Below are 57,671 nucleotides of genomic sequence, written 5' to 3'. Positions count from 1 at the left end.
AATCAATAACACACACACATCGACACCTGTACCGGGGTGCCCCTTTGGGGTCGGTTACATGGGATGTGTGGAGGCCTAACCCCAATACAGAGGTATATAATGGCTAAAGTTTCTATGCGCGACATGCTGCAAGCCGGCGTTCACTTCGGTCACCAGACTCGTTACTGGAACCCGAAAATGAAGTCCTACATCTTCGGTGCCCGCAGCAAGGTTCACATCATCAACTTGGAAAAAACCGTTCCGATGTTTGACGATGCCATGAACTTCATCAGCTCCGTAGCTGCCAAGAAAGGCAAGGTACTGTTCGTAGGTACCAAGCGTGCCGCGTCTGAAGCCGTAAAAGATGCCGCCGGTCGTTGTGACCAGTTCTATGTCAACCACCGCTGGTTGGGTGGCATGCTGACCAACTGGAAAACCGTTCGTCAGTCCATCAAGCGTCTGAAAGATCTGGAAACCCAGAGCCAGGATGGTACCTTCGAAAAGCTGACCAAGAAAGAGGCGCTGATGCGTACTCGCGAAATGGACAAGCTCGAGAAGAGCCTGGGTGGTATCAAGAATATGGGCGGCCTGCCTGACGTGCTGTTCGTTGTCGATGCCGACCACGAGCACATTGCTATCAAAGAAGCCAACAACCTGGGTATCCCGGTAGTTTCCATCGTTGATACCAACTCCAACCCGGACGGCGTTGATTACGTCATCCCGGGTAACGACGATGCTATCCGTGCCGTACAGCTGTACCTGAATGCTGCTGCTGACACCGTACTGGAAGCTCGCGCTCAGGACATCGTTGTTCAAGCTGAACAAGATGGCTTCGTTGAAGCTGAGTAATTGATAAGGACTGTAAAGCCCTTATTAACCAAGCTGATGTAATTGGTTAGCAGGGGCCCTTGTGGCCCCTGTTTCTTGTCAATTCAAGACCGAGGATACTGGACATGGCTAACGTTACTGCCGCCCTGGTAAAAGAACTGCGCGAGCGCACCGCCGCTGGCATGATGGATTGCAAAAAAGCGCTGGAAGAAGCCGCTGGTGATATCGAGCTGGCAATCGAGAACATGCGCAAATCCGGTCAGGCCAAGGCCGCCAAGAAAGCAGGCCGTATCGCTGCTGAAGGCGTGATCTTTGCTCGTACCGAAGGCAACGTTGCCGTCATGATCGAGCTGAACAGCGAAACCGACTTCGTCGCCAAAGATGCCAGCTTCATGGCAATGGGCCAGAAGATCGCCGATATCGCTGCGACCCAGAAAATTGCTGACGTTGACGCACTGAAAGCGGCTGACTTCGGTAACGGTGAGTCCGTCGAACTGACCATCACCAACCTGATCGCCAAGATCGGTGAGAACATGAACCTGCGTCGCGTGATGCTGGTTGAAGGTGACAACCTGGGCACCTACGTTCACGGTTCCCGCATTGGTGTTATCACCAAGCTGACCGGCGGTACTGCCGAGCTGGCCAAAGATCTGGCCATGCACGTTGCTGCCAACAGCCCGCAGTTCGTCAAGCCTGAAGACGTGTCTGCTGAAGTCGTTGCCAAAGAGCGCGAAATTCAGATCGACATCGCCATCAACTCCGGCAAGCCGAAAGACATCGCCGAGAAGATGGTTGAAGGCCGTATGAAGAAGTTCACCGGTGAGGTTTCCCTGACTGGTCAGCCGTTCGTGAAGGATCCTTCCATGACCGTTGCCGAGCTGTTGAAGAAAGAAGGCGCTGACGTTGTCTCCTTCACCCGTTTCGAAGTGGGCGAAGGCATCGAGAAGCAAGAGACCGATTTCGCTGCTGAAGTAGCAGCCCAAATCGCGGCCGCTCAGAAGGCCTAATCGAACCGGTTTTTCCGTTTCCCCAGACCGCGACTTATGTCGCGGTCTTTATATGACCAGGAATCAGTGACATGAGTACCAATCCCAAGCCTGCATACAGACGTGTTCTTCTGAAGTTGAGTGGTGAAGCCCTGCAAGGATCCGAGGGTTTTGGCATTGATCCAGCTGTGCTGGAGCGGATGGCCCAAGAGATCAAGGAACTGGTTGAGTTGGGTGTTCAGGTCGGTCTGGTCATCGGTGGCGGCAACTTGTTCCGTGGTGCCGGTCTTGCCAAAGCGGGCATGAACCGCGTGGTGGGCGACCACATGGGTATGTTGGCTACCGTGATGAACGGTCTGGCCATGCGTGATGCCCTGCATCGTGCTTATGTGAATGCCCGTCTGATGTCTGCCATCTCCCTGCAGGGTGTCTGCGATTCCTATAGCTGGGCCGAGGCCATCAGCCAGCTGCGCGCCGGCAAAGTGGTGATTTTCTCTGCCGGTACCGGCAACCCCTTCTTTACCACCGATTCTGCAGCCTGCCTGCGTGGCATCGAGATCGAAGCCGATGTTGTGCTCAAGGCGACCAAGGTCGATGGCGTATTCAACGAGGATCCGGTTAAGAATCCGGACGCCGTGCTGTATCATGAGCTCAGCTACAACGAAGTGCTTGAAAAAGAGCTCAAGGTGATGGATCTTGCAGCCTTTACTCTGGCCCGTGACCACGATCTGCCGATCCGCGTGTTCAACATGAACAAACCGGGTGCATTGCGTCGGGTTATCATGGGTGAGCCTGAAGGCACGCTGATCCACCACATCGGCAAATAAGATAAATATGATAGACACGAGCCGCGTGATGGCTCGTTCGCCAAAAGGAAAACCACTGTGATCAACGAGATTAAAAACGACGCCAAGGACCGTATGGCCAAGAGCGTAGAGTCGCTCAAGACCCAGATGTCCAAGATCCGTACCGGCCGTGCTCACCCGAGCCTGCTCGACGGTATCCAGGTTGAGTATTACGGTGCTGCCACTCCTCTGAAACAGTTGGCCAACGTGGTGGCAGAAGATGCCCGCACCCTGTCCATCTCCATTTTTGACCGTTCAATGATCCAGGCGGTAGAAAAGGCCATCCTGACCTCCGATCTGGGCCTGAATCCGTCCAGCAACGGTCAGACCCTGCGTGTGCCCCTGCCGCCGCTGACCGAAGAGCGTCGCCGCGATCTGACCAAGATCGTCCGTGCTGAAGCGGAAGGTGCCCGTGTGGCCGTGCGCAACATCCGTCGTGATGCCAACGCCGATCTGAAAGCACTGCTCAAAGACAAAGAGATCTCCGAAGACGATGACCGTCGTGCCCAGGAAGAGATCCAGAAACTCACCGATTCCTTCATCAAGCTGGTGGATGACGCCCTGGCCGCGAAGGAAAAGGAGCTAATGGAAATCTAAGCCTCTGACAGGTATATTACGAGCGCCGTGTAGTGCCCCTGCACGGCGCTTTTGTCTTTGTGGGAGAAATGAATGTCGCTTTTGGCAGCGTTAGGTGATTGTGCCAATTCGTCCTTGCCTCGTCATGTGGCCATCATCATGGATGGCAACGGGCGCTGGGCTCAGAACCGTGGCAAGATGCGGGTCTATGGCCACAAGGCGGGCGTGAAGTCTGTTCGTGAGGCGGTGACGTTTGCCGCGCGCGCCAAGATAGAGGCGTTGACCCTGTTTGCGTTCTCCAGTGAGAACTGGCGCCGTCCGGAAGGGGAGGTCAGTGCCCTGATGGAACTCTTCATGACAGTGCTGGGCCGCGAGGTCAAGCAACTGCACAGCAACGGGATCCGGCTCAAGGTGATCGGCGATACCGCCCGTTTCAGCGAGCGCTTGCAGGCCAGGATCGCCAAGGCCGAGGCTTTGACTGCAGACAACAAGGGGCTGACCCTCAACATTGCTGCCAATTACGGTGGTCAGTGGGATATCGCCCAGGCGGCCCGTAAACTGGCCCGAGCCGTGGCGGCAGGCGAGCTGGATGCCGATGCTATCGATGAGTCCCTGCTGGCCGAGCAGGTCTGCATGGCTGATTTACCACCAGTGGATCTGCTGATCCGGACCGGCGGCGATCATCGCATCAGCAATTTTGTGTTATGGCAGCTCGCCTATGCCGAGCTCTATTTTACCCCGGTATTGTGGCCCGATTTCAACGAGGCCGAGTTCAGTGAGGCCGTTGCCTCTTTCGTTGCCCGCGAGCGTCGCTTCGGGTGTACGGGTGAACAGATACGGGAATTGATCGCCGAGCATCAGACCGGCTAAATCCCCTCCCAAGAGAGAGGTTTCTTTTGCTAAAACAACGAATTATTACCGCATTACTGCTTGTTCCCCTGGTATTGGGAGCGCTATTTTTCCTGCCGTTGAAATTCTTTGCCCTGTTGGCAGCTCTGGTGTTTCTGTTGGCCAGCCGCGAGTGGAGTGGCTTCGTCTCTGCCCAGCCGCAGCAATGGTTGCCGCTGGTGTTTTGTCTGTTGCTCGGTGCCAGCCTGTTCTGGCTGCCGGTCGATCAGCTCTGGACTCCCCATCTGCATCCGCTGGTGATAGGCGTGCTCTGGACCGCCGTCAGTTGGTGGCTGCTGGGGCTGCTGCTGGTATTGCGCTATCCCCGGAGCGCCAGGCTGTGGAAAGAGTCCATCTGGCTCAAATCCCTGTTTGGTCTGGTGACCCTGGTGCCCTTCTTCTGGTCCTTGGTGGCCATTCGTGGCTACAACTTCTATCACGACCCCATGATGGGGGCCTGGATTTTGTTGTTCGTCATGGGGCTGGTCTGGGCGGCAGATTCTGGCGCGTATTTTTTCGGCAAGGCCTTTGGCAAACACAAGCTGGCGCCGGCCGTCAGCCCGGGTAAAACCATCGAAGGCATGTGCGGTGGCCTCTTTACCGCCAGCCTGCTGGCGGTCGGTGTGACCTGGTTCATGGGCTTTGTACCCGCGAAGATGGCGATAGTGCTGTTCTGCTCCTTGCTGGCCGTGCTGGCTTCCGTGCTCGGCGATCTCACCGAGAGCATGTTCAAGCGGGAGGCTGGCATCAAGGATTCTGGCACTCTATTGCCCGGTCATGGTGGTATCCTCGACCGGATCGACAGCTTGACCGCGGCCCTGCCAGTCTTCCTGCTCAGTTATCTGTTACTCAGTCAGGAGTTCTGATGCACATCTTGCTGATGGTTTTGAGAGCTTCCGGCTCCATTGGTTTGTTACTCAAGCAGGAGTTCTGATGCATAACCTGGTGATCCTGGGGGCTTCCGGCTCCATCGGGCAGAGCACCCTCAAGGTGCTGCGCCGCAATCCCGGGCGCTGGCAAGTACTGGCGCTCACCGCCGCTCGCAGCGTGGATGCCATGGTGCGGGACTGTCTCGAGTTTTCCCCCCGTTTCGCCGTTATGGTGGATGAGGCTGCCGCGACCGCACTGGCGGGCCAGCTCAAGACCCACGGTAGCGCGACGCGGGTACTGTCCGGTCAGGCTGCCCTGTGCGAGGTGGCGGCTCACCCCGATGCACACAGCGTGATGGCGGCCATCGTCGGTGCGGCGGGTCTGGCACCGACCATGGCCGCAGTGCGTGCCGGCAAGCGGATCCTGCTGGCCAACAAGGAGGCGCTGGTGATGTCCGGGGCCTTCTTCATGGAGGCGGTGCGCGAGCATGGCGCCGAGCTGCTGCCCATCGACAGCGAACACAATGCGATTTTTCAGTGCCTGCCCGAAGCCATTCAGCGCCAGCCCGGCTACTGCGATCTGGCAGGGGCGGGCATCAGCAGGATACTGCTGACCGGCTCAGGCGGTCCGTTTCGTTATACCGATATCAATGCGCTGGCACAGGTCACGCCGGCCCAGGCCATCGCCCACCCGAACTGGTCCATGGGGGCCAAGATCTCGGTCGACTCCGCCACCATGATCAACAAGGGGCTGGAGTACATAGAGGCGCGCTGGCTGTTCAACGCCGCGCCCGAGCAGATCCAGGTGGTGATCCATCCCCAGTCAGTGATCCACTCCATGGTGCAGTACAAGGACGGCTCAGTGATGGCCCAGCTTGGCAATCCGGACATGTGTACCCCCATAGCGCACGCCCTGGCCTATCCGGCTCGAGTTGAGTCCGGAGTGGAACCTTTGGATTTCTTCAGTGTCGGAGAGTTCAGCTTTATCCGGCCCGATTATGAGCGTTATCCCTGCCTGGCACTGGCCATGAGTGCCTGTCAGCAAGGGCAGGCGGCGACCACGGCGCTCAATGCTGCCAATGAAGAGGCCGTTGCGGCTTTCCTTGCAGAGCGGATCGGTTTTATGGATATTGCCAGAGTCAATGAGGCCACCATGGTGGCGCTGGGGAGTTCCCCTGTGGGTTCGCTGGATGATTTGATTGCGCTGGATGGTGCGGCCCGTGCCCGTGCTCACAATTTGATTGAGGAGCTTAGCTAATGAGTGGTATTTCGTGGCATTGTGCTGCCTTTATCGTTGCCTTTGGGTACCGGACCATGCATGAAATCGAGGTAACTGGCTGATGAGTGCTGCGCTGTGGAATGACAAACCTGCCTTTGTTACTGCCTCCTTCGGTGATTCGAATGGGTGTGATCTCGAGGTGATCGGCTGATGGGCGGCGTGCTGTGGAATATTGGTGCCTTTATCATCGCCCTCGGATTGCTGGTTGCGGTTCATGAATTCGGCCACTTCTGGGTGGCACGCCGTTGCGGCGTCAAGGTCGAGCGTTTCTCCATCGGGTTTGGCAAGGCTATTTGGCGCCGAATGGGTAAGGATGGCACCGAATATGTGCTGGCACTGATCCCGCTCGGCGGTTACGTCAAGATGCTGGATGGTCGGGTCGATGAGCTCAAACCCGGCGATGAGCAATTTGCTTTCAATCACAAGAGTGTCTGGGCGCGGATGGCCATAGTGGCGGCGGGCCCCATGGCGAACTTCGTGTTTGCCCTGTTTGCCCTCTGGCTGATGTTCATGATCGGTGTCCCTGCCGTCAAACCCGTGGTGGGGGAGGTGCGTCCCGCTTCCATAGTGGCGGCGGCCGGGATTGAACCCGGCATGGAGATCGTCGGTGTCGGCGACAAGGCGACCGGTGACTGGGAGAGCGTGACCTATGCCCTCATCAGCCACCTGGGTGATGATGCCGTCCAGCTCAAGCTGAAAGCGGCCAACACCAGTTATGCGGTGGACAAGACTCTCGTGCTGGAGGATTGGACGTTCGATCCGGACAAAGAGTCCCCCGTCGGCAGCCTGGGGATAGTGCCCCTCGGCGGCAAGGTACTGCCCGTGGTCGAGGCCATAGTACCTGCGAGCGTCAGTGAGAAGGCCGGTATCCTGGTCGGCGATCGCATCAAGCGGATGGGCGAGCAGGAGGTCACCGAGTGGGCCCAGTTCGTGCACCAGGTCCAGCAGTCCCCCGAGCAGCCATTGCAGGTCGTGGTGGAGCGGGCAGGCAGTGAACTGACCCTGACCCTGACTCCGGATGTGAAAAAAGTGCGTGGCCAGCTGGTCGGTTTTGTCGGCTTGTCACCGCAATTGGTTCCATTACCGGATGAGTATCGAATTCTGTTACAGTATGGGCCTTTGCAGGCCCTGTGGCAGGGAGCCCAGAAGACCTGGAGCCTGACCACGCTGACCTTTGACATGATTGGCAAGCTGATTGGTGGCATCGTCTCCCTGGATAACCTGAGCGGTCCCATCTCCATTGCCAAGGGGGCAGGCAGCAGTGCCGATTACGGTCTGGTCTATTTCCTCGGCTTTCTGGCGCTGATCAGCGTCAACCTGGGGATCATCAACCTGTTTCCCCTGCCTGTGCTGGACGGTGGCCATCTGGTCTACTTCCTCATCGAGGCAGTCACCGGCAAGCCGGTATCAGACAAAATTCAGGAAGTGGGTTTCAGGATCGGCGCCGCCATTCTGATGTTACTGATGGGCATTGCGCTATTTAATGATTTCGCTCGCCTCTGAGGCCAGAGCATCAACAAGGACACACAAGAACAAAATGGCTGTTAAAAAAGCATTGGTGTTGAGTTGCCTGCTGGGTGCCAGTTTCCTGGCCCAGGCGGCCCCTGCCTCTTTTGTGGTGCAAGATATTCAGGTCGACGGCTTACAGCGTGTAACGCTGGGTGCCGCCCTGTTGAACCTGCCGATCCGGGTTGGCGACACCGTCGATTCCGTGACCCTGGCCAACGCCATCAAAAAGCTCTACTCCTCCGGTAACTTCGAGGATGTGAAGGTTTACCGTGACGGCCAGGTGTTGCAAGTGGCGATCAAGGAGCGGCCGACCATCTCCAGCATCGAATTTTCAGGCAACAAGGATATCAAGGAAGAGCAGCTGACCCAGAGCCTGGAGTCCTCCGGCATTCGGGTGGGTGATCCGCTGGATCGTACCGTGCTGAGCTCCCTCGAGAAGGGTCTGGAAGATTTCTACTATGGCGTGGGCAAATACTCCGCCAAGGTCAAGGCCATCGTCACCCCGCTGCCGCGCAACCGGGTCGACCTCAAGTTCACCTTCGTGGAAGGGGAAGCGGCCAAGATCCAGCAGATCAACATAGTCGGCAACAATGTGTTCCCGGAAGAGAAACTGCTGGCCCAGCTCTCCCTCAAGGACGATGTGCCCTGGTGGAACTTCACCGGTGACCAGCGTTACCAGAAACAGAAACTGGCCGGCGACATCGAAACCCTGCGCTCTTACTACATGGACCGCGGTTATATCCGCTTCGCCCAGGAGTCGACCCAGGTCTCCATGACCCCTGACAAGAAGGGTGTCTACGTGACCCTGAACGTCAAGGAAGGGGATCAGTACAAGGTCTCCGGCGTCCAGCTCAAGGGCGATTTGATCGACCGTGGTGGCGAGATGAAGGGCCTGATCCCCATAGAGGCAGGCAGCACCTACTCCGCCAGTCAGGTAACCCATACCGAAGAGGTGCTCTCCAAGTTCCTCGGTCGTTACGGCTATGCCTACCCGAAAGTGGTCACCTTCCCCCAGGTCAACGACGAAACCAAGGAAGTGGAGCTGATCGTCAACATAGAGCCGGGTCCCCGTGTCTATGTGCGCAACATCAACTTCAGCGGCAACGTTACCACCCAGGATGAAGTGCTGCGCCGCGAAATGCGTCAGATGGAAGGCACCTGGCTCTCCTCCGACAGCGTCGAGCAGTCCAAGACCCGTCTCAACCGTCTCGGCTTCTTTGAAACCGCGGAAGTGGACACCAAGCGGGTTCCGGGCAGCGATGACCAGGTTGATCTCGACTTCAAGGTCAAGGAGCAGCCAGCTGGCTCCATCAACGCCGGTGTGGGTTATGGTACCGAATCGGGCCTGAGCCTGCAGGCAGGCCTGCAGCAGGACAACTTCATGGGTACCGGCAAGAAGATCGGTATCTCCGCCAGTACCAACAAGTACTCCAAGAGCGTCGACCTCAGCTACAACGATCCCTACTTCACCGTGGACGGTGTCAGTCTGGGCGGGCGCCTCTACTACAACCAGTTCAGTGCGGCCGATGCCAACATCGTCGACTATGAGAACACCACAGTTGGCTTCCGCCTCTCCAGTGGTTTCCCGGTCAACGAAAACAACCGCCTCGACTTCAGCCTCGGGATCGAGAACAACAAACTGTCCCAGCCCAACCCCTATCTGCAGGTGGACGAGTTCTGGAAGGTGTACAGCAAGAACAAGGATGGCGACAACCGCATGGTGTTCAACACCGTTGACGTCACCGCTGGCTGGACCCGTTCAACCCTCAACAAGGGGATGTTCCCGACCGCGGGTGACCGTCAGCGTGTGAACGCCAAGGTGACAGTGCCCGGCATGGATCTGCAGTACTTCAAGCTGAACGCCGAAGATGCTCACTACTTCCCGTTCGATGCGGACCACAAATGGGTGCTGATGGCCAAGGCCCGCGCCTCTTACGGCAACGGTTACGGCAGCAACGGCAGCTATGATCACGTCCTGCCGTTCTTCGAGAACTACTTCGCCGGTGGTTTTGACACACTGCGTGGCTTCAAGAGCAACACGGTAGGTCCGAAGGCGCTCTACTACTACAACCTGAGCGGTAACGACGTCATTCAGGGTACCGACAGCTCGGTGGGTGGCAACGCCCTGGCAGTGGCCTCCCTCGAGATGATAGTACCGACGCCGTTTGCGTCCGAAACCTATCAGCCTCAGCTGCGCACCAGCTTCTTCATCGACGCCGGTTCAGTGTGGGATACCACTTTTGACTATGCCCAGTATCAAAACCGCTGTTTCAGTGGCTGCAACTATCTGACCGACTATTCGGACCCGACTAACTACCGTGCCTCGGCCGGTCTGTCGCTGCAGTGGCTCTCCCCCATGGGACCCCTGGTGTTTGCGATTGCCCGTCCGCTCAAGGAGTACGAAGGGGACAGGACAGAGTTCTTCTCGTTCAATATCGGCCGTACCTTCTAAGGACGGACGCGCCCCCACCCAGCCGGTGGGGGTATTCAATGATGGGACGCGCAGCTTGCGCGCCTCACCAGGTAACAAGTCGGTCCGGGTACCACTTGCATAATCAGGTAAATCAGGTAGCCCTCACATGAGGGAACAAGGAGTTAGTGTGAATAAAGCGTTGAAAGTAGCTGGTTTGAGTTTTGCACTGATGGCTGCCGGCATGGGCTCTGCCTTGGCCGAGACCAAGATCGCCGTGGTCGACATGGGCGAAGTATTCCAAAAGCTGCCCCAGCGTGAAGCTGTCTCCAAGAAGCTGAAAGGTGAATTCGAGCCGCGTATGCGTGAGCTGCAGAAGCTGGAATCCGACGGTCAGAAGCTGGTCGAGAAGTTCAAGAAGGATGAAGCCTTCATGAGCGCCGATCAGAAGAAGCAGAACCAGGAAAAACTGGCCAAGCTGCAGATGGAGTTCAACCAGAAGCGTCAAGCGTTTGAGCAGGACAACGGTCGTCGTCAGTCCGAAGAGCGCAACAAGATCCTGACCAAGGTACAAGCCGCCATCGACTCCATTGCCAAGAGCAATGGCTATGATCTGGTGCTTGAGCGCAATGCTGCGCCCTATGCAGCCAGCAAGCTGGACATCTCCGGCCAGGTTATTTCTCAGGTAAGCAAGAGCAACTAATTGATGGCATTCACTCTCGCACAGCTGGCCCAGCAACTGGGGGCCGAGATCCATGGCGACGGAACCCTGGAAATCCGCAAGGTAGCGACACTGGAAAAGGCCGGGGAGGGGGATATCACCTTCCTGTCCAATAAAAAGTACCGGCATTATCTGGAGCAGAGCAAGGCCTCGGCCGTGCTCATTACAGAAGCGGATCTGCCATTTTGTCCCACCAATGCCCTGGTACTCAAAGACCCCTATGTGGGGTTTGCCCGGGTAGCCCAACTGCTGGACACCACACCGCAGCCGGCTACGGATATCCATCCGAGCGCCGTCATTGCGGCTGACGTGCAACTGGGCGAGAGAGTGGCAATCGGGGCCAATGCAGTGATCGAATCCGGCGTCGTGCTGGGGGATGACGTACGCATAGGCCCTGGCTGTTTTGTTGGCAAGAATACCCGACTGGGAGCGCGCTCCCGGTTGTGGGCCAACGTCACCCTGTATCACAACATCACCATGGGTTCCGACTGTCTGGTTCAATCTGGCACAGTGATCGGGGCCGATGGGTTCGGTTATGCCAATGAGCGTGGCGAGTGGATCAAGATCCCCCAGCTCGGTGGCGTGACCATCGGCAACCGGGTCGAGATTGGTGCCTGCACCACCATAGACCGCGGCGCGCTGGAAGATACCCGCATCGCGGATAACGTCATCATCGACAACCAGTGCCAGATCGCCCACAACGTCGAGATCGGCTACGGCACCGCCGTTGCAGGCTCCACCGTGATGGCTGGTAGTCTCAAGGTCGGCAAATACTGTATCATTGGCGGCGCCTCCGTCTTTAACGGGCACATGGAGATCTGCGACCAGGCCACCGTCACCGGCATGGCCATGGTGATGCGACCCATTACCGAGCCCGGTGTCTACTCTTCCGGCATCCCTCTGCAAACCAATAAAGAGTGGCGCAAGACCGCCGCCCGGGTGATGCGTATCGAAGAGATGCACAAGCGGTTGAGCAAGCTTGAGAAGAAGCTGGATCAAGAATAATCACGATTGGTATAGGGTACTGTTTTGACTACTGAAAAGAAGAGCCTGGGCATCCAGGAAATCATGGATCTGCTGCCCCACCGTTATCCGTTCCTGATGGTGGATCGGGTCGACGATTACGAGATCAGCGATGAGCGCAAAACCTTGCGTGCCATCAAGAATGTCTCGTTCAACGAGCCGATCTTCCAGGGACATTTCCCGGCCAAGCCGGTGTTTCCCGGCGTACTGATCCTGGAAGCCATGGCGCAGGCCACCGGTATCCTGGCCTTTACCATGGTGGGCAAGCCGTCTCCCAACGAACTCTATTACTTTGCCTCCATCGACAACGCTCGTTTCAAGCGTCCTGTTGGCCCTGGCGATCAGCTGGTGCTCGACGTGGAGTTCCTGAAAGAGCGTCGCGGTATTGCCAAGTTCACCGGTGTGGCCACGGTCAACGGTGAAGTGGTTTGTACCGCCGAGCTGATGTGCGCCAAACGCGAGGTTTAATACACGTGATCGACCAGACTGCCATCATTCACGATACTGCCATCGTCCATGAGTCTGCGGTGATTGGTAAAGGGGTTGAAATCGGCCCCTTTTCTGTCATCGGCGCCGAGGTGGAAATCGGCGACAACACCTGGGTAGGTTCCCATGTGGTGATCAAGGGGCCGGCCAAACTGGGCCGTGGCAACAAGATCTTCCAGCACACCTCCATCGGTGAGGATTGCCAGGACAAGAAGTACGCCGGCGAGCGCACCTTCCTCGAGATTGGCGACAACAACGTCTTTCGCGAGAACTGCACTGTGCACCGCGGCACTATCCAGGATCAATCCCTGACCAAGGTGGGCAGCGGCAACCTCTTCATGGTCAACGTGCACGTTGCCCATGATTGCATCATCGGTGACAACTGCATCTTCGCCAACAACGCGACCCTGGCGGGCCACGTGGTGATCGGTGACTTCGTGATCTTCGGCGGTCTCTCCGCGATCCACCAGTTCGGTCGCGTTGGCTCCCACGCCTTCATCGGTGGCTGCGCCGCCCTGAACAAGGATGTGCCGCCCTACGTGATGGCCGCTGGCAATTACGCCAAGCCGTTCGGGGTCAACTCCGAAGGCCTTCGTCGCCGTGGTTTCAGCGCTGAAGCCATCTCCGCCGTCAAGCGTGCCTACAAAGAGATCTTCCGCTCCGGCAAGACAGTCGAAGAGGTGTTGCCCGTGCTGACAGAGATGGCGGCCACCGAACCGGCCGTCCAGCTCTACGTGGATTTCCTCAAGGACAATGAGCGCGGGATCATCCGTGCCTGATCCCGTTCGCATCGGTATCGTCGCCGGAGAGACCTCCGGCGACATCCTGGCCGCTGGCCTGGTGCGCGAGCTGCAGCGCCGTTATCCGGATGCGCAGTTTGAAGGGATCGCCGGGCCACGCATGCAGGCCCTCGGCGTCAAGGCCCTGTTCGAGATGGAAGAGCTTTCCGTCATGGGGATCACTGAGGTGCTGGGCCGTCTGCCGCGCATCCTCAAGGTTCGCCGTGAACTGCTGCGCCATTTCATTGCCAATCCGCCTGACATCTTCGTCGGAGTGGATGCACCGGATTTCAATATCGGGGTGGAGCTGAAGCTGCGCCGCGCCGGTATCAAGACGGTTCACTATGTCAGTCCCTCTGTCTGGGCCTGGCGTCAGAACCGCATTCACAAGATCAAGGCCGCCACCGACATGGTGCTCGCCTTCCTGCCGTTCGAGAAAGCCTTCTACGATCGCTTTGCTGCCCCTTGCCGGTTCGTGGGTCACACCATGGCCGATGCGATCCCGCTCGAACCGGACCAGGCTGCCGTGCGCCAGGCGCTGGGCATTGACCCGGGTCGACGCTGGCTGGCCGTGTTACCCGGCAGTCGCACCGCTGAGGTGGGCTTCATGTCACCGGTATTTCTCGAGGCCTGCAAGCGGCTGACGGTACGTTATCCGGATCTCGGCTTTATCGTGCCGCTGGTCAACGAGGCGCGACGGGCGCAGTTTATGGCCATCAAGGCCGAGCTGGCGCCGGATCTCGACATGGTGTTGCTGGAAGGCCAGGGGCGCGAAGCCATGATAGCTGCCGATGCCGTGCTGCTTGCCTCAGGTACCGCTGCGCTGGAAGCCATGCTGGTGAAAAAGCCCATGGTGGTGGGCTACAAGCTCAAACCGTTCAGCTATTGGCTGGCTCAGCGGCTGGTGAAGACCGCCTATGTGTCACTACCCAATCTGCTGGCCGATCAGATGCTGGTGCCCGAGCTTATTCAGCACGAGTGCACCCCGGACAATCTGGTGGATGAAGTCAGCAAGTTGCTGGAACACGACAACCGTGAACTCATCGCCACTTTCACCCGGCTGCACCAGAGCATTCGCTGCAACGCCGACGTGCAGGCCGCGGATGCGGTGGCCGAACTGCTCGGCAGATAACAGGCAGGGTGGCCGATAGCGCTGCGCTCATCTACCCCATGTCAGGCCCTGCGGGGCCTGTTTTGATTCAAGGCTGCAAGATGATGATCGATATTCCCGAAGACAAGCTGGTTGCCGGGGTGGACGAGGTGGGTCGTGGCCCCCTGGTGGGTGATGTGGTCACCGCCGCCGTGATCCTGGATCCGGCCAACCCGATCACCGGGCTCGCCGATTCCAAGAAGCTCTCCGAGAAGAAGCGTCTGGCGCTGTTTGACGAGATCAAGCAGAAGGCGCTCGCCTGGGCCATCGGCCGTGCCAGTCCCGAAGAGATAGACGAGCTCAACATACTGCACGCCACCATGCTGGCGATGCAGCGCGCCGTGGCGGGCTTGTCCATCACCCCTGAGCTGGTCTTTATCGACGGCAACCGTTGTCCAAGCTTGCCGATGGAAGCGCGCGCCGTGGTCAAGGGTGACAGTCTGGTGGCTGCCATCAGCGCCGCCTCGATTCTGGCCAAGGTGACTCGCGATGCGGAGATGACCGAGCTGGACAGCCGTCATCCCGAATATGGTTTCGCCCGTCACAAGGGCTATCCGACCCCTGAGCACCTCGCCATTCTGGCCGAGCGCGGGCCCTTGCCCGCCTATCGCAAGAGTTTCAAGCCGGTGCGCCATGCACTTGGGATCGAATAGCCAATGCATTTCTGTTTGAGCAACGAGAGGGTATGACGATGGCTGAACCCCGTTTTATCCACCTGCGCGTCCACTCCGATTTCTCCATGGTCGATGGTCTGCAGAAGATCAATCCCATCGTCGGAGCCGCGGCAGCCAACAACATGCCGGCGCTGGCCCTGACCGACCAGATGAACATGTGCGGTCTGGTGCGCTTCTATGGCGCCGCCCACGGCAAGGGCATCAAGCCCATCGTCGGGGCCGACTTCTGGGTGCAAAGCAGTGAGCTGGGGGACGAGCAATTCCGCCTCACCCTGCTGGCCATGGACAACGATGGCTACCAGAACATTACCCTGCTCATCTCCCGCGGTTATCAGCGTGGCCATGTGCAGGGACGTCCCGTCATCGACAAGGAGTGGCTCACCGATCACGCCAAGGGGGTCATAGTGCTCTCGGGTGGACGAGAGGGGGACGTGGGCAAGTTCCTGCTCAAGGGCAACCGGCAGATGACGGAGTCGTGTCTCGCCTTCTACCAGACCCACTTTCCCGACGCCTACTACCTGGAGCTGCTGCGTACCGGTCGACCGGATGAAGAGGTCTACCTGCACATGGCGGTGGCCATTGCCACCGAGTTCGAGCTGCCGGTGGTGGCCACCAACGAGGTGGTGTTCCTCAACGCCGAGGACTTCGACGCCCACGAGATCCGGGTTGCCATCCACGATGGTTACACCCTGATGGACAAGCGTCGCCCGCGCCGTTACAGCCCGCAGCAGTACCTGCGCAGCCAGGAGGAGATGGCCGAGCTGTTTGCCGACATTCCCGAAGCGCTGGAAAACACGGTGGAGATCGCCAAGCGCTGCAACGTGACTGTGCGTCTGGGTGAATACTTCCTGCCCAATTTCCCGACCGGCGACATGACCACCGAAGACTTTCTGGTGGCCAAATCCAAAGAGGGCCTGGAAGAGCGTCTCGCCTTCCTGTTCCCGGATCCGGCCGTGCGCGCCGTCAAGCGCGGCGAGTATGACGAGCGCCTCGAGATCGAGCTGAAAGTCATCAACCAGATGGGCTTCCCGGGTTACTTCCTCATAGTGATGGAGTTTATCCAGTGGTCCAAGGACAACGGCATCCCCGTTGGCCCGGGCCGGGGCTCGGGGGCGGGTTCACTGGTGGCTTACGCGCTCAAGATCACCGACCTCGACCCGCTGGAATTTGACCTGCTGTTCGAACGCTTCCTGAACCCCGAGCGGGTCTCCATGCCCGACTTCGACGTCGACTTCTGCATGGACAGACGGGACGAGGTGATCGAGCACGTCTCCGACATGTATGGCCGGGATGCGGTGTCGCAGATCATCACCTTCGGCAGCATGGCGGCCAAGGCGGTGGTGCGGGACGTGGGGCGGGTGCTGGGCCATGCCTATGGTTTCGTCGATCGCATCTCCAAGCTGATACCGCCGGATCCGGGCATGACCCTGGCCAAGGCGTTCGAGGCCGAGCTCAAGCTGCCCGAGCTCTACGAGCAGGACGAGGAGGTCAAGGACCTCATCGACATGGCACGCCGGCTGGAAGGCGTGGTGCGCAACGCCGGCAAACACGCCGGTGGCGTGGTAATAGCGCCTACCAAGATCACCGACTTTGCGCCGCTCTATTGCGACGACTCCGGCAATCACCCTGTCACCCAGTTCGACAAGAACGACGTGGAATACGCCGGGCTGGTGAAGTTCGACTTCCTGGGGCTGCGTACCCTGACCATCATCGACTGGGCGCTTGGCATGATAAACCCGCGCCTTGCCAAAGAGGGCAAGCCGCCGGTCGACATCGCCGCCATCCCCATCCACGACAAGAAGTCGTTCGATCTGTTGCAGCGGTTCGAGACCACGGCGGTATTCCAGCTCGAATCCCGCGGCATGAAGGATCTCATCAAACGGCTGCAGCCTGACTGTTTCGAAGACATGATCGCCCTGGTGGCCCTGTTCCGTCCGGGCCCGCTCCAGTCGGGCATGGTGGACAACTTCATCGAGCGAAAGCACGGCAAGGAGGCGATCTCCTACCCGGACGAGAAGTGGCAACACGAGAGTCTCAAACCGATCCTGGAGCCCACCTACGGCATCATCCTCTATCAGGAGCAGGTGATGCAGATAGCCCAGGTGCTGGCGGGTTACACCCTGGGTGGGGCGGACATGCTGCGCCGGGCCATGGGCAAGAAAAACCCGGCCGAGATGGCCAAGCAGCGATCCGGGTTTGAGGAAGGGGCGGTCAAGAACGGCATCGACGGCGAACTGGCGGTGAAGATCTTCGATCTGGTGGAGAAGTTTGCGGGCTACGGCTTCAACAAATCCCACTCCGCCGCCTATGCGCTGGTCTCCTACCAGACCCTCTGGCTCAAGACTCACTTCCCGGCCGAGTTCATGGCAGCGGTCATGACCGCCGATATGGACAACACCGACAAGATAGTGACCCTGGTGGACGAATGTCAGCGCATGGGGCTCACCGTCATACCGCCGGATGTGAATACCGGTCGCTACCGGTTCAGCGTCAACGAAGATGGCCACATCGTCTACGGCATAGGGGCTGTGAAGGGAGTGGGGGAAGGCCCTATCGACGCCATTCTCAGCGCTCGGGATCAGGACGGTCCGTTTCGCGATCTGTTCGACTTCTGCAACCGGGTCGACATCAAGAAGATCAACAAGCGGGTGATGGAAAAACTCATCCTCTCCGGCGCCATGGACAGGTTAGGTCCTCACCGCGCCGCCCTGATGGCGACCCTGGAAGAGGCGATGCGCGCCGCCGAGCAGCACGCCAAGGCACAGGCCGTGGGTCAGGTCGACATGTTCGGGGTCTTGACCCAGGAGATTGACGACGTCAAGAAGGCGTTCGCCAACGTGCCGCACTGGCCTGACAAGGTGTGGCTGGAAGGGGAGCGGGAGACGCTCGGCCTTTACCTGACCGGCCACCCCATCAACCAGTACAGCGGCGAATTGCGTCGCTACACGTCCGGCCGTCTGTGCGATCTGCATCCCACCTCCCGGGATACGGTTACCACGGCGGCGGGGCTGGTGATCGCGGCCCGCAGCATGGTGACCAAGCGTGGCAACAAGATGGGGATCTTCACCCTGGACGACAGATCCGGCCGTCTGGATGTGACTCTGTTCAGTGAAGCGCTGGAAAAATATGAAGAATTGATGCAAAAAGACCGTATTTTGGTGGTTTCTGGACAGGTCAGCTTTGATGACTTCTCCGGTGGCCTTAAAATGTCGGCCCGTGAATTACTGGATATCAACGATGCGAGGGAGCGTTTTGCCAGGGCAATCCGCATCTCCCTCGATGAACAGCGGATTGATGATCGCTTTTTCCCGCGTTTGTGCGAGATTTTGGAACCCGCCCGTGCCGGAGTCTGTCCGGTTCAGGTAAACTATCGTCGCCCCGGCTCACGGGTGCGACTGACGCTCGGTACCGAGTGGCGGGTGACGCCCACCGATCAACTGATAGATGACTTGCGTGTCCTGCTGGGACGAGAGCGGGTTGAATTGGTTTTTGATTAGAGGATCTATAGGCCCTATGAGTCTTTTTCTGGATTTTGAACAGCCGATTGCCGAGTTGCAGGCGCAGATTGATGAACTCCGTCATGTGAGTGAGCACAACAGTGCTGTCGATCTCAATGAAGACATTCGCCGGCTGGAGAAGAAAAACGAAGAGCTGACCAAGAAGATCTTCGGCGATCTGGGTGCCTGGCAGGTATCCCAGATGGCGCGTCATCCTCAGCGTCCTTACACCCTCGATTATATCGAGCACATCTTCACCGACTTCGACGAGCTGGCTGGCGATCGCGCCTATGCCGATGACAAGGCCATCGTCGGCGGTATCGCCCGTCTTGACGGCGAGCCCGTGATGGTGATTGGTCAGCAGAAGGGTCGTGAGACCAAGGAGAAGATCAAGCGCAACTTCGGCATGCCGCGCCCGGAAGGGTATCGCAAGGCCCTGCGTCTGATGGAGATGGCCGAGCGCTTCAAGATGCCGATCATCACCTTCATCGACACCCCGGGTGCTTACCCAGGCGTGGGTGCCGAGGAGCGTGGTCAGTCTGAAGCCATCGCCCGCAACCTGAAAGTGATGGCCGGTCTGACCGTGCCCGTGGTCTGCACCGTGATCGGTGAAGGCGGCTCGGGTGGCGCCCTGGCCATTGGTGTGGGTGATCGCGTCAACATGCTGCAGTACTCCACCTACTCCGTCATCTCGCCGGAAGGCTGCGCCTCCATCCTGTGGAAGAGCGCCGACAAGGCGCCCGTGGCAGCCGATGCCATGGGCATCACGGCCCAGCGCCTGAAAGAGCTCAAGCTCATCGACACCATAGTCGAAGAGCCGCTCGGTGGTGCCCACCGCGATGTGCCCCTGATGGCCCAGCGTCTGAAGGAGCGCCTCAAGCAGGATCTGAATGCCCTGCGTCCGCTCGAGACCGATCAGCTGCTGGAGCAGCGTTACCAGCGCCTGATGGGCTACGGCTACTGCTAAGCCCGGCATGCTTCTATAAATGGCGTCAAAAGGCCCCTGCTTATGCGGGGGCCTTCTTTTTTGGGCGCGGGGAAAGTGCTGTTCATATGGATATCAGTCTTCCCCCCGTTTGCCGAAAACCCCTGTGTTGGATCAATTCAGCTGTGGTTAATGGCCAATAAAAGTGGGATCCCGCTCCCGTTTTACTTAAAGTGTCCCCCTTCCGATCGACCCGATTGGAATGCCCGCAAGGATGCTCTTCAGACGTATGCAGGATGGCCTGGCCAGACTGACTCACAGCGATGTTTACTGCTCCGGTTCCCTTTTTCTGCCACCTCACACTGGCAGCGCCTTGTTCCGTTCAGTCAGTCCAGGTTTGCGTCACTCTCATTGTGCATTATCTCCATCTGCAGCGAGTGAATCATGAGCGAATCGGTTTTTGAGATCCACGACTGGACCCTGAGGGTTGACGACAACATGCTGTGTCGCCCCGACCGCGAGGTCTACCTTGAACCCAGACTGGTCAATCTGTTGCGGTTTCTGGCCTGCCATACGGGCACAGTGTTTGGCCGCGATGCCCTGATCAAGGAGGTGTGGGACGGCGCCGAGGTGACCGATCAGGTGGTCACCCAGTCCATCTTCGAGTTGCGCAAGATCCTCAAAGATGGTCGCTTTGATGCGACCGACTATATCGTTACCGTGCCCAAGCGCGGCTACAAGCTGGTGGCATCGGTGCGGCCGCTGCAGGTGGTTTCGCTGCTGATGGCGGACGAGCAGCCCGTGCCAGCGGTCAATCCGACCCTCTCCGATCTGAGCCCGCCCGCCACGGCCGACGATGACGATGCACTACCCAATGCTGCCCCCTTTCCCGCCGGGCCCCTGACCCGCGCCATCTCGGCTCACGCCAAGGATGCCCGCAGCCGCTGGAAGATGGTGAGCTTCGATATCTTCGTGGCCGTCATCCTGGTTGCCATCGTCAGCATGCTCAGCTATCAGCACGCCAGCCCCCAGGTCCACACCATGCTGGATCCCAATTTGCTGGTGTTTCGCTTTCACTCCGGCATGGATGACAACAACGAGAATGTGCGCCTCGCCGATGGCATCACTCGTGCCCTGATGGGGGAGGTGGCTGCGGTTACCCCGCTGCGTGTTCAGTACGGCGCCACCAATCTGATGGGGGGCATCCTGCCCGGCAAGGAGCTGAGCGTGCGGGTCTCCCGCCAGCCGCGGGGCACCTATCTGGATCTGGAGTATCGCAACATCAATACCAATCGGGTGCTGTTCAGCCACCAGTACCAGCTCAGCCGTCACAAGGTACACGCTGTGCTGCAGGCGAGCAGTCAGGATCTGCTGCGGGCCCTCGATCAGCCGGACGTCTTGCCCGGCATGGGATGGCCCACCGATGATACTTCCCTGATGGCCATGATGGAGGCGCAGTACTACATCAACAGCCAGGATCCCGTGGCCCTCAAGCGTGGCATAGCGCTGCTCGACAACTCTCTTTTCGTCCAGCCGGATCAGCCGTTGTTGCTGGCGGAGCGCTATCTGGCGGGGGAGGCGCTGGCAACCCTGGCAGGCAAGTCCGAGAGTGAGCATCTGATGGGGATAGGTACTCATCTCGCCAGCGTGGTGCAAAGCGATGTCGTCGTGCCCGCTCGGGTGTGGGAGGCCTTGACCCTGCAAGCCATTCTCAACAACCAGCCGCAGCAGGCGAGTCAGCTGCTGGCGCAGGCGGCGAGTCGTGGCCGCTCCGTACTCTACTACATACTGCAGGGCAAGCTGGCGGAGCTGGATGGCCGCCCCGAGGCTGCGGGGGATGCCTACAGTCAGGCCTTCCTGATGGAGGCGACCGAGCAGACCTATCTGCTCTGCCAGCAGCTCGGTTTCTACAGCAATATGGAGACCCTCACCCCAGCCCTGTTCAATGCGCTGAGCCAGAGCAAGGTGAAGCTCTTCTAGCGTCGAAGCGCTTGTTTTCCCTCGGTCGGCACTGTTGCCGGCCGTATCCACAGGCTGCCTTCGGGCGGCCTGTGTCGTTTCTGTCTGCGTCAATCCGTCTGTCTGCCCAAGGGAATAGCCAGTCTGGCTCAGCCCGATTTATCTCCCGCTGCTCATTGTCACCCGCGTTTGACTTGCTCGCCGCATTTGCGCTTGTCCGGCTTTGCGTCATGAGCACTGCTCGCTGCCGCTATTCCACTGTGAGTGCGGGTATGGCCTGCCGGTCACCGGGAACCGGGTATTGCCGCTGAGGTTTGCCTCTGAGCAGGGGTGGTGATGAGAGATGCGGAGGGTCGAACAGGGGTGAGTAGCCACTTGGAGTGATGGTCCGATGGACTTTCGGATGGCCGCAAGGGGAGGGGGCGCAATGGGAGCCTCTTTATCCCGGGTTTATCCCCGGAAAAATATCAAGACGGCGAGATAAGGGGGTTATCAAGGGGCAAAAGCGGGGTGGCCGGATATCAAGGTTTTATCAAGATGGCGGTGTGGCTTGATTTCAATTTGCTGTTTTTAAATGGTTTTTAGCAAAAGCGACGGGGCGGCGAAAAAAGTTGGCTCATATTTTTATCCGTTAGCGGGTCCTTATGTTTTCCGGGGAGGAGAGGCCTAGTCTGTGCCCATTCGTTGGCGGGACGTTCCGCCAAATGTGTATGTGACGACCCGACCTTTTATAGAACCGGAGATCTTATGTCCCTAGATACGAGCAAGAAGATTGGCCTTATCGCCTGTACTGGTGTGGTGGCCGGCAACATGATGGGGAGCGGCATAGCGCTGCTGCCTTCGGCACTGGCTACCATAGGTTCCATTTCCATTTTCAGCTGGGCTATCTGTCTGGTGGGTGCCATGGGCCTGGCCTTCGTGTTTGCCCGTCTCGCCACCAAGAACCCGCAAGAGGGTGGCCCCATTGCGTACGCTGGCGAGATCTCCCCCGTGTTCGGTTTCCAGACCGGTGTGCTCTATTACCATGCCAACTGGATCGGCAACCTGGCCATCGCCATTACCGGCGTCTCCTACCTGTCGGTCTTCTTCCCCATTCTCAACAACCCTATCCCGGCGGCCATCGCCACCATAGCTGCGGTCTGGATCTTCACCTTCGTCAACCTGCTCGGCGGTAGCTGGGTGAGCCGACTCTGTACTCTGGGTCTGGTGCTGATCCTGCTGCCTGTGGTGGGTACTGCCGTGATGGGGTGGGGGCATTTTGATACCAGCGTCTACAGCCAGAACTGGAACACCACCAGCGGCAGCGACCTGCATGCGGTCATCAGTGCCGTGCTCATCTGTCTCTGGTCTTTCGTCGGCGTGGAATCCGCCGCCGTCTCTTCCGGCATGGTGAAGAACCCCAAGCGCACCGTCCCCCTCGCTACCATGCTGGGCACAGGTATCGCGGGTGTTATCTACATCCTCTCTACCCAGGTGATCAGCGGCATGTTCCCGGCCGGTGAAGTGGCGGCCTCCGGCGCACCGTTTGCCATGGCCTCCTCCGCCATCTTTGGCAACTGGTCTGCGCCGTTCGTCTCTGCCTTTACCGCTTTGGCCTGTTTCACCTCGCTGGGCTCCTGGATGATGCTGGTGGGCGAGGCGGGCAAGCGTGCCGCCAACGACGGCAACTTCCCGAAAATCTACGGTGAGCTGGACAAGAACGGTGTGGCCAAGAAGGGCCTGATCCTCGGCTCTCTCAAGATGACTGCGCTGATGATTGGCCTGACCGCCTTTACCTCCCGGTCCGCTCACGCTGCCGATCTGTTCAACGTGCTGACCACGGATGCTGTGCTGCTGACCATGCTGCCCTACTTCTACTCCAGCATTAACCTCATTCGCTTCGAGGGCATGACCTCCCGCAGCATAGGCACCATGATTTTCTCCGGCGTCGCCTGTGTCTTCTGTCTGGTGGCCCTGATGGGCGCCAAGGGGTCAAACCTCACTGCCACCTTCGTGGTGTCGCTCATCATTCTGATGTTCTACGCCAAAAAACAGGGGCTGCGTCAACACGACGCCCTGCTCAAAGAGCAAGCCAGCCACTAATTCCCTTTTCTTCTTCCGCGCGCTCTTCACTCACCATCCCTGATGGAGAGCGCCCCTTCATGTGTGGAGCATCAATATGAATATCATTGCCATCCTCAACCACCTGGGCGTTTTCTTCAAAGAAGAACCCATTCGCCAGCTGCAAGCTTCCCTGGAGCGCAAAGGCTTTCAGGTTGTGTACCCGGTCGATGTAGCCGATCTGCTGAAGCTTATCGAGAAGAACCCCCGTGTCTGCGGCGCCATCTTCGACTGGGACAAATATTCACTGGGTCTGTGCAAGGAGATCCACGATCGCAACGAGAAGCTGCCGATCTTCGCCTTCGCCAACGACCAGTCCACCCTGGATATTCACCTGACCGACCTGCGTCTGAACGTCCACTTCTTCGAGTACCGTCTCGGCATGGCCGACGACATCGCCCTCAAGATGGGCCAGGCTACTCAGGCGTATCAGGACGCCATACTGCCGCCCTTCACCAAGGCGCTGTTCAAGTATGTGGAAGAGGGCAAGTACACCTTCTGTACCCCGGGGCACATGGGCGGTACCGCCTTCCAGATGAGCCCGGCCGGCAGCATCTTCTATGACTTCTACGGCCCCAACGCCTTCAAGGCGGATGTCTCCATCTCCATGCCGGAGCTGGGTTCCCTGCTGGATCACTCAGGCCCGCACAAGGAGGCCGAGGAGTACATCGCCCGTACCTTCAATGCCGACCGCTCCTACATAGTCACCAACGGCACCTCCACCGCCAACAAGATTGTCGGCATGTTCTCCGCCCCGGCGGGCAGCACAGTGCTGGTGGATCGCAACTGTCACAAGTCCCTCACTCACCTGATGATGATGAGTGACGTGACCCCTATCTATTTTCGTCCGACCCGCAACGCCTACGGCATTCTGGGGGGGATTCCGCAGAGCGAATTCAGCCGCGAGACCATAGCGGCCAAGGTTGCTGCCACCCCGGGTGCCCAGGCACCCCGTTACGCCGTGATCACCAACTCCACCTACGACGGCCTGCTCTACAACACCGGCTTCATCAAGGAGAGTCTGGATACCCCTTACATCCACTTCGACAGTGCCTGGGTGCCTTACACCAACTTCAGCCCCATCTATGAGGGCAAATGCGGCATGAGTGGCGACGCCATGCCGGGCAAGGTGTTCTACGAAACCCAGTCCACCCACAAGCTGCTGGCGGCCTTCTCCCAAGCCTCGATGATCCACATCAAGGGTGACGTTGAGGAAGAGACCTTCAACGAAGCCTTCATGATGCACACCTCCACGTCGCCGCAATACGGCATAGTGGCGTCCACCGAGATCTCCGCCGCCATGATGCGGGGCAACAGCGGCAAGCGTCTGATCAAGGACTCCATCGATCGCGCCGTCTCCTTTCGCAAGGAGATCAAGCGGCTGCGTGATCAGAGCGAAGGCTGGTTCTTCGATGTATGGCAGCCGGACAACATAGACACAGTCGAGTGCTGGAAGCTGGATCCCAAAGATGACTGGCACGGTTTCAACGGCATCGACGATGACCACATGTACCTGGATCCCATCAAGGTCACGCTGCTGACCCCGGGGATGAACCGTCAGGGAGAGCTGCTTGAGCGTGGCCTGCCTGCCTCTCTGGTCTCCAAGTTCCTCGACGAGCGCGGCATAGTGGTGGAGAAGACAGGTCCCTATAACCTGCTGTTCCTCTTCTCCATCGGGATCGATCAGTCCAATGCGATGCAGCTGCTGCGCGCCCTGACCGAGTTCAAGCGTGGCTATGACCTGAACCTGACCATCAAGAGCATATTGCCGAGTCTCTATCGTGAAGACCCGAGCTTCTACGAAGGCATGCGGATCCAGGAGCTGGCCCAGAGCATCCACGATCTGACCTGCAAGTACCGTCTGCCGGAGCTGATGTTCAAGGCGTTCGACGTGCTGCCGGAGATGAAGATGACCCCGCACCTCGCCTGGCAACAGGAGCTGGCGGGCAATCTGGAAGAGGTGCCGCTGCGTGAGATGGTGAACCGTATCAGCGCCAACATGATACTGCCGTACCCGCCGGGAGTGCCCCTGGTACTGCCGGGCGAGATGGTAACGGCTGATTCCCTGCCGGTGCTCGAGTTCCTCGAGATGCTGTGCGAGATCGGCGCCCACTACCCGGGCTTCGAGACCGATATCCACGGCCTCTATCGTCAGGCCGATGGCAGCTACACCGTCAAGGTGCTGCGCTAATCAAAGTGACAACAACGGGCCGCAAGGCCCGTTTTTCCCTGCGGTTTTTATCCATTTTGTGAGTCGTCATGAAGCGCATTCTCTCCATTCAATCCCACGTCGTCTTTGGCTGTGCCGGCAACAGTGCCGCCGTCTTCCCTATGCGCCGCATGGGCATGGAAGTGTGGCCCGTCAACACAGTGCAGTTTTCCAATCACACCCAATACAGTCAGGGGTGGCAAGGGATGGTGATGCCGGATGGCCATATCCGCCAACTGATAACCGGCCTGGCCGACATAGGCGTACTGGGGCAGTGCGATGCGCTGCTAAGCGGTTACCTCGGCTCGGCCGAGCAGGGGGAAGAGATACTGGCAGCGGTGGCCAGACTCAAGGCGCTCAACCCGAACGCCCTCTATTTTTGTGACCCCGTCATGGGTCACCCAGACAAGGGATGCATAGTGGCACCCGGCGTCGCCGATTTTCTCAAAAACCGGGCGCTGGCCTGCGCCGATATGCTGGCCCCCAATCTGCTGGAGCTGGAACAGCTGACCGAGCGGGAGATCCGCAATGTGCCCCAGGCTCTGGCAGCATGCCAGCAACTGCGGGATCTGGGGGTCAAGCTGGTGATGGTCAAGTATCTCGGGAAGGCGGGGTTTGCCATGGACAGGTTCGAAATGCTGCTGGTATGCGAAGAGGGGGCGTTTCATATCTCACGCCCCCTCTATCCCTTTGCTCGCGATCCCATTGGAGTCGGTGATCTGCTGAGCGCCACCATGCTGGCCAATCTGCTGGCAGGTTTCACGCCTGTGGCGGCGTTCGAGCGTACCAACGCCAGCGTCGATGCAGTAATGGCACAGACCTGGCTCGCCGGAGCCTATGAGCTGCAATTGGTGGCAGCCCAGCAGGTGATGGTGTTGCCACAGGTGCGTGAGCAGGCTACCCGGCTTTAGCACGTAGTCGTGCTACTTGTGTCTAGCTCGGGCGACGTGCCAGCCGCAGAGCCTGACGAGCGGTTAGCCCTGTGGCCTGGTGCAGGCCCTGAGGAGCGCACGCCAGCTTGAGGCGACGCCACTCTCGCCACAGCAGCCAGCACAGCGGCAGTGTCAACAGCAGCACAGTCGTGGGCTGGGCGAGCAGTACACCTTCGCGTCCCCACTGCATCGGCAGCAAGAAGATCAGTGGCAGCAGCAGCAGTGTCTTGGCCGCCGATATGATCAGTGCCTGCTTGGTGCGAGCCATGGATTGCAGCAGCACTATGCCAAAGATGATGATCCCTTCCAGCGGAATGGCGCTGAGGTTGAGAGTCAGGCTGCTGACGGCGGCGGCAAGCAACTCGGCATCCTGACCGCCGGTGTAGAGCATGGCCACCTGGCGCGGCAACAGCTGGATCAGCAACCAGACTGCCATGCCATAGACCAGCGTGATCTTGAGCCCCATCTCCATCAGGAATTTCAGATCACGGTAGCGCTTGGCCCCCGCCGCCTGACTGACGAGAGGCTGGATGCCAAATGCCAGTCCCTGCAGGATGACGATGAATATTGCCTCCGTGTAGCCTGCTACCGTGTAACCGGCCAGATCCTTGATGGTACCATACGCCATCAGCTGGCTGTTGTGCAGCAGCAGCAGCAGTCCCAGGTTGAACTGGGCGATCAGGCTCGGCAGGCCGGTAAAGAGCAGGTTGGGCATGGCCGGAAAATTGGGCACCAGATGGCGCCATGATAAATTCAGTTTGGCATGGGAAGTAAAGAAGTAACCCAGGCCCAGCAGGCTGACGACCCCCTCGGACATGAGTGTCGCCTGGGCAGAGCCCACCAGTCCCAACCCCAGCCGACCGACCATGATGTAGTTGAGAATGATGTTCAGCACTGCGCCCCCGCTGACCAGGATCATGGCCAGCCTGGGTTTGCCGTCGTTGCGCAGCAGATAGGGCACCGCCAGGTTGCTGGCCAGCAGCAGGGTACCGCCACCAATCCAGTAGAGGTAGTCACTGGCCTGTTTCCAGGTCTCTGTGCCTTGCTTGATTCCCAATGCCAGCAGGATATCGATGTGCCAGTGGTGCAGCAGCAGGGGGGCCAGAGTGCCGAGCAAGGCCAGCAGCCAGAGCGCATTGACCAGTGCCTGGCGGGCGAGCTTGAGGTTCTTGGCCCCTTGCTGGAAGGAGATGGCGGTCGCCGCGCCCACGTAGTGACCGACGAAGATGCCATCGACCAGGTAGTAGGCACCGGAAACCAGCATGGCCATGATGGAGGGGAGGGCATAGCCCCAGAAACGGCGGGTCATCGCCCGCTGGCGCAATGTGAAGTAGGCAGACATATCTGTTCTCTTGGGGAGTTCGATTATCGAGCCGACAGTCTAAATTAATACATTTTTGTTGATAATCCGCCTTAAGATTGATGAATTGATGAGTAAAATTCAGTAATCACCGGATTTGGTAGTGCGCCTTGAGCATGTCGATCAGGGCGCGCAGACCTTTACCCAGTTGATGACGGCTTGGATAAAAGAGTGAAAATCCCACGAAGGTTGGGCACCAGGGCTCCAGCACTCGCAACAGTTTCCCTTCTGCCAGCTGCTTGCTGACCTCCTCTTCCGGACAGTAAGCCAATCCCAGCCCTGCCTCGGCAGCGCCAAGATAGAGGGCTGGCGTGCTGGTGGTGAGCGGCCCAGTCACCTCGATTTCCAGCATGCTCCCCTTTCCCTCGGTAAACGCCCAGCGATAATGGTGGGAAGGTGTCAACCGATAACCTATGCAGGCGTGACGCGACAGCTCGCGGGGATGTTGCGGTGTGCCGTGTTTGCTCAGATAGGCCGGTGAGCCCACTACCAGATAACGCTGGTGTGGTCCCAGTGGCACACCGATCATCTCCTTGGGCAGCAGATCACCGTAGAAGATGGCGGCGTCATAGCCATCCTCGATAAGCCGTGGCATCAGCTCCTGCTCCACCACCTCTACCTGCATGCGCGGGTAGCGCACCATGTAATCGATAAGCACAGGGGCCAGCAAGTCGTTGATGGCCTCCCTTGGTGCGCTTATTTTCAGTCGCCCGACAGGCTCATTGCTGTGATGGGCCAGCTCGTCGAGGGCCTCTTCCAGGGTATTTAGGGTCGGCAGCAACTGCTCGAGCAGACGTTGACCCACATCGGTCGGCACCACGGCGCGTGTGCTGCGATTGAGCAGTCTGACACCGAGCCGGGTCTCCAGCCCTTTCAGGCTGTGGCTCAGGGCGGAGGCCGAGACGCCGAGTTCGAGAGCGGCCTTGCTGAAACTCTGATGGCGGGCCACGGCGGCAAAAACCGCCAGTTCGGCGAGATCGGTACGGGTGATGACCATGACAACTCAGGGAAAAAAAGGGTGAACAACAGGGTACGTCAGGGCAAGGCGAGGCACAACCTGGCCAATAAATGACCAACTGTAAGCGGTTTGTTATACCTACAAGGATATAGATACTGGTGAAACTACCTGTATTTGTTAACAGTTGTTCACAAGGTTGAGCTGATAACGTGATCCATGACGCCAGAAAGGCGATTCCAATCAAACTTTGGTTGATTAATTCAAAAAAACACTGTGATCGTTAAGGGGATTTAATTAGAGTCAGCCCATCAGAACAAAGGTGCGTTAACGAGTTGTAACGGTTGACGCGCTGACAGCCCCAGGCTGATGACCCACTGACCTGTTTGTTGCAATTTGGTTATTGCATGGAGTAATGACCACCTTGCCGGGTTTGGGGGGAAGAAAAAACAGGGATGGACGGCAGGAGTTCCAGGGAAATGGGACAGGGCATTGCGCCCGGTTGACTAGATTTTTTCTATTTTCCTTGATGACAGGAACACCACTATGTCTGACATGAACATTGCAGTAGAAGGCAGCGCAGCCAGTAATGCGTCTTCCCGTGGCAACACCAAGGCCGATCTGGTCTGGATGCTGGGTTTGTACGGTACCGCCATCGGTGCCGGTGTACTCTTCCTGCCGATCAACGCCGGCGTAGGTGGTTTGTGGCCGCTGGTGGCCATGGCGATTCTGGCGTTGCCGCTGACCTTCTTTGCACACCGTGGTCTGACTCGCTTCGTACTGTCCGGCTCCACCCGTGATGGCGACATCACCGAAGTGGTGGAAGAGCACTTTGGCAAGACCGCAGGCAAGTTCATCACCCTGCTCTACTTCTTTGCCATCTATCCCATAGTACTGATGTACTCGGTCGCCATCACCAACACGGTTGAAAGCCTGCTGGTTCACCAACTCGGTATGACAGCACCACCCCGTGCCGTCCTGTCGCTGGCACTGATCCTGGGTCTGATGGCGGTGGTACGCCTCGGTGGCCAGTTCATCGTCAAGGCGATGAGCGTGCTGGTATTCCCGTTCGTGCTGACCCTGATGGGCCTGGCCTTCTATCTGGTTCCACACTGGAACGGCGCCATCATCACAGAAGCACCGGCCCTGTCCGATGCCTTCAACGGCGACTTCATCAAGACCCTGTGGCTGGCCATTCCTGTGATGGTGTTCTCCTTCAACCACTCCCCGATCATCTCCTCCTTCGCGGTGGACAACAAGGGTCGTTACGGCGCCGGTGCTGAGAAGAAGTGCGGCAACATACTGCTGGGTGCCCACGTCATGATGGTCATGACCGTCATGTTCTTCGTGTTCAGCTGCGTACTGAGCCTCTCCCCGGCTGATCTGGCTGCCGCCAAGGAACAGAACATCACCATTCTGTCCTACCTGGCCAACCATTTCGATAACGCCTTCATTGCCACAGCGGCTCCGCTGATCGCCATGGTTGCCATCAGCAAGTCCTTCCTCGGCCACTATCTGGGTGCCAAAGAGGGCATGAACGGTCTGATGGCCAAGGCGCTGCGCGAGAAAGGCAAGCAGGTCGACATCAAGCAACTGGACAAGGTGACTGCCGTCTTCATGATACTGACCACCTGGGCTGTGGCTACCGTCAACCCCAGCATCCTCGGCATGATCGAAGACCTGGGCGGCCCCATCATCGCCATGCTGCTGTTCCTGATGCCGATGTACGCCATCACCAAGGTACCTGCCATGCGCAAATACGCTGGCAACATCAGCAACGGCTTCGTGACCCTGATTGGCCTGATCGCCATGTCCGGTATCATCTACAAGCTGATTGCCTGATAACGCCGGTTACACTGTTGAATGAAGAAGCCGCCTCGCAAGAGGCGGCTTTTTTTGTTTGAGCAAGGGATAGTCCTTAACAAGCAAGGGGTTGCGGCCTAACATGGCCCGATGTGTGTTTATTAATCGGGACAAAGGAATATGTCTGCTTTGAAAAAGGATCTCGGGCTCTGGCAGGGAATGGGGCTGCTCGCCACCTCACTGCTGGGTACCGGTATCTTCGTGGTGCCGGCGACGGCGGCGTCGCTGGCGGGTGGGGCCTCGCTCTGGGCCTGGGTGTTGCTCATCGTGCTGGTGCTGCCCATCGCCTTCACCTTCGCCCGGCTGGGGCGCCGTTATCCCCATGCGGGCGGAGCGCCGCACTTGATTGGTCTTGCCTTTGGCAACGGCGCCGAGCGCTTCTCCGCCTTCCTGTTTCTGGCTGTGCTGCCGGTGGGGTTGCCTGCGGCCCTTACTATCGCCGCCGGTTTCTGGCATGCGCTGTTTGATCTGGGGGAGTGGACCCTGTGGGCCATCCAGCTGCTGACCCTGCTCGGGGTATTCCTGCTGGGGTTGCGGGGGGCGCGCTCCTCCGGCAACCTGCAACTGCTGATTGCCTTGGCCATATTGGGGCTGACCCTGCTCATCTGGTTCAAGGGGGATCTCAGCTGGCGCGACGCTGCCCAGCCACTGCCGACGGCAGCTGAGTGGCCCGCCATGGGCACGGCGCTGGCGGTGATGTTCTGGTGCTTCGTGGGGCTCGAAGCTTTCGCCCACATGGGGGAGGAGTTCAAGCGACCTGAGCGGGACTACCCGCTGGCCCTGCTCGGCGGTGTCTTGCTGGCGGGGCTCATTTATTGGGTCCACTCGCTGGTGGTGCTCAAATATGGGCTCTATGGCGACGAGGCAAAAAACGCCACCGCCATTCCGGCCCTGCTCTCGCTGCTGTTCGGCCCTACCGCCAAGTGGCTGGTGGCAATCCTGGGTTATCTCTCCTGTTTTGCCAGCATCAACATCTATCTGCAGGGGTTTGCGCGCCTTATCTGGAGCATGGCGCGGGAGGGCAAGCTGCCCACCTCGCTGGCTCGTCTCTCGGCCCGGGGGGCGCCGCTCAATGCTCTGTGCTGGGTGCTCGCCATCTGCCTTGTCTCCATCACCTTGATCCTCTGGCTGCGGCTGCCACTGGATGAGCTTATCCGCTACGCCAACGGCAACTTCGTGCTGGTCTACCTGCTCTGCATGGCGGCAGGCTGGCGCCTGCTCGGCGGCATGGGCAAGGGGCTGGCGGGATTGAGTGTCTTGCTCTGCCTCGCCGTGCTGGTGGCGCTCGCCTCCCAGGTGTTTTATGCCGTATTGCTGAGTGCAGGTTACGGCCTCTTCTCCCTGTGGCGCCGCTATCTGCGCCGCACCCGGGCCACGGAGAATATCTGCGCCATCAAGTAACCAGCCCGACAAAGAGCCCCGCAGTGCGGGGTTCTTTGTCTATCAGGGGTGTTGGTTACCGGGCGCTTGGCTGGTCGCTGCGCAGCAGAGCGTAGTGTTGCAGGGAGATAAACTGACCCCCCTTCCATTCGCACTCCCGCGCCGTCCCCTCGTAGCGAAATCCGGCGCCGAGCAGGACGCGGGCGGAGGCGACATTGGGCTCCTCCACCAGGGCCTGCAGCCGGTGCAGCGTAGTGGTGCCATAGAAGTGGGTCAGAAAAAGGGGCAGGGCCCTGCCCATTACCCCTTTGCCCCAGTACTCGGGATAGAGCCAATAACCTAGCTCGGCCTTCCTGTGCTGCGGATCGGCATCGTTGTAGCCGATGGCCCCCATGGGGAGGTCTGTGTGCTGACTGCGGATCAGAAACCAGCCGCCAGTGCCCTGACGCACCAGGTCGGCGTACCACGCCATCTGGGCCTCACAGGCTGTCAGGCTATCGTAACTGATGCCGTAGTGGGCGATGACCTCTGGATCCGACAGGCCGCGATAGATGTGGGGCAGATCGGCCGCCGTGATGGGGTCGAGCCGCAGTTCGCCCCCTCGTCGTGAATTCATGCTCTTCTCCTGTGCGGCCTGTGTTGGCAGGCCGCCTGATTGGGAAAGACAGTTGTGTGAAGGTGTGACTGCTGGCGTCAGTTCGCTGGGAGGCCAAGCAAACCGGCCTGCTGCTGCAACTCGTCGCGCCACTGTTGTTGCAGCCGGGGTGTCTGATGCCTGGGCTTGCGGGCGAGGTCGGCGGCGAGCAGGGCATCCAGCTCGTACCAGCGTGCCAGCAGCGCCTCTTCGTCATCCTCCACAGTAGCTTGCTCCTGCGGACTGCCATTGGTGGCGGGGCTGATTGAAAGGTCCATGGGTTCATCACAGAGAAACTCGGCATAGGCCCGCTCGGCACTGTGGGCTTCGACAATCCGGCCTTCCCTGATCACCCAGAACCGATTGCAACTGCGCTCGATCAGATCTCGGTCGTGGGAGATCAGCAGCACGCCACCGGCAAAACGCGACAGCGCCTCGGCCAGATCTTCTTTTCCTTCCAGATCCAGATGGTTGGTGGGTTCATCCAGCCAGAGCAGATGGTGGCTCGCCAGCGACAGGGCGAGAAACAGCAGCCTGGCCCGCTCACCACCGCTCAGGCTATGCACGCGTTGCCCGTGACGGGAGTAGGGGAAACCTGCACGGATCAAGGCCTGGCGCAGCGTCACCTCGGGCAGGGGGGCCAGACAATAGAGGGCATCGGTCAGCGTTGCAGCGTCATCGAGCTGCTGCAGGGACTGATCGTAGTAGGCGATGCTGGCGCCGGGGTGGCGGTGCCAGCCTTCACCCGGTAGTTGAGCGCGCAGATCGTGCCAGCACTGACGCAGCAGGGAGGACTTGCCGGTGCCATTGGCACCGAGCAGGGCAACCCTGTCTCCGGCTCGCAGTCCGAGATCCTCGGCCCGCAGCAGGGGAGGCAAGCCGGGAGCGGGGCGCACGTCGAGGGCGTCCAGCCGCAGCAGGGCATCGGCGGGCAGTGCCTGCCCGTGCAGTTCGAGGCGCCAGGGGGCGCCGGCACCGACAACGCTCTGCTCCTCCTGCATCCTGGCAATCCGTTTCTCCATGGATTTGGCCTGACGCACCAGCTTCTCGTTGTCATGCTCCCGCCCCCAGATGGCGAGGCGTTTGCTGCTGGCGCTCAGGCGGTCGATCTCCTTCTGCTCGTCGGCCCGGCGCAAACGGGCTTGCTCGTCCTCTTCCGCCTGGGCCGCCCTGGCCTGGGTGCAAGGCAGGGCGAAGCGATAGAGGCATCGGTCACGCAGGATCAGGGTCTCGCGGGTGACCCGGTCGAGCAGGCGGCCATCGTGGGACACCAGCACGAAAGCGCCGCGCCAGCTCAGCAGGAAGCGCTCCAGCCAGAGCAGAGCGGGCAAGTCCAGGTGGTTGCTGGGCTCATCGAGCAGCAACAGATTGGGCTGGCGCAGCAGGGCGCGGCCTATCTGCAATCGGGTGTGCTGGCCACCGCTCAGGGCGCTGACCGGTAACGCGGCCTGTGCTTCAAGCTGCAGCTCGGTCAGCATCTTGTCCACCTGCCAGTCGAGCGCGGGATCCCCGTCCACTGCATCGAGCAGTACGGCGCGGGCGGTGAGCGCCTGCAGGCGTGCGGGCAGATGTTGAGCCACGAATTCACAACGGCAAGCCGCTGCGTGATGCACGCGTCCGTCATGGGGATCGAGCTGACCGGCCAGCAGGGCGAGCAGTGTGCTCTTGCCGCTGCCATTGGCACCGATAAGGCCGATGCGATCACCGCTGCGGATGCTGAGGTCGACGCTGTCAAACAGGGGAAGGTGTCCTGCCGTCATGTGCAGGGAATGGGTACTCATCAGGGTTGTCATGCTCTTGCTCTCTAAAATCACGGGATCGAATATCCCTGTCATCAGGAGCGCTGGCGACAACGGCAGAGTCGAGAAAGGTCTCGGTTTGGAAGGGAGTCGGCTTTGCTCGAACCCGCTATCGCAGCGCGATGGTATGCAGGCAAGAGCACTGGAATGTGCCGAACAGGCGAGCCGAGAACATCGGACACGCTTGGATAACCATTTTTTACCTCCTTATTTTTTGTGATGGCAAGGTGCGCCGATTATAAGCACAGAAAAAATAGCCGTCCATCGGGTGCCCTGTCTCTTGCCCCCGTGGTGAGGCGGGTCCGGGTACACGGAGACAGTGGCCTCATCGCTTGCGCCAGCAAAGTCAAAGCCCCGCATTGCGGGGCCTTGGCTGTATGAGAGTAGTGGGTCAATCGCGGGGGGTCTTGAGCGCCTGGATCACATCCTCGTCGGGGGCCAGCCCTTCTACGTGGTTGAAGATCTCCAGCCCCTCCTGCGCATTGATGGTAAAGGCGTCGGCACTGCGATAGCTGCCGCTGCCGGCGCTTTCGATGATGACGATGAGCTCGGGCTGCTTGTCGCCGTTGAGATCCTGCAACTTCAGCTCCTTGATGCTGCCATCTCGGGCCAGTACCTTGCCATCGATGAACTGATCGAGGGGAAACTGGGGGTTGGCGCCGGAATAGAGACGCACGTCGTAGCTGCCGATGGAGGCGGGCTCACCGCGCCCCTCGCTGATGGCAAGCACCTGACCGGTGGGCAGTGTCAGCTGTTTGAAGAACCCTTCTGCCGCCTGACCAGTCAGTGGCAGGGTGAGCAGACCGAGTGTCATGAGCAAGGCTTTCATGGATGTGATCCTTGTGACTGTGGTGACGGGCGGGTATCTCCTGCCCGTCACGGATGTTGATGTGTGAGCCGGGTTCAGGTGATGCCTGTCCCGGCTCTTCGCACAGGGCGTCCGTTACCAGATCTTGACCCGTTTGGCGGGGTCCAGATAGAGCTTGTCCCCCGGCTTGATGTTGAATGCCTCGTAGAAGGCGGGGATGTTCGGCACCACGCCGTTGACCCTGTACTCCGGCGGGGAGTGCGGATCCGAGGAGAGCAGCATCTGCATCAGCTCGGGGCGGTACATGCCTTTCCACACCTGGGCCCAGCCGAGGAAGAAGCGCTGTTCGCCGGTGAAGCCGTCCAGCACGGGGGCTTCCTCGCCCTTGAGTGACAGCAGATAGGCCTTGTGGGCTATGGTGAGACCGCCCAGATCGCCTATGTTCTCCCCCAGGGTGAACGGGCCGTTGACGAACTGGCCATTGATGGGCTCGAAGCGGTTGTATTGGGCAACCAGTCGGCTGGTACGAAAGCGAAACTCCTTGAGGTCGGCCGGCGTCCACCAGTCGCGCATCACGCCATCACCGTCGGATTTGGCCCCCTGATCATCGAAACCGTGACCCATTTCATGGCCAATGACGCCGCCGATGGCACCGTAGTTGACGGCATCATCGGCCTGCATGTCGAAGAAGGGGGGCTGCAATATGGCGGCCGGGAAGACGATCTCGTTATTGCTCGGGTTGTAGTAGGCATTCACCGTCTGCGGCGACATGTGCCATTCGTCCCTGTCCACCGGCTTGCCCAGGCGTGCCAGGCTGTCGGCATATTCAAAGGCGCGAGCCCGTTGCAGGTTGCCTACCAGATCATCGGCGCGGATCTCGATGGCGCTGTAATCCTTCCATTTGTCCGGATAGCCTATTTTGGGCCTGAACTTGGCAAGCTTTTCCAGTGCCTGGGTCTTGGTGGCCGGTGACATCCAGTCCAGCTCCTGAATGCTCTGGCCGTATGCGGTGCGCAGGTTTTCCACCAATTGCTCCATGCGGGCCTTGGCCTGGGGCGGGAAGTAGCGCTCCACATAGAGTTTGCCCACCGCTTCCCCAAGGTGATCGTCCAGTATGCCGAGGGCGCGTTCCCAGGGGGCGCGTTGCTTGGGGGTGCCGCTCAAGGTGGTGCCGAAGAAGGCGAAATTCTGGGCGTCGGTCTTGCTGTCGAGATAGGGGGCATAATCCGTGATGAGCTGCCACTTGAGGTAAGCCTGCCAATCACCGATGGGAGTCTGCTGCATCAGGCCGTCGAGGGCAGCAAGATAGCTGGGCTGGCCGATGATCAGGCTCTGCTGGCCGGCGAGACCGGCCTGGCCAAGGTAGCCGTTCCAGTCGATATGGGGTGCGAGACGCTTGAGCTCGCCGAGGGAGCCCTTGTTGTAGTTCTTCTCCCTGTCCCGCAGGGTCACGTTGTCCCACTGGATCTGGGCGAGTTTGGTCTCAAGGGTCAGGATACGCTTGGCCTTTGCGCTCGCATCCACTTCGCCAAAGCGTGTCAGCATACCGGCGATGTGCTGCTCGTATTTCTGGCGCAGGGCCTGGCTGCTGGCGTCGGTTTTGAGGTAGTAATCTCTGTCCGGCAGGCTGAGCCCGGACTGATAGAGATAGACGGCATGGCTGTCCGGTGCCTTGGCATCAGCACCGATCCAGAAGCCGAACGGGGCGCCGCCCCCCAGCTGGCCCGAGCGGGCGAAGGCGCGAGCCAGTCCGTTCTGATCGCGGATCTGATCGATTTCGCCGAGCAGGGGCAGCAGCGGTGTGGTGCCCTTGGCATCCCGACCAGCCTGATCCAGATAGCTGGTGTAGAGATCGCGGATCTGCCGGGCCTGGGTATCGGCGGGGGCCTTGGCATCAAGCCCTTCCACCAGCACTCGTACATCCGCCAGGGATTTGTCCCTGAGCATATAGAAGGCACCATCGGCGGGCCTGTCATCCGGGATCTTGGCGGTGGCCAGCCAGTGACCGTTCACGTAGCGGAAGAAGTCATCACCGGGTTTGACCCGGGTATCCATGTTGGCCAGTGCCAGGCCCGAGTGCTTGTCTGCCGTGTCCGGCGCCTGACTGCAACCGGCTAACAGGGCCAACCCAATGAGGCCGGCCAGTATGCTTTTCTTGTTGTTCATTCTGTTGGATTCCAATTCGGGTTATTCAGCTTCCTTGCCCACGCAGGGCGCACATCACTCTAGCAGTCGGGTTACAGCTTGATAAGCCCGACTCTGCTAAGATCGGCCAGGTCGTTTTGGGGAAGCCTATGATTTCTCGTATTTATTCTCGTTTTTGTCAGACCCTGCCAGAGCCGGAAGGTTCCCGGGGCTTGTTGGTAGCCTTCAGTGGCGGGCTCGATTCCACAGTGTTGCTGGCGTTGGCGGCGCAGTTTGCCCGCGAGCATGGGCTTGCGCTGCGCGCCTTGCACGTCCACCACGGCCTCAGCCCCCACGCCGATGAGTGGGTCGCCCACTGCGAAGCCGTGTGTCAGCAACTGGCGGTGCCGCTCATGGTGGAGCGGGTGCAGCTGTTGCGTGGCAATGGCGAGAGTCTGGAGGCACAGGCGCGGGATGCCCGTTATCAGCGGCTGGCTGCCAGGCAGGAAAAAGGGGAGTGGCTGCTCACCGCTCATCATCAGGACGATCAGCTGGAGACCTTGCTGCTGGCCCTCAAGCGAGGTGCCGGTCTGCGCGGTCTGGCGGGGATCTTGCCGAGCCAGCCCTTTGCCGGTGGCCTCTTGTTGCGTCCCCTGCTTGAGTTCAGCCGCGCCGAATTGGCCGAGGTGGCGGCGACCCTCCCCTTCGGCTGGGTGGAGGATGAGAGCAATCAGGACGTGAGCTATGACCGCAATTTTCTGCGTCAGCAGTTGATCCCCCAGCTCAAGGCGCGCTGGCCGGCCATGGCTCGTACCGCCGCCCGCAGCATGGCGCTGTGCGCCGAGCAGGAGGCGTTATTGGAGGAGCTGGCAGAAGAAGACTGGCAGCTGGCCTGTGGGGGGGAGGCGCTGCACGTTTCATCGTTACCGGCTTCATCGCTGCAGATTGTGCCCCTGCTCACCCTGTCGCCCACCCGGCGCAACAACTTGCTGCGTTACTGGATCCGCCGCCTGGGGGGCGAGATGCCCTCCCGGGATCAGCTCGCTCTGCTGTGGCAGGAGGTGGCGCTGGCGCGGGAGGATGCCAACCCTCAGTTCAGCCTGAAAAACCTCGATTGCCGCCGTTTTCAGGGGCGGCTGCATCTGGTTCGGCCCGGGTTGACGCCCCGTCACGAACAACTGGCCGTCACTATCGGCGAGTCCGTGGTCCTGCCCGATGGGCTGGGGCGGGTGCAAGTGTCGGCCAGGCCGGACGGGGAGGGGCTGAGGTTGCCAGGGATGGGGGAGCCTTTGTCGGTGCGTTTTCAGGTGACGCCCGGTGTCATGCTCAAACCTGTGGGGCGCAGCGGCAGCCGCCGTTTCAAGAAGCTGCTGCAAGAGTATGGGGTACCTTCCTGGCTGCGGGGCCGTATTCCCATCCTCTACTATGGTGAGCAGGTGGCGGCAGTAGCCGGACTCTTTATCTGTGACGGATTTATGACGCAAGAAGCGGGGATGGGATGGCAGTGGCTGCCAGCGGCCGACAGCGGCATCCCGCAGTGAGCTCAGGCCCGCCATGCAGCTAGCCTGGCGGGCCTTTTTACGATCCTGGCGCTGTGGTACTCAGTCCAGCAGACCCGCTTTACCGGCTTTTTGCGGGCATAGAGATGAGCATCGGCCGCCTCATACAGGCTCTGGACTGCGACCCCTGATTGCCAGCTGGCCGCCCCCAGACTGCAACCGACCGAGAAGGTGCTGAGTTCCTTGTGGGTCAGCAGCATGTGTTGCAGCCGCAGCCAGACCGGGCGCCAGGCCTCGGGCTCGGCGGGTTGCAGCAAGAGGGCAAACTCGTCGCCACCGAGGCGAAAGGCCTGATCCGTGCTGCGGATGCAGCTCTGGAGCAGATGGGCAAAGCGGCTCAGCACCAGATCGCCGACCGGGTGACCCCAGGTGTCGTTGATCTGTTTGAAGTGATCGAGATCCAGCAGCACCAGCACCAGACCGTGGGATTCCCGGCTGTGTTGCTCCACGGCGCGACCTATGGCCTCGTCGAAATAGGAGCGGTTGCCGAGCCCTGTCAGGTGATCGAGTCGTACTTGCTGCTCCAGCTGCGCCAGCCGCAGGTAGAGTGGCAGCGGTTGGCAGAGCAGCTGATGGTATTGCTGCAGGATCCGCTGCTGGCTGCCGCTCAGTATGTGTTCCAGGGTGTAGTGCAACTGGCCGAACAGCTGACCGTGCTGGCCGCGCAGTTCAAACGGGTAGCTGTGGAGCGTCAGGCTGGCCTGGGGTGGCTGCTGGATCAGCCTCTGTGGCTGGGGGTTGTCAAAATAGAGGCTATGTATACGGACAACTCTTGCCGCACGATCGGCAAAGGTTGCCAGCAGGCTGTCGAGATCCGACTGTGCCAGCAACAGCTCGAGCAACTGGTTGCGATCCTGACTTGCCAGCGGCGTGAGCCGCTCCATCTGCCGAACCCACAACTCGATGCCATGCCCCAAACCATTCAATGACGATGTGTTTTCCACGGTACAGCCCTCATACGTCCTACTACCTGCCACTTCCCTGCAATCCCTGTGCCTAAAATATGTTCAATGTGAGCAAGGGCGGCTGACTAGGCTTAAGTGGATAAAAAGGGAGGAAAAATTTGTACGCAGATGTGTTGATCCTGCTGTTTGCCGCCGTCTTGCTGGTGGCGATTTTCCGGCGCCTCGGCCAGCCGGTGATCCTCGCTTACCTGGTCGCCGGGGTTCTGCTGGGTCCCCATGGCGCCGCCGTTCTCTCCGAGCAGGCGAACATGCAGACCATCGCCGAGCTTGGCATCGTCTTTCTGATGTTCTCACTGGGGCTGGAGTTCTCGTTGCCGCGTCTGATCGCCATGCGGATGCTGGTCGTGGGGGTCGGTGGTCTGCAAGTGCTGTTCACCTCCCTGCTGTTCTTCTGGTTTGGCTGGTGGTGGGGGCTGAGCCTGCCTCAGGCGCTGGTGGTGTCGGGCACCCTGGCGCTCTCTTCCACCGCCGTGGTGATCAAGCAGTTGGGAGAGCAAAAACAGCTGCATACCCGCCGCGCTCAACTAGGGGTCAGCGTGCTGCTGTTTCAGGATCTGGCGGTGGTGCCGCTGCTGGTGATGATCCCCATACTGGCCAGACCCGAGATCCAGGGCAGTGCCCTGCTGGCGGAGATCGCCTGGGCCACCCTCAAAGGCCTGTTTGCCCTGTTCAGCCTGCTTGCCGTCGGCAAGTGGCTGCTGCCCCTGCTGTTTCACGAGGTGGCGCGGGCCCGCTCCGATGAACTTTTCGTGCTCAGTGCCCTGTTGGTGGCTTTGCTGGCGGCTTTCATGACCCATTCGCTGGGGTTGTCGATGGCGCTTGGGGCTTTCCTGGCGGGCATGATGCTGGGCGAGTCCCACTATCGCCATCAGCTGGAGGTGGACATAAGGCCGTTTCGGGATGTGTTGATGGGACTCTTCTTTATCACCATCGGCATGACCATGGATTGGCAACTGGTGGCGCTGGCCTGGTGGCAGGTGATCTTCTGCGTATTTGGCCTCATCTTGATCAAATCCCTGCTGGTACTGCTGGCGGGAGGTTTGATGGGGGAGCGCAAGCGGGATGCCATGGCGGCGGGGATCATGCTGAGCCAGGTCGGCGAATTTGGCTTCGTGTTGCTGGCGCTGGCCAACCACCACGCGCTGCTCGACCATCAGCTGGTCTCCCTGCTGATTGGCATAGGGGTGATCTCCATCGCCATGACCCCCTGGCTGGTGCAAAAGGCGCACGGTCTGGCGCGCTCGCTCACCGACTCGGCCCTGCTGACTCGCTCCGAGGTGGCGCAGTCGGGGCTGAGCAAACATCAACACGTCATCATCGCCGGTTTTGGCCGTGCCGGGCAGACATGCGCCCGTTTTCTCAAGCTGGAAGACATTCCCTTCCTCGCGCTGGATCTCGATCCCGAGCGGGTGGGCGAAGCCAAGACGGCGGGGGAGCAGGTGGCATTTGGCGATGCCAGCCGGCGCGATATCCTGCTGGCCGCCGGCCTGCTGCGGGCTCGCCTGGTGATCATCACCTTCGACGATCGCAAGCGGGTCGAGGCCATGCTGGCGCTGATAAAGGAGCTGGCGGGGCAGGTCAGGGTACTGGTACGGACCCGGGACGACAGCTTTCTGGAGGTATTCAAGCAGGCAGGGGCGCATGAGGTGATCCCGGAATCCCAGGAAGGGGCCCTGATGCTGGTTTCTCATCTATTGCTCAATTGCGACATCCCTATCGGCCGGGTGATCCGGCGCATGGAGCTGGAACGCAGCAGCCAGTATCGCTTTTTGCACGGCTTCTACTGGGGGGACCAGAGTGCCAGCAATCTGGAGACGGATCAGTTGCTCGAGCGTCTGCATCCCGTGCTGCTGCATGATCAGGCCTGGGCCGTGGGGCAGCCTGTCCAGGCGCTGGCGCTTGACGCTGTGCGAATAAAAGAGGTGCAACGCGGTGAACAGAGCCTGGAGCCCAGGCCCGAATTGCGGCTGGCGGCTGGCGGCAGGGGACAGGCTGGTGCTGTTTGGCAATGCGGTAGCGATGGAGCAGGCGGAACAAAAGTTGCTGGAGGGGCGTTAGGCCTTGCGCTGCACAAGGCCGACAAGCTGGTTTACGCCTCCTCCCGCATCACTTCTTCAATCCCCAGAAACTGTTCGACCCGCGCCCGCTCGTTGAGGGTGTCCCGGTAACCCAGCTTGATCAGTTGCTGGCAGTAGCCGGGATAGAACATCAGAAAGCTGGCCAGGCTGCTGGTCTCGTCCCCCGACACTCCCAGCACCCGCAACAGGCGGCGCAGGTGTACAGGCAGTTTGCGCAGATAGGCCAGCGCTATGGTGTCGAGATCCTGGCTCGGTTTCAGCACGCAGGTTTCCACCCGTTTGAGTTTCAGGCGTCTGCGCTCCCGCTCGGGTATGAGATCCAGGGTCTGATTGATACGCCATAGCCGCTCCAGATCCGAATTCAGGGTATCGGTAAAGACGGTATCGAGCAGGTGGCTCGCGATGTTGGAGCTGGTCAGGTGGCCATGGCGAAAGGTGGGGGCCGAGTGGGCAGGTGGATCCAGCGCAATCAGCAGGATCCGCTCCGCCCCTAGATGGATGGCGGGGCTTAATGGGCTCAACTGGTGAATGGAACCATCGCCGTAAAACTTGTCGCCAATATGGGTCGCCGGAAAGACAAACGGCAACGCCGAGGAGGCCAGCAGGTGATCCGAGGTGAGCAGGGTACGCACCCCGCGCCGTCTGGCTCGCTCCCACGGCAGATGGTCGGCCCGTCCCTGAAAAAAGGTGGTGGAGAGGCCGTCATCATAGTCCGACGCTGTGATGGCCAGTGCCTCCAGGCTGCCATAGAGGATGTTGTCGTCGATGCGGTGATAGTCGATGAGCTGATCCAGCAGGCGGCGCAGGGGAGCGTTGTCAAACAGGTGAAAGGCGTGATTGGTGTGAGGATTGATAAGCCCGGCAGAGCCTTCATACAACAGCCGCCACAGCAATCTGCCGGGGTGAAAGTCGAAGATATGGTGGGTTTCGAAGCGGCGCCAGACCCACTCCAGCTTGCGTACCCCCAGGTGGAAACAGGAGGCATAACAGGCCAGCGCCGTGACATTGATGGCACCGGCCGAGGTGCCGCACAATATGGGAAACGGAATGCCGAGATTGCGGGGATAAAACTCGGCGATGGCCTTGAGGGCACCGACCTGATAGGCCGCGCGAGCACCGCCACCGGTCAAGAGAAGAGCTGTGTTGGGTCTGGCCATGATACTGCGCCTTATGGTTGCCACTGAAGGTGTTGCCACCGAGCAATTTAACTATAAGGCGCTGTATCGAATATAAAAACAGGTCTGCGCACCATTTTTTCAGCAGGCTGGTTTCAACGGTGGTTATGCCGGTGAATGGGAGCCTGCCAGGCTATCGAAAGCGGCAAAGAGGGGGGCACTGGCAAGGATTCGGCCGTGACCCAACCCACGGGTGCTGACCAGTCGGGTACGGCCATCCAGGGTTGCTCGTTGGGAGTCGCTGTAGGGGGCAAACCTGTCTTCCTCGTCGTGCACTATGATGGCGGCGCCGCTGCGGCTGGCGAGACGCCCAAGGGGGTCGACCGTGCTGAGGGGATGCTGATACTCCTGCTCAATCTCTTTCACTACCGCATCGAACAGGCGGATGGAATAGCCGGAGCGGGCCACCATGCCGTAGAGCTGGGGCACATAGTCGAGCACGGGCGAAACAAGCAGCAGCGGCAACTGGTCGAGGGCTTGTTGGCGACTGGAGAGGGTGACGGCACCTCCCATGCTGTGGGCGATGACGCCACTGAGGGAACCGAATTTGGCGACCTGTTCGGCCACCAGCTCGTCAAAGGCGCGCACGAAGCGGGGCAGGTGACCGGTATGACCGGCGCTATGGCCATGGGCCGGATGGTCATAGGCGATGGCGGTGAAGCCCTGGGCGGCGATATGGCTCATCAGCGGATAAAACTGGCTGGCACTGCCGGACCAGCCGTGCATCAACAGCCAGACCGGCCCCTGGCCGAGCCGATAGCTCATCAATATCCCTTCGCTGGTGTGCACGGCTTGCTTCACCAGGCCCGCAGGCGCCGCCTCATCCCGCTGATTGCGCTGGGGGGTGAGCAGCAGCTTGCTGGCGGTACGCCTGGCGTGAGCGGGGGCGAGTCTGTGATGCAACCGGGTGCCAAGCCCCAGCAGCCATTTGCTCGGGCTGAAGCGGCGGGTGTTGAAGTAGATCTTGCTGCTCATGATGGTCCTGTCTGTTTTGTGTGCGAACGGTCGTGCTTTTTTGTGAGTTTTTAAAAAGTCATTCTAGAAATCATTGCCAGCTGGTCAGCAGATCATCCACTTCGGGCCAGAAGTGGCGAGCGGGATCCTGACACAAGTCCAGCGCATTGAACACCTGATCTGCCAGATAGAGGCCGTATAGCCGATAGACGGCGCGCCAGGGTTCCAGATCCTGGCGCCACTCCCCCTGCGCCTGACCCTGCACCACCTGGCGGGCCAGGTAGTCGAGCCAGAAGCGCACCAGCTGGCGCGCCGCCTGTTGCACGTCACCCTCCTGGGCCGAGGTCCAGGCATCGAGGAACATGCAGCGACCGGCGAAACACTGATTCCAGGCCAACCAGGCCTGGAGCAGGGCGACAAGTTTTTCGCGCTGGCTCTGGTGCTGTTGCTGGCGTACGGGCTGGATCACCCGCTCCCTGAACACTTCGGCAGCGTGTTCCAGCACGGCGATCTGCAGGTTGTCGCGGGATTGAAAGTGGGCAAAGAGACCGCTCTTGGACATCTCGCACGCACAGGCCAGCGAGCCTATGGTCAGGCTCTCCAGCCCTTGTTGGCTCGCCTGCTCAAACGCAGTCTGCAAAATGTTGTCGCGGGTCAGACGGCCCTTGCTCATCACACTCTCCTCGTTGGCCCTGCAGCATAAAGTACGATCGTGCTAATTGTCGAGGGAGAAACTGGCAGGAGAGGCCAAAGGTCAGACTCAATCCTCCTTGATATCCATCTGCTGCAAGGCGATGACCGCCTGGGTGCGGTTCTTGACGCTGGGCTTGCGAAAGGCGGGAGTGATATGGACCTTGATGGTGGCAAGGGGGTCAGTCGTCCTTGATATCCATCTGTTGCAAGGCGATGACCGCCTGGGTGCGGGTCTTGACGCTGGGCTTGCGAAAGGCGGGAGTGATATGGACCTTGATGGTGGCAAGGGGTCAGTCGTCCTTGATATCCATCTGCTGCAAGGCGATGACCGCCTGGGTGCGGTTCTTGACGCCGAGTTTGCGAAAAACAGCCGTGATATGGGCCTTGATGGTGGCTTCGGAGACATTGAGCTCCCAGGCGAACTGCTTGTTCAGGCTGCCATCGCGCAACATCACCAGCACCTTGTACTGCTGTGGAGTGAGGCTGGCGAGCTTGCTGGCGAAATCGGGGCCGTCTTCGGATTCGGGATGCAGGGATATGCCGGCTGGCACCCAGTTATCTCCCCCGATCACCGTATTGAGGGCGTTGACCAGCTCCTTCATGGGGACCGACTTGGGGATGAAACCCAGCGCGCCGAGCCGCAGTACCTGCTGGATGATGGCGGCATCTTCCGAGGCGGAGACCACGACAATGGGCAGGTCGGGATACTGACCGCGCAGGTGGGCGAGGCCGGAGAAGCCGTTGGCGCCGGGCATCTTGAGATCGAGCAGCAACAGGTCTACTTCAGGGTGTTCCCCCAGCAGGCTGGTCAGGCTGTTGATGGAGTCGGCCTCCAGCAGCTGGGCATCGTTGATGGCCATGTGCACAGCTTGATAGAGGGCGCCCCGAAACAGGGGGTGGTCATCTGCGATGACGATGGTAAATTGGCTGTCCATTGCTCACATTGTTGCTAACTGATTGTTTTGGAAAATCAAACTAGCATCGCTCTCTTGGGGGGTCAAACCCGCAGGCGTGCAAATGTGAAGCGACCGTCGGATGTCGTGCCATTGGGGCAGATGGGATGGTCACGAGCAACCCATGCAGGAGGCAAGAGATGGGATCCTTGGTATTGACGGTGGGCACGGGCTCCACCTGGGCAATGCGGGCGGCACTGGTGCTCGCCATGAGCGGGCTGGAGTGGCAGGAGCAGGTGTTTGATCTGGAAGATGCCAAGGCGTTGGCGCGGCTCAAGCGGTTGGCGCCTGCCGGCCTGGTGCCCTGGCTGGATCACGATGGCGTGCGGGTACACGACTCGCTGGCCATTGCCGAATACCTGTACGAGCTCTGCCCAGACCGCCAGCTCTATCCCGCTTCCCGGGCCGAGCGGGCGCTGGCCCGCAGTCTGTGCGCGGAAATGCACTCGGGCTTTGGCCAGATCCGTAGTCAGCTTCCCTTCTTTCTGGGGGCGCCGACCCGCAGCGAGCCACCGGTGGAGGCCATCGGCGAGCTGGCTCGCCTGCAGACCATCTGGTCCCAGGCGAGGGGACCATTTTATTTCGGTGAAGAGGGCATCATAGATGCCTTCTATGGGGTGATAGCCTATCGGCTGGCCAGCTATGGCATCCAGTTGCCCGGTCAAGCCGGTGTCTATCAGCAGGCCTTGCTGGCCTGGCCTTTGTGGCAGGCTCTGCTGGTCAAGGTACGGTTGCAGTGGCCTGTGGCTGCCCGTCAACCGACGTAAGACGGTCCTGTTGAACGGGTCGGCGACTGACATTGAAGAGGGGAGCCATTGGCTCCCCTCTCTGCAGATGCGTGGGAAGGTCTACGGCTGCCGACCGGCAAACACCACCACCACCTTGTCCTCCCCCTTCTCCCGCACGAAGCTGTAGGGAGCATCGGACAGCTTCTTGTGGCTGCCAGCGGCTATGGCCGGATGGGCGGCGCGGAACTGGCCGAGTCGCTGCCAGTGCTTGACCAGTTCGGCCTTCTCGCCGCTCCCGATCTCCTGCCAGTTCATGTCCGAGCGAACACTCTGATCGAACACGCCGCCATCCTTGGCCAGACCCATCGCCGTAGTAGAGCTGGATGCCCCCCGGCAGCAGCATGAAGCTGTTGGCGACTCTGCGTTGCAGCGGCACGTCCTGATAGTCACCAAAGAACAGCTTGGTGTCGTGGGAGCTGATGTAGCTCAGCACGTTGAACTCGGGATCCTGATTGATGCGGCTGGCGTAGCTGGCATAGGTGGGATCGCTGCCCGCCATGCACTGGGCCTGGGGCAGGGCGAACTCCCGTTGATAGTCGAAGTTGATCAGGGAATCGAAGCCATTCTGGTACCAGAAATCCTTGGCGACCCCGTGATCCCACACCTCGCCCACCATGTAGAAGGGGAGAGCATCGAGCGCCTTGTCCGGATTGGTTGCCTTCCACTCCTTGAGTGCCGCCGTGCCCGCCTGCTTGAGCTTGGCCCAGACGGCGGGTTCCAGATGCTTGACGGTGTCGGCGCGGAAGCCGTCGATGCCGAAGCGGCGCACCCAGTCGGTGTGCCAGGCGATCAGGTAGTCGCTCACAGTGGCATTGGGCAGCGCCTTGGCTCTGGTGTCTTTCTTCGCCGCCAGCAGTGGCGGCAAGCCCACCGGTTTGGTGGACTCGGTCAGGAAGTCCGGCAGCCCCGCCATCGAACCGGTGACATCGTCTGTGCCTGGCTGCGGGTAGCCGGGCAGGCCGGCGCGCACCCAGTCACCGCTCCACCACTTGTTCCAGTCTGGTGATTGGTAGTCGATAAACTGGTTGTAGCCATGCCAGTTGAGGCCGCCACTCGGACGCAACTGGTTCCAGGTGGCCGGCAGTTTGCCAGTGTTCTGGGTGAGATCGGTGAGCCCCAGATCCTGCAGATCGGCCAGGGTGGCGTAACCGGCGTGGTTCATCACCACATCGAGGATGATCCGCATGCCGCGCTTGTGGGCCTCGTCCACCAGGGTTCTCAGGCTCTCCTCGTCGCCGTAGTTGGGATCGATCTTGGTGAAATCCAGTGCCCAGTAGCCGTGGTAGGCGTAGAAGGGGAAGTTGCCCTGCTCGCCGCCGCCGATGAAGCCGTGTACCTGCTCCACCATGGGAGTGATCCAGATGGCGTTCATGCCGAGGCTCTTGATGTAGTCGAGCTTCTCGGTCAGCCCTTTGAAATCGCCGCCGTGCCAGGTGGCGACCTCGTCCTGACCATCCTTCTGGCGGCCGAAACTGTGGTCGTTGGCGGGATCGCCGTTGTGGAAGCGATCGGTCAGCAAGAAATAGACGCTCGCCTGATCCCAGCTGAAAGGTGCTTGTTTGGCTGCCTTGACCGGTTCGAGCAGCAGCAGGCCGCCGCTCTCCTTGCTCGGGGTCAGGGTCAGCTTGCCCTGTGTGACCACGGCCTCCTGTTTTGAGTAGGCATCCCGCAGCCGGGTGCCGTCAGGCCAGGCTCCCTTCAGCGACACCGTCACAGGGCCGCCATCCCAGGCGATACAGGGCTCTGTCGGGGGCTGGCGCTTGAACTCGCTCTTCCTGGTCGCCCGCAGCACCTTGAGGCTGGGGGTGTCGGGGTTGAAGGTAAACTCGTAGTCCCCGGCCAGCATCACCCGCAGGGTGAAACTTGTCCCCTTGGCGCATTTGTCCATGGGTTGGGCGGTGCCGAAGGGGAGCGGCTTGGCCTCGGTCGGACCGAAGCTGGTGCCGCAACTGTTGCCGGCATCGCCGATGCGGATCTGGTGGCTGCCCTTGTCCAGCTTGTGGGTCAGGCTGACGGTGCCCTTGTCCAGCGTCAGCACCTCGGCCACAGGTTTGCCATCCACATAGAGATGTACCTCGGGGGAGGCCAGCACCAGGCCTGAACACAGGGGGCCGGCCAGCAGGGTGAGCCAGAGGGGAGAGAAGCGAGGAGAGCGACGCATAAGCCATTCCTTGAGCAAGGGTAACCGGACCAGATTCCGTCAATGGGGCTCATTCTAGGGGGCATAGTGGCTGGCTTGGACAGGCAAAACGCCGATCTGTGAACTCAGTTCAAATGGTTACGTTTTCAAGCCGGGCAAAGTGTGATGACGGCAAGCATCCGCTCGCGCTTGTCCAGAGAAGGCCGCCCTGACGTCAAGAAGCCGCCGCCCGAGTCGCGACATTCACAGGGCACTTGCTCACGACTGAGCAACCCCAAGGCATAGCTTGGGTGCTTGTACTGGGCCCGCTTCTTTTCCCGGAAAAATGGCACGGCTCTAACCCGACGCGGCGGACCCCGCTAACTGTATCTGTCAGCGGGCATGACAGGGCGGGTCGGTCACAGTTGGGGGACGTGACCACTTTGCACGATATGCCAGAGGCTGTCTCAGTCACTATTCACCATGCGCTGTGCGTTAACAGAGGGACAGGTGCGCAGATATTGATGTGGGGTCAGGCCGAACTCTTGCTTGAAGCGGGCGGCGAAACGACTGGGAGAGTCATAACCGCAAGCGAGGGCCACCTCCAGCGGAGTGAGGGCCTGTTGCAGCAGAGTGAGGGCGTGGCTCATGCGCACCTGGGTCAGCAGCTGGCGAAAGCTGCGCCCCTCGGCGGCCAGCTTGCGCACCAGGGAGGCGCGGCTCATGGCAAAGTGTGGGGCCAGGGTCTCGAGTGTATGGTCGGCGCCTGGCTCCACGCCGAGGTAGCGGGCCAGCCGCTCCCCGAGCGTCATTGTGCTGGCGGGAAACAGCAGGTCGAGGGCATTGGCGGCGTGCAGCTCGGCATAGAAGCCGTGCAGCAGCTGGGTCTGGGTGGTCTGGCTCAGCACGCGGCTGGCCATGGAGCAGACCAGCTCGAAGCAGAATGCCAGCGCCGGGTTCACCTCAAGGCGCGGCTCCCTCTGCAGGGTGGGCGGGGCGCTGCTCAGCCATTCGGCGGGGGGCGGGGCCAGCAGGGTCAGGGCATGGGAACTGAACTTGCCCTGCTCGGGCTGATTGACGAAGGTGAGCTGGTGGCCTGCCGGGATCAGCAGCCAGCTCCCCTTGTCAAACGACAGGCGCCTGTCTTGCCACCACAGCAGCTTGTGGCCCTGTTGCACCCAGATGAGGGTCGGCGCATAGATGAGCACCCTGTGCAGGGGCTGCTCGCGGATCCCGAAATAGTGATTCAGTTGCAGCAAGGTAGTGCTCATCCGGCGGGCTCCTAGGGGGTGACGAAGGTGGCGGTCAGGGTGGCCTTGCCCAGCGCCATGGCATTGAGCATGTAGCCTACCATGGCGGGCGGGGTATCTGCCTTGACCTCGAGATCCTGAGGCAAAGCCCAGGCGGTGAACTGGTAGCGGTGCATGCCATGCCCGGCGGGCGGACAGGGGCCGCCGTAGCCCTGGCTGCCGAAGTCGGTTCCGAGCTCCAGCCCTTGTTTGAGTTTGCCGGAGGCGTTGCTGGCCAGCTCGCTCTGATTGGCGGGCAGGTTCACCACCAGCCAGTGCCACCAGCCGCTGCCGGTGGGGGCATCGGGATCATAGGCCGTGATGGCGACGCTCCTGGTGCCGGCCGGCAGGTCCTGCCAGCTCAGCTGGGGCGAGCGGTTTTCCCCCTTGCAGCCGAAGCCGTTGAAGCTGAACGCCTTGTCCATCAGCTGACCTTCCTGGATGTCCGTGCTCTTCAAGGTCATGGCAGAGGCGGGCAGGGCCGCCACGCACAGCAGGGAGAGCAGGGCGGAACGCAGGGGTAATTTCATTGTGGTGCTCCTTTATGGATGAGGGGATCTCCATGGGGGGATCCTGATGAGGGGATCAGTCTAGCGAAGGAGGGGCAGCCTGGTGCAACATCAAGGCTCAATATCAGGTTTCAGGTGGCTGATTGTGAGCTGAACTGCATCTGGAAGGGGGAGGATTGGGACGGCGAGGTGGCAAGGGAGTGGGCCAGCTCGTGGTGTGGCGGCCATAAAAACCGGCCTCATGGAGGCCGGTTTTGACATTGTGCTGACAGAAGAGCAGGCGGCTTAGCGCAGTATCATCTGCTCGCGACCCGGGCCGACGGAGACCATGGGAACCGGCACACCCAGCAGGGCTTCGATACGCAGCACATAGTGCTGGGCAGCCTTGGGCAAGTCTTCAAACTTGCGGATGTGGGAGATGTCTTCGCTCCAGGCTTCCATGGACTCGTACACCGGCTTCAGACCGGCGGTCTGTGGCCAGATCGGGTTCTCGGTGTTGGCACCTTCGTAGGCCACACAGATCTTCAGATCCGGCATGCCGGAGAGGCAGTCCAGCTTGGTCAGGGCGATCTCGTTGGCGGCCTGGATCTCCAGACCCTGCTTGGTAGCAACGGCGTCGAAGTAGCCGATGTCACGGGGACGGCCAGTGGTGGCACCGAACTCGTTGGCGAACTTGCGGAACTCTTCCTGGTTCTCCATGGCGGTGATCAGGGTGCCGGTACCAACAGAGGTACTGAACGCCTTGGCCACGGCAATCACGCGCTCGGGGCGCAGGGCTGGCAGGCCGCCACCGATGCCGGCGTAAGCGCCGGAAACGTGGGAAGAGGTCACCCAGGGGTATTCGCCGTAGATGAGATCACGGCCGGCGCCCAGCTGGGCTTCGAACAGCAGGGTGCCATTCTTGGCCTGGATGGCCTTGAGCGGCTCGCTGACGTTGCAGACGGCGTCGATCCAGGGAGCGGACACTTCCAGCAGCCAGTCGGCCATTTCCTGGGCGGTCTGGCTGAACTCGAAGCTCGGGTAGAGGGCTTTGAGCTGCGGCAGTTTCCAGTCGAGGAAGAACTGGATGCGCTCGACCAGCACTTCAGGCTGTTTCAGCCAGCCGACCAGGATCGCTTTTTTCATGACCCGATCACCGTAAGCCGGTGCAATGCCCTGACGGGTGGAGCCATAGGCGCCATCACCCAGACGGACTTCTTCCAGGGTATCTTCCAGCGCATGGATCGGCAGGCAGAAGGTAGCGCGATCAGAGATGGCTAGTTTAGGGGTCACGCCGGCGGCTTTCACTTCAGCCAGCTCGCGGGTCAATGGCTCCGGGCTGATGACCATGCCAGGGCCGAGGACAACTAGGCACTCCGGGTTGAATACGCCGCTCGGCAACTGGTGCAGCTTGAAGGTGCCCAGGTCGTTGACGACGGTGTGGCCGGCGTTGTTGCCGCCCTGAAAACGGATGCTGGCGGCGGATTGACCTGCCAGATAATCGACGATGCGGCCTTTGCCTTCATCACCCCAGTTAGCACCTACGACTACGATAGACGACATGACTCTTTCTCCTAAGACGTTAGGCGTTCATCCTAGGAGGCTAAGGCAGATTAGAAAAATTAATTATCTTTATAATTCCGATAAGAGAACCATATAATTACGACAGCGTTATCGGCAAGACACCTGTGTTGCAGCACTGGCCGGCATAAGGTGCGCATAGGTGGAAAACAAGAGGATCCCCATGCTGGATATTCACTGGCTGCAAACCTTCGTCACCCTGGCACGGTTGCAGCACTTCGGCCACACCGCCACCGAACTGCACATGACCCAGCCCAATGTCAGCCTGCACCTCAAAAATCTGGAGCAGGCTACACGGGTCAAGCTGATTGAACGCAGCCCGTTCCGGCTGACCCAGGCGGGGGAGCGCCTGTTGCAAAGCGCCGAGCGCGCCATCAATGAGTTGCTGTTGTGCCAATCAGACCTCAATGCCCTCAATCAGCTGAGTCAGGGCACGCTCGCCATCGCCGCCAGCGACATCATTTCCCGCTTGCTGCTGATCCAGCCGTTCCAGCGTTTCAAGCAGGAGTTTCCCGGCATCGACCTCACCTTGTTCAATACCACTTCGGATCAGGCGGCCGAGCTGGTCAAGGCTGGCAAGGCGGACCTTGGCTTCGTGATGGCGCAAAAGCGCAGCGAACCTCTGTTCTACACAGAGTTGCAGCAAGTGACCTGGTGCGCGCTGGGACACGGCTTGGCCCGCTGGCAAGCGCGGGCGAAGGCGGGAGAGAGCGATCCCCTCGATGAGCCGACCCTGATCCTGCTTGGTCACGATACCCGTACCCGGGCGCTGATAGACCCTTCCTTGCCTCTGCTCGGTTTGCCTACTTGTCGCATCATGGAAGTGGGCAGCGTGGATGCCCAGCTCGACTGGGCCGAGGCGGGATTCGGGGTGGCCATAGTACCGGACTTCTCGCTCCATCCGCGCCTCAAACTCACCGCTTCCGTGACCAGATTGACCGACTTTCCCGGCACCAGCTTAGGGTACGTGGTGCGTCAGAACCAGGTGTTGTCACGGGCCATCAAGCAGCTGCTGCACTGGGTGGAGGAGGAGATACAAAGGCCGGATGCCTACTATCCACCGCAGCCCACGGCTGAGCGCTGAGCCGGTTTCGGATAGGCCGAGGGAGTTGTCGCTTGTCCGGCCGCGATCACAACCGACAACAGGCAAGGTTTGACGGCTGAAATAAACGGTATATCTATCGCCTTCATTCCCGCTGTGTGTGCCGGGCCAAGGGATATAAAACGATACAAAAAAAAGAGGCCGCCCGTATGGGTGGCCTCTTTGCCTTGGGTATCCACAGTATCACTGGGTGGGGATGCTCGCCGAGGGCGCGGCGGGCAAGGGCTGGCTCGCGTCATTCGTTGCACCGGCCGCGCTTGGCGAGCCCCCTTTTGTGTCGCTTGTCGCCCCAGTGGCAACCGCTGCCGGAGAGACTGCCGCCGAGGCGGGCGGTACCGCGACGGGCTGGGTTGCCACCGGGGCTGATGTGCCCGCCGGGGGAACTGTCACCTCGCTGCTGGCGTGCGCAGCCGAGGCCGCTTCCATTGCGGGGGTTGCCGCCGACACTTCTGTCGCAGAGGCAGTGAGGGATTCAGGTGTCAGTGACGGCAGTGGCAGAGCAGCGTCTTCCATGCCCGGATGGCGCGGTACGTCTGCCGCGGCCAGCATGGAGTCCTGGGTGAGGGGCGTCAGTGCCGGGTGCAATCGGGTAAATTGCTTGAGCCGCGCGGTCAGCACATCTCGCACTGTGCGCACCTCGGCTTCGGGCAGGCTGTCCAGTGCGATCAACTCGGCGGTAACGGCGAAGGTACTGACGCTGGTGAGCTGTCCGGGATAGAGGTTGGCGCCGATCCGGCTGTGCTGATAGTAAGGGTGGTGTTTGAGCAGGCGGTCGATCTGCTCCCCTTCGATAGGGATGATACGCGCCTTGCAGCGACCAGTCAGGTCCCCTATGCCCTGATTGGGGTGGCCCGCCACCACGAAAGCGGCGTCCAGAGTGCCATCGCAGAGCCCTTCCAGCCGACTGTTGACTGCGGCCGGGATGACGGGGGCAAAGCTGCTTGCCTGCCAACCCATGGCATCGAGCAGAGCCTGACTGGTGACGCGCTCCCCCGAGCCCGGGTTGCCCAGATCGACCCGCTTGCCTTCGATATCAGCCAGGGTAGTGATGCTGCTGGTGGCGCTGGCAAGCAGGGTCAGCGACTCCTGATGGAGCCTGAACAGGCTGCGAAGCCGGTCGTTGGGCGGCTGGCCCACGAAGGGGCCCGTGCCCTTGGCGGCATGATGAACCACATCCGACTGCACCAGTGCCAGCTGGATTTTGCCTTGGCCAAGCTCCTTCAAGTTGGCCAGCGAACCTGAGGTGCTCTGCACCGAACAGTGCAGCCCCTTGCTGGCACTCTCTTCGTTCAGCAAGCGGCAGATGGCGCCTCCGGTCGGATAGTAGACGCCGTTGAGCGCTCCTGTGCCAATGGTGAGATTGGTGGGCGTGGTGGCGTGCAGGGGCAGTGCCAGGGCAGCAGCCAGCCAGGGCAGGGTGATTCGTAGCAGGGCAGGCAGGTGGTGCAAGGGGCTTGGGTACATAGTGAACCGGATCAATGGCTGATAAAAGGGATGGGCCTGGCCCATCCCGTATGATGTCTCATGTTGTCTATTCAGCGGCGGGCCACAATGGAGTCAACCATTGTGGCCCGCAACGACTGCGCTCAAGCGTAGTTGGTTGCCGCCGACATGCAGCTGCAAAAATATACGCTATTGCCGTCAGATGCGAGTCTGGATCGCTTTCTCCATCCGAGCCAGTGCTTCGGTCAGCCGTGCTCTGGTGCAACCGAAGTTGAGCCGCACGAACTGGCCATTGCCGAACTGGGCGCCGGGGGAGAGTCCCACTTCCGCCTGTTCGAAGAAGGCGATGGGATCGTCGAGCCCGAGCGCACTGACATCGATCCAGGCGAGGTAGGTCGCCTGATGGCGCGCCAGCGTGACGCCAGGCCAGCGGGCGACCGCCTGCTCGATCAGCGCCAGATTGGCAGCCAGATAGTCGAGCTGTTCGGCAAGCCAGGGGTCGCCCCCTTCATAGGCCGCTTCGGCCGCGACAAAGCCCAGCAGGTTGACGTCGGCGCTGATGCCGCGCATTGCCTGTTGCAGCTTGAGGCGCAGGCGGGCGTTGGGCACCACGGCGAAGGCGCAGCACAGACCCGCAATATTGAAGGTCTTGCTCGGTGCCATCATGACGGCGCAGCGATCGGCGGCTTCCGGGCTGACGGCGCCATAGGGTATGTGACGGGCATTTTTGTCCAGCAGCAGATCGCAATGGATCTCGTCCGAGCAGACCACCAGATTGTGGCGCTCGGCGATGGCATCGATGGCTTCGAGCTCCTCGCGGGTAAACACTGTCCCACCCGGGTTGTGCGGGTTGCACAGCAGCAGCAGATCACCAAACGGGGCCTGACGTTCCAGCGCTTCCAGATCCAGCACCCAGCGACCCGCCTCTTCCACCATGGGGACTGTGAGCAGGGGACGGTCGTTGAAACCGGGGGCTTGCAGGAAGGGGTAGTAGACCGGCTTGGGGGTGATGATGCCGCGGCCTTGCTGGCTCCAGGCTTTGCACGCCAGGTTCAGACCTGGTACCACGCCGGGCAGGAAGATGAGCCACTCTGGCTGTATGGTCCAGCCGTAGCGGCTGGCCAGACGCGCCATGATGAGTTCGATCAGCCGGGCAGAGGGGCGCGAGTAACCGAAGATACCGTGGGCGACCCGCTTGGTGAGGGCCTCGACGACGGCGGGCGGCGAGACAAAGTCGGTGTCGGCAACCCACATGGGCAGCACGTCCTCGCCTTTGTACTTGTCCCATTTCAGGCTCATGGTGTCGCGACGATCTATTTCCCGGTCAAAATCAAACATGTGAAATCCTTATACTGGCCAGTGGGCTTTCAATGTACGGGGTCGGGCGCGGGGTCGCAAGCCTTGAGGTAACTCTTGATAATGACATAAAATAAGCGGCGCCATTTCATGCACTTGCCGAATTTTGGCCAGTTTTTATCCCCCAATCCAGTGGTAATCCTATGAGCTTGCTGACCACAGCCCTGCAGAGGCGTGATCCCGTCTCCCTCTCTTTTCTGGCCGTGACCTTTATGACCGGAGTTGCAGTAGCGCTCCAGGTACCGACCTTGAGCCTGTTTCTGGCCGAAGAGGTGCAGGTGCGCCCCTTGCTGGTCGGGCTCTTTTACACCGTCAACGCTGTGGTCGGCATCCTCATCAGCCAGTGGCTCGGCCACCGCTCCGACAGCAAGGGGGATCGCAAGCAGCTGATCCTGCGCTGCTGCTTCGCGGGTGTAGTGCTCTCCCTGCTGTTCGCCTGGAATCGCAACTACTGGCTGCTGGTGAGCCTGGGGGTCGTGCTGGCCAGTCTGGCAGCTACTGCCAGCCCCCAGCTGTTTGCCCTGGCCCGTGAATATGCCGACAGCCGCAACAAGCGAGCGGACATGTTCAGCTCAGTGCTGCGGGCCCAGTTTTCCCTGGCCTGGGTGATTGGTCCCCCCATCGCCTTCGCGCTGGCCATCGGCTATGGGTTCGAGGTGATGTATCTCGCCTCCGCCTTTGCCTACCTTGTCTGCGCGCTGGTGGTGTGGCGCTGGCTGCCCTCCCTGCCGTTGCCCACGCCAAATAACGAGGTGGAACGCGTCAGCAGCTGGCGGGACCCGTCGGTGCGGGCACTGTTTATCGCCTCCACCCTGATGTGGACCTGCAACAGCATGTATCTCATCAACATGCCGCTCTACATTACCCGCGAGCTGGGGCTGGAGGAGAAACTGGCGGGTGTGTTGATGGGCACGGCTGCGGCCCTGGAAATCCCCTTCATGTTGCTGGCAGGCTACTACACCCAGCGCTTTGGCAAGCGCCCCATGATGCTGGTGGCCGTGCTGGCCGGGGTGTTTTTCTACGTGGGGCTGGTCACCCTGTCGAGCCAGCCTGCCCTCATAGCGCTGCAACTGCTCAACGCCATCTTCATCGGCATAGTCGCGGGGATCGGCATGTCCTACTTCCAGGATCTGATGCCGGGGCGCGCCGGGGTGGCGACTACCCTGTTTGCCAACAGCATACGCACCGGTTCCATCATGGCGGGGGCCATAGCCGGAACCGTGGCCGAGATCTGGAGCTTTCACGGTGTCTTCATGGTGGCGACCGCACTGGCGATGGCGGCACTGGCCGCCTGCTGGCGGGTACCCAATGTGTGAGGCGGGTCTGTGACCGGTTGGCGATGGGTGACGCAGGCAGCCTGACGGCTTGGGCTTATTTGTCGTTATCGGTCTGATATTCGTTGCGCAGACAGCGCAGCAGCAGTTCGGTAGCAGGGCCCAGGGTATCGGCCGTTGATGGCGTGAGCTGAGATATCAGTATCGCTGTCGCTGACCGAGGTTACTTGTCGTTATCGGTCTGATATTCGTTGCGCAGACAGCGCAGCAGCAGTTCGGTGGCCGGACCCAGGGTATCGGCCGTTGA

Annotated in this window: 44 protein-coding genes and 2 pseudogenes; 28 read left to right on the top strand and 18 right to left on the bottom strand. The window is 60.2% G+C overall.

The window, feature by feature from the left end:
- Positions 1 to 99 precede the first annotated feature (99 nt).
- The 21 genes from rpsB to pdxY all read left to right on the top strand — a co-directional run bounded on the left by rpsB (position 100) and on the right by pdxY (position 26,603).
- Positions 100 to 828: a 30S ribosomal protein S2 gene (gene rpsB, locus AXW79_RS03780; protein WP_005312073.1), complete on the top strand. Its 729-nt coding sequence runs from the start codon at positions 100 to 102 to the stop codon at positions 826 to 828.
- A gap of 104 nt (positions 829 to 932) precedes the next feature.
- Positions 933 to 1,814 (top strand): translation elongation factor Ts, encoded by an 882-nt coding sequence (gene tsf, locus AXW79_RS03775; RefSeq protein WP_005312074.1) that lies wholly within the window; start codon positions 933 to 935, stop codon positions 1,812 to 1,814.
- A gap of 71 nt (positions 1,815 to 1,885) precedes the next feature.
- The gene (pyrH, locus tag AXW79_RS03770) at positions 1,886 to 2,620 is read left to right on the top strand and encodes a UMP kinase (RefSeq protein WP_005312076.1); all 735 of its coding nucleotides are present in this window, start codon (positions 1,886 to 1,888) and stop codon (positions 2,618 to 2,620) included.
- 57 nt (positions 2,621 to 2,677) lie between these two features.
- Positions 2,678 to 3,235 carry a ribosome recycling factor gene (gene frr / locus AXW79_RS03765; RefSeq protein ID WP_005312078.1) on the top strand — a complete coding sequence of 186 codons (558 nt, stop codon included), beginning with the start codon at positions 2,678 to 2,680 and terminating at the stop codon, positions 3,233 to 3,235.
- A gap of 72 nt (positions 3,236 to 3,307) precedes the next feature.
- Positions 3,308 to 4,084: a polyprenyl diphosphate synthase gene (gene uppS / locus AXW79_RS03760; protein WP_005312081.1), complete on the top strand. Its 777-nt coding sequence runs from the start codon at positions 3,308 to 3,310 to the stop codon at positions 4,082 to 4,084.
- 26 nt (positions 4,085 to 4,110) lie between these two features.
- A complete protein-coding gene (locus AXW79_RS03755; RefSeq protein WP_011898994.1) occupies positions 4,111 to 4,968 on the top strand; it encodes a phosphatidate cytidylyltransferase in 858 nt (285 codons plus the stop codon).
- Positions 4,969 to 5,035: 67 nt separating this feature from the next.
- Positions 5,036 to 6,229, top strand: coding sequence for a 1-deoxy-D-xylulose-5-phosphate reductoisomerase (gene ispC / locus AXW79_RS03750; protein WP_005312085.1), 1,194 nt, complete (start codon positions 5,036 to 5,038; stop codon positions 6,227 to 6,229).
- A gap of 171 nt (positions 6,230 to 6,400) precedes the next feature.
- A complete protein-coding gene (gene rseP / locus AXW79_RS03745) occupies positions 6,401 to 7,753 on the top strand; it encodes a sigma E protease regulator RseP (protein WP_005312087.1) in 1,353 nt (450 codons plus the stop codon).
- A gap of 34 nt (positions 7,754 to 7,787) precedes the next feature.
- Complete coding sequence (gene bamA, locus AXW79_RS03740; protein ID WP_011898993.1) at positions 7,788 to 10,211, top strand: outer membrane protein assembly factor BamA; 2,424 nt, start codon at positions 7,788 to 7,790, stop codon at positions 10,209 to 10,211.
- A gap of 148 nt (positions 10,212 to 10,359) precedes the next feature.
- Positions 10,360 to 10,872 (top strand): OmpH family outer membrane protein, encoded by a 513-nt coding sequence (locus AXW79_RS03735; RefSeq protein WP_011898992.1) that lies wholly within the window; start codon positions 10,360 to 10,362, stop codon positions 10,870 to 10,872.
- A gap of 3 nt (positions 10,873 to 10,875) precedes the next feature.
- Positions 10,876 to 11,895, top strand: coding sequence for a UDP-3-O-(3-hydroxymyristoyl)glucosamine N-acyltransferase (gene lpxD, locus AXW79_RS03730; RefSeq protein WP_042467152.1), 1,020 nt, complete (start codon positions 10,876 to 10,878; stop codon positions 11,893 to 11,895).
- A 24-nt stretch (positions 11,896 to 11,919) separates the two neighbouring features.
- Positions 11,920 to 12,381 carry a 3-hydroxyacyl-ACP dehydratase FabZ gene (gene fabZ, locus AXW79_RS03725; protein ID WP_005312091.1) on the top strand — a complete coding sequence of 154 codons (462 nt, stop codon included), beginning with the start codon at positions 11,920 to 11,922 and terminating at the stop codon, positions 12,379 to 12,381.
- Positions 12,382 to 12,386: 5 nt separating this feature from the next.
- Positions 12,387 to 13,178 (top strand): acyl-ACP--UDP-N-acetylglucosamine O-acyltransferase, encoded by a 792-nt coding sequence (gene lpxA / locus AXW79_RS03720; protein WP_005312092.1) that lies wholly within the window; start codon positions 12,387 to 12,389, stop codon positions 13,176 to 13,178.
- Positions 13,171 to 14,310 carry a lipid-A-disaccharide synthase gene (lpxB, locus tag AXW79_RS03715; protein ID WP_005312093.1) on the top strand — a complete coding sequence of 380 codons (1,140 nt, stop codon included), beginning with the start codon at positions 13,171 to 13,173 and terminating at the stop codon, positions 14,308 to 14,310. The genes lpxA and lpxB overlap by 8 nt, the downstream gene beginning before the upstream one ends.
- An 80-nt stretch (positions 14,311 to 14,390) precedes the next feature.
- On the top strand, positions 14,391 to 14,981 hold the full coding sequence (rnhB, locus tag AXW79_RS03710) for a ribonuclease HII (protein WP_005312094.1): 591 nt from the start codon (positions 14,391 to 14,393) through the stop codon (positions 14,979 to 14,981).
- A 38-nt stretch (positions 14,982 to 15,019) separates the two neighbouring features.
- On the top strand, positions 15,020 to 18,499 hold the full coding sequence (dnaE, locus tag AXW79_RS03705; RefSeq protein WP_005312095.1) for a DNA polymerase III subunit alpha: 3,480 nt from the start codon (positions 15,020 to 15,022) through the stop codon (positions 18,497 to 18,499).
- A 16-nt stretch (positions 18,500 to 18,515) separates the two neighbouring features.
- Complete coding sequence (gene accA / locus AXW79_RS03700) at positions 18,516 to 19,466, top strand: acetyl-CoA carboxylase carboxyl transferase subunit alpha (protein WP_005312096.1); 951 nt, start codon at positions 18,516 to 18,518, stop codon at positions 19,464 to 19,466.
- Positions 19,467 to 19,868: 402 nt separating this feature from the next.
- Positions 19,869 to 21,404, top strand: coding sequence for a lysine decarboxylation/transport transcriptional activator CadC (gene cadC / locus AXW79_RS03695; protein ID WP_005312097.1), 1,536 nt, complete (start codon positions 19,869 to 19,871; stop codon positions 21,402 to 21,404).
- A gap of 726 nt (positions 21,405 to 22,130) precedes the next feature.
- On the top strand, positions 22,131 to 23,465 hold the full coding sequence (gene cadB / locus AXW79_RS03690) for a cadaverine/lysine antiporter (RefSeq protein WP_005312099.1): 1,335 nt from the start codon (positions 22,131 to 22,133) through the stop codon (positions 23,463 to 23,465).
- 76 nt (positions 23,466 to 23,541) lie between these two features.
- Positions 23,542 to 25,674 carry a lysine decarboxylase CadA gene (locus tag AXW79_RS03685; RefSeq protein ID WP_005312101.1) on the top strand — a complete coding sequence of 711 codons (2,133 nt, stop codon included), beginning with the start codon at positions 23,542 to 23,544 and terminating at the stop codon, positions 25,672 to 25,674.
- Between the two features lie 68 nt (positions 25,675 to 25,742).
- Positions 25,743 to 26,603 (top strand): pyridoxal kinase PdxY, encoded by an 861-nt coding sequence (gene pdxY / locus AXW79_RS03680; RefSeq protein ID WP_005312103.1) that lies wholly within the window; start codon positions 25,743 to 25,745, stop codon positions 26,601 to 26,603.
- Positions 26,604 to 26,625: 22 nt separating this feature from the next.
- Here pdxY and AXW79_RS03675 read toward each other — a convergent pair whose 3' ends face one another.
- Both AXW79_RS03675 and AXW79_RS03670 read right to left on the bottom strand, forming a co-directional pair.
- Positions 26,626 to 27,966 (bottom strand): MATE family efflux transporter, encoded by a 1,341-nt coding sequence (locus tag AXW79_RS03675; protein WP_005312105.1) that lies wholly within the window; start codon positions 27,964 to 27,966, stop codon positions 26,626 to 26,628.
- A gap of 106 nt (positions 27,967 to 28,072) precedes the next feature.
- Positions 28,073 to 28,981, bottom strand: coding sequence for a LysR family transcriptional regulator (locus tag AXW79_RS03670; protein WP_005312107.1), 909 nt, complete (start codon positions 28,979 to 28,981; stop codon positions 28,073 to 28,075).
- Between the two features lie 504 nt (positions 28,982 to 29,485).
- Here AXW79_RS03670 and AXW79_RS03665 point away from each other — a divergent pair.
- The gene (locus AXW79_RS03665) at positions 29,486 to 30,781 is read left to right on the top strand and encodes an HAAAP family serine/threonine permease (RefSeq protein ID WP_005312109.1); all 1,296 of its coding nucleotides are present in this window, start codon (positions 29,486 to 29,488) and stop codon (positions 30,779 to 30,781) included.
- 141 nt (positions 30,782 to 30,922) lie between these two features.
- Positions 30,923 to 32,203: an L-methionine/branched-chain amino acid transporter gene (yjeH, locus tag AXW79_RS03660; protein WP_011898989.1), complete on the top strand. Its 1,281-nt coding sequence runs from the start codon at positions 30,923 to 30,925 to the stop codon at positions 32,201 to 32,203.
- A 55-nt stretch (positions 32,204 to 32,258) separates the two neighbouring features.
- Here the strand turns inward: yjeH and AXW79_RS03655 are convergent, their stop codons facing one another.
- From AXW79_RS03655 to AXW79_RS03640, 4 genes are all read right to left on the bottom strand, one after another.
- On the bottom strand, positions 32,259 to 32,798 hold the full coding sequence (locus AXW79_RS03655; RefSeq protein WP_005312112.1) for a GNAT family N-acetyltransferase: 540 nt from the start codon (positions 32,796 to 32,798) through the stop codon (positions 32,259 to 32,261).
- A gap of 77 nt (positions 32,799 to 32,875) precedes the next feature.
- Positions 32,876 to 34,609 carry an ABC-F family ATP-binding cassette domain-containing protein gene (locus AXW79_RS03650; protein WP_005312114.1) on the bottom strand — a complete coding sequence of 578 codons (1,734 nt, stop codon included), beginning with the start codon at positions 34,607 to 34,609 and terminating at the stop codon, positions 32,876 to 32,878.
- A 397-nt stretch (positions 34,610 to 35,006) separates the two neighbouring features.
- The gene (locus AXW79_RS03645) at positions 35,007 to 35,444 is read right to left on the bottom strand and encodes a PliI family lysozyme inhibitor of I-type lysozyme (RefSeq protein ID WP_005312116.1); all 438 of its coding nucleotides are present in this window, start codon (positions 35,442 to 35,444) and stop codon (positions 35,007 to 35,009) included.
- 114 nt (positions 35,445 to 35,558) lie between these two features.
- On the bottom strand, positions 35,559 to 37,589 hold the full coding sequence (locus AXW79_RS03640) for a M13 family metallopeptidase (RefSeq protein ID WP_005312117.1): 2,031 nt from the start codon (positions 37,587 to 37,589) through the stop codon (positions 35,559 to 35,561).
- 128 nt (positions 37,590 to 37,717) lie between these two features.
- Here AXW79_RS03640 and tilS point away from each other — a divergent pair, with 128 nt between their 5' ends.
- Complete coding sequence (gene tilS / locus AXW79_RS03635) at positions 37,718 to 39,088, top strand: tRNA lysidine(34) synthetase TilS (RefSeq protein WP_011898988.1); 1,371 nt, start codon at positions 37,718 to 37,720, stop codon at positions 39,086 to 39,088.
- Between the two features lie 2 nt (positions 39,089 to 39,090).
- Here the strand turns inward: tilS and AXW79_RS03630 are convergent, their stop codons facing one another.
- Entirely contained in the window at positions 39,091 to 40,050 is a 960-nt protein-coding gene (locus AXW79_RS03630; protein WP_100224070.1) for a GGDEF domain-containing protein, read from the bottom strand.
- 119 nt (positions 40,051 to 40,169) lie between these two features.
- On the opposite strand from AXW79_RS03630, the pseudogene AXW79_RS03625 reads away from it, so the two are divergent.
- Positions 40,170 to 42,129: pseudogene (locus AXW79_RS03625) on the top strand (cation:proton antiporter domain-containing protein).
- A gap of 31 nt (positions 42,130 to 42,160) precedes the next feature.
- Here AXW79_RS03625 and AXW79_RS03620 read toward each other — a convergent pair.
- The 5 genes and pseudogenes from AXW79_RS03620 to AXW79_RS03605 form a co-directional block, all read right to left on the bottom strand.
- Positions 42,161 to 43,306: a patatin-like phospholipase family protein gene (locus AXW79_RS03620; protein WP_005312124.1), complete on the bottom strand. Its 1,146-nt coding sequence runs from the start codon at positions 43,304 to 43,306 to the stop codon at positions 42,161 to 42,163.
- 123 nt (positions 43,307 to 43,429) lie between these two features.
- Positions 43,430 to 44,299 (bottom strand): alpha/beta hydrolase, encoded by an 870-nt coding sequence (locus AXW79_RS03615; protein WP_005312126.1) that lies wholly within the window; start codon positions 44,297 to 44,299, stop codon positions 43,430 to 43,432.
- Positions 44,300 to 44,369: 70 nt separating this feature from the next.
- A complete protein-coding gene (locus tag AXW79_RS03610) occupies positions 44,370 to 44,951 on the bottom strand; it encodes a TetR/AcrR family transcriptional regulator (RefSeq protein WP_005312128.1) in 582 nt (193 codons plus the stop codon).
- Between the two features lie 87 nt (positions 44,952 to 45,038).
- Positions 45,039 to 45,143, bottom strand: a pseudogene (locus AXW79_RS24190) (DNA-binding response regulator); the annotation flags it as partial.
- A gap of 118 nt (positions 45,144 to 45,261) precedes the next feature.
- The gene (locus tag AXW79_RS03605; RefSeq protein ID WP_005312133.1) at positions 45,262 to 45,906 is read right to left on the bottom strand and encodes a response regulator transcription factor; all 645 of its coding nucleotides are present in this window, start codon (positions 45,904 to 45,906) and stop codon (positions 45,262 to 45,264) included.
- 158 nt (positions 45,907 to 46,064) lie between these two features.
- Here AXW79_RS03605 and AXW79_RS03600 point away from each other — a divergent pair, with 158 nt between their 5' ends.
- A complete protein-coding gene (locus tag AXW79_RS03600; protein ID WP_005312135.1) occupies positions 46,065 to 46,691 on the top strand; it encodes a glutathione S-transferase in 627 nt (208 codons plus the stop codon).
- Here the strand turns inward: AXW79_RS03600 and AXW79_RS03595 are convergent.
- From AXW79_RS03595 to AXW79_RS03580, 4 genes are all read right to left on the bottom strand, one after another.
- Positions 46,645 to 48,873: an alpha-amylase gene (locus AXW79_RS03595; protein ID WP_005312137.1), complete on the bottom strand. Its 2,229-nt coding sequence runs from the start codon at positions 48,871 to 48,873 to the stop codon at positions 46,645 to 46,647. The two genes, AXW79_RS03600 and AXW79_RS03595, sit on opposite strands and share 47 nt — an antisense overlap.
- A 425-nt stretch (positions 48,874 to 49,298) precedes the next feature.
- Entirely contained in the window at positions 49,299 to 50,102 is an 804-nt protein-coding gene (locus tag AXW79_RS03590; RefSeq protein ID WP_005312141.1) for a helix-turn-helix transcriptional regulator, read from the bottom strand.
- A gap of 11 nt (positions 50,103 to 50,113) precedes the next feature.
- Positions 50,114 to 50,650: a YbhB/YbcL family Raf kinase inhibitor-like protein gene (locus tag AXW79_RS03585; protein ID WP_005312147.1), complete on the bottom strand. Its 537-nt coding sequence runs from the start codon at positions 50,648 to 50,650 to the stop codon at positions 50,114 to 50,116.
- Positions 50,651 to 50,914: 264 nt separating this feature from the next.
- A complete protein-coding gene (locus AXW79_RS03580) occupies positions 50,915 to 52,171 on the bottom strand; it encodes an adenylosuccinate synthetase (RefSeq protein WP_005312153.1) in 1,257 nt (418 codons plus the stop codon).
- A 181-nt stretch (positions 52,172 to 52,352) separates the two neighbouring features.
- Between AXW79_RS03580 and AXW79_RS03575 the strand changes: the two genes are divergently transcribed.
- Positions 52,353 to 53,273 (top strand): LysR family transcriptional regulator, encoded by a 921-nt coding sequence (locus AXW79_RS03575; protein WP_005312155.1) that lies wholly within the window; start codon positions 52,353 to 52,355, stop codon positions 53,271 to 53,273.
- A gap of 201 nt (positions 53,274 to 53,474) precedes the next feature.
- On the opposite strand, the gene AXW79_RS03570 is transcribed toward AXW79_RS03575, so the two are convergent.
- Both AXW79_RS03570 and AXW79_RS03565 read right to left on the bottom strand, forming a co-directional pair.
- Positions 53,475 to 54,755 carry a TAXI family TRAP transporter solute-binding subunit gene (locus tag AXW79_RS03570; protein ID WP_011898986.1) on the bottom strand — a complete coding sequence of 427 codons (1,281 nt, stop codon included), beginning with the start codon at positions 54,753 to 54,755 and terminating at the stop codon, positions 53,475 to 53,477.
- Between the two features lie 177 nt (positions 54,756 to 54,932).
- Positions 54,933 to 56,072 carry a MalY/PatB family protein gene (locus AXW79_RS03565; RefSeq protein WP_005312167.1) on the bottom strand — a complete coding sequence of 380 codons (1,140 nt, stop codon included), beginning with the start codon at positions 56,070 to 56,072 and terminating at the stop codon, positions 54,933 to 54,935.
- A 161-nt stretch (positions 56,073 to 56,233) separates the two neighbouring features.
- Between AXW79_RS03565 and AXW79_RS03560 the strand changes: the two genes are divergently transcribed.
- Complete coding sequence (locus AXW79_RS03560) at positions 56,234 to 57,406, top strand: MFS transporter (RefSeq protein ID WP_005312169.1); 1,173 nt, start codon at positions 56,234 to 56,236, stop codon at positions 57,404 to 57,406.
- Positions 57,407 to 57,671: the final 265 nt, after the last annotated feature.

Source organism: Aeromonas salmonicida subsp. salmonicida, from assembly GCF_001643305.1.
Lineage (GTDB): Bacteria > Pseudomonadota > Gammaproteobacteria > Enterobacterales > Aeromonadaceae > Aeromonas > Aeromonas salmonicida.
This window is presented reverse-complemented; position numbering and strand designations above follow the sequence as displayed.

Excerpts from the sequence above, each read along its gene's own strand:
- rpsB (WP_005312073.1), top strand. The coding sequence starts at position 100 with ATGGCTAAAGTTTCTATGCGCGACATGCTGCAAGCCGGCGTTCACTTC.
- tsf (WP_005312074.1), top strand. The coding sequence starts at position 933 with ATGGCTAACGTTACTGCCGCCCTGGTAAAAGAACTGCGCGAGCGCACC.
- pyrH (WP_005312076.1), top strand. The coding sequence starts at position 1,886 with ATGAGTACCAATCCCAAGCCTGCATACAGACGTGTTCTTCTGAAGTTG.
- uppS (WP_005312081.1), top strand. The coding sequence starts at position 3,308 with ATGTCGCTTTTGGCAGCGTTAGGTGATTGTGCCAATTCGTCCTTGCCT.
- ispC (WP_005312085.1), top strand. The coding sequence starts at position 5,036 with ATGCATAACCTGGTGATCCTGGGGGCTTCCGGCTCCATCGGGCAGAGC.
- rseP (WP_005312087.1), top strand. The coding sequence starts at position 6,401 with ATGGGCGGCGTGCTGTGGAATATTGGTGCCTTTATCATCGCCCTCGGA.
- bamA (WP_011898993.1), top strand. The coding sequence starts at position 7,788 with ATGGCTGTTAAAAAAGCATTGGTGTTGAGTTGCCTGCTGGGTGCCAGT.
- lpxD (WP_042467152.1), top strand. The coding sequence starts at position 10,876 with ATGGCATTCACTCTCGCACAGCTGGCCCAGCAACTGGGGGCCGAGATC.
- rnhB (WP_005312094.1), top strand. The coding sequence starts at position 14,391 with ATGATGATCGATATTCCCGAAGACAAGCTGGTTGCCGGGGTGGACGAG.
- dnaE (WP_005312095.1), top strand. The coding sequence starts at position 15,020 with ATGGCTGAACCCCGTTTTATCCACCTGCGCGTCCACTCCGATTTCTCC.
- accA (WP_005312096.1), top strand. The coding sequence starts at position 18,516 with ATGAGTCTTTTTCTGGATTTTGAACAGCCGATTGCCGAGTTGCAGGCG.
- cadC (WP_005312097.1), top strand. The coding sequence starts at position 19,869 with ATGAGCGAATCGGTTTTTGAGATCCACGACTGGACCCTGAGGGTTGAC.
- cadB (WP_005312099.1), top strand. The coding sequence starts at position 22,131 with ATGTCCCTAGATACGAGCAAGAAGATTGGCCTTATCGCCTGTACTGGT.
- AXW79_RS03685 (WP_005312101.1), top strand. The coding sequence starts at position 23,542 with ATGAATATCATTGCCATCCTCAACCACCTGGGCGTTTTCTTCAAAGAA.
- pdxY (WP_005312103.1), top strand. The coding sequence starts at position 25,743 with ATGAAGCGCATTCTCTCCATTCAATCCCACGTCGTCTTTGGCTGTGCC.
- AXW79_RS03675 (WP_005312105.1), bottom strand. The coding sequence starts at position 27,966 with ATGTCTGCCTACTTCACATTGCGCCAGCGGGCGATGACCCGCCGTTTC.
- AXW79_RS03670 (WP_005312107.1), bottom strand. The coding sequence starts at position 28,981 with ATGGTCATCACCCGTACCGATCTCGCCGAACTGGCGGTTTTTGCCGCC.
- AXW79_RS03665 (WP_005312109.1), top strand. The coding sequence starts at position 29,486 with ATGTCTGACATGAACATTGCAGTAGAAGGCAGCGCAGCCAGTAATGCG.
- yjeH (WP_011898989.1), top strand. The coding sequence starts at position 30,923 with ATGTCTGCTTTGAAAAAGGATCTCGGGCTCTGGCAGGGAATGGGGCTG.
- AXW79_RS03655 (WP_005312112.1), bottom strand. The coding sequence starts at position 32,798 with ATGAATTCACGACGAGGGGGCGAACTGCGGCTCGACCCCATCACGGCG.
- AXW79_RS03650 (WP_005312114.1), bottom strand. The coding sequence starts at position 34,609 with ATGACAACCCTGATGAGTACCCATTCCCTGCACATGACGGCAGGACAC.
- AXW79_RS03645 (WP_005312116.1), bottom strand. The coding sequence starts at position 35,444 with ATGAAAGCCTTGCTCATGACACTCGGTCTGCTCACCCTGCCACTGACT.
- AXW79_RS03640 (WP_005312117.1), bottom strand. The coding sequence starts at position 37,589 with ATGAACAACAAGAAAAGCATACTGGCCGGCCTCATTGGGTTGGCCCTG.
- tilS (WP_011898988.1), top strand. The coding sequence starts at position 37,718 with ATGATTTCTCGTATTTATTCTCGTTTTTGTCAGACCCTGCCAGAGCCG.
- AXW79_RS03620 (WP_005312124.1), bottom strand. The coding sequence starts at position 43,306 with ATGGCCAGACCCAACACAGCTCTTCTCTTGACCGGTGGCGGTGCTCGC.
- AXW79_RS03615 (WP_005312126.1), bottom strand. The coding sequence starts at position 44,299 with ATGAGCAGCAAGATCTACTTCAACACCCGCCGCTTCAGCCCGAGCAAA.
- AXW79_RS03610 (WP_005312128.1), bottom strand. The coding sequence starts at position 44,951 with ATGAGCAAGGGCCGTCTGACCCGCGACAACATTTTGCAGACTGCGTTT.
- AXW79_RS03605 (WP_005312133.1), bottom strand. The coding sequence starts at position 45,906 with ATGGACAGCCAATTTACCATCGTCATCGCAGATGACCACCCCCTGTTT.
- AXW79_RS03600 (WP_005312135.1), top strand. The coding sequence starts at position 46,065 with ATGGGATCCTTGGTATTGACGGTGGGCACGGGCTCCACCTGGGCAATG.
- AXW79_RS03595 (WP_005312137.1), bottom strand. The coding sequence starts at position 48,873 with ATGCGTCGCTCTCCTCGCTTCTCTCCCCTCTGGCTCACCCTGCTGGCC.
- AXW79_RS03590 (WP_005312141.1), bottom strand. The coding sequence starts at position 50,102 with ATGAGCACTACCTTGCTGCAACTGAATCACTATTTCGGGATCCGCGAG.
- AXW79_RS03585 (WP_005312147.1), bottom strand. The coding sequence starts at position 50,650 with ATGAAATTACCCCTGCGTTCCGCCCTGCTCTCCCTGCTGTGCGTGGCG.
- AXW79_RS03580 (WP_005312153.1), bottom strand. The coding sequence starts at position 52,171 with ATGTCGTCTATCGTAGTCGTAGGTGCTAACTGGGGTGATGAAGGCAAA.
- AXW79_RS03575 (WP_005312155.1), top strand. The coding sequence starts at position 52,353 with ATGCTGGATATTCACTGGCTGCAAACCTTCGTCACCCTGGCACGGTTG.
- AXW79_RS03570 (WP_011898986.1), bottom strand. The coding sequence starts at position 54,755 with ATGTACCCAAGCCCCTTGCACCACCTGCCTGCCCTGCTACGAATCACC.
- AXW79_RS03565 (WP_005312167.1), bottom strand. The coding sequence starts at position 56,072 with ATGTTTGATTTTGACCGGGAAATAGATCGTCGCGACACCATGAGCCTG.
- AXW79_RS03560 (WP_005312169.1), top strand. The coding sequence starts at position 56,234 with ATGAGCTTGCTGACCACAGCCCTGCAGAGGCGTGATCCCGTCTCCCTC.